Origin of the sequence: Marinobacter sp. AC-23, assembly GCF_001858325.1 — a bacterium.
Classification (GTDB): Bacteria; Pseudomonadota; Gammaproteobacteria; order Pseudomonadales; family Oleiphilaceae; genus Marinobacter.
The window spans coordinates 286,062-343,103 of sequence record NZ_MBPP01000001.1 but is presented as its reverse complement, the minus strand read 5'-3'; the positions used below and the strand labels follow the sequence as shown (position 1 = coordinate 343,103).

Here is a 57,042-nt window from a genome sequence, read left to right as displayed (position 1 = left end):
TCCTCCCCGGTTCTTTAACCGCTGCACGACGGTCTGAATGATTTTCTCAGGAGGTGCCAGAGGAATATTGAGTGACCGGGCTACCTGTTGGTTGATCTCCACGCGAAAAACGCTCGTGTAATCCGCTTCTGGAAAGTGGCCGGTTTCAAAAAACACCTGCAAATAATTGGCGGCTATCTCTGCCATAGCAGGGAAGGGGGCATAACCCGAGGCTATAGAGCCGGCTTTTACATAAGTTTGGCTTGGACCAATAACAATTCTGTTTCTGCGATAGGCCGTCAGAAGGATGTGTTTGATGGTTCGGGGGTTGTATATGGCGTTGTCTGGAGCGGCTAGCAGAAAATCGCCGTAGCTTAGTGCTCTGATGAGCGTGGGGATGAGTTGTTTGTCATCGTTAACCACAAATAGGCGCGCCTCCAGATTATATTCAGGAAGCTGGCCAATGAGCGTGTCGTAAAGTTCTGCAGTACTGGTAGTGGCAATCAGTGCAATTCGGGTAGCCTGAGGCAGAATGGCTTTTCCGATCAGGGCTTGGCGTATAAGTGGAACCCCGTGATAGATACCTGAGATCATCCCCTGCGAGCGGCGAGCGAAACCTTCCAGAAAATCTTTTTCCACCATCAGGGCAAGTATGGGCGCATTGCGGTTAGCCTGGCGCACACGGGAAAATGCACCTGGCCCGATGGTGACTATGGGATCTATCTTGGTGAGGGCTGCCTGTGCATCCGAAATGACAATCAGATCTCTCTCGCTGCCCAGTGATTTCTCAAGCAGGGTCTGAATGTGCCGGTCTAGGGCGGTATTGCCGGAGACTGCTAAATAGACGGTTGAGCGATCGTTACTCTGGGCTTGGGCAAAGGTTGTCCCCGTCAGCGTGATCAGTGCCAAAAAAACGAGAAGATGCGCTTCACAGATCAGCGATTTTACCGTAATTGCGGCCTGGCCCTTTAAAAAATACACGTTTTCTTTCATACCATCCCAGGCCAGAAACGTTCCCTGATTACCGATCAGAAGCGGATGCCTGCTTCCAGGAAGAGCTGGTTCTGATCTTCTATATTATTGTCAGTGCTCATGATTGGCTCATCGTTTATATAGTGTTGCACGGTTAGAGCCACTTCTGCCGAATATCGCGGCTGGAAGAACCGTTTTGCGAGGCGAAAATCGATGCGCTCAAATCGTGTATCTTTGAATTTATTTGCCCAGTAATAGGCTGTGGAGCCCTTCAAGCCAAATGGCAGGTTCTGAATGAGCGCCAGACTGCCTGAGTGCTTTACTGAGAGGCGGCCAAGTAGATCGACGTTGTACTCTTGTTCGCCGCTGTCTATATCGCCGTTCCCATCAAGAATGCCTGAACCTTTGTACCAATCATCTTGATCAAGGTAGCCATAGCTGACTCTAAAGGTGGTTCCGGGATACTCAAGGGCCGCTTCGACCTCTACGCCTTTTTGGTCGATATCTACATTGTTATCAATGGACCAGTCATCAAACTGGATGAGGCCACTGATCATATCTCGAAGTTCGTCTTTGAATACACGTACTTCCAACGAAAACTGTCCCCGCTTCATAGGAAATTGTCCGAAATAACTGATTTCCCTGGAAACGATGGTTTCTTCTTCGAGTTTCTTGCCCAAGGTGACGTAGGATTCATGCTCCCAAACAGCAGTGCTGTTGACCCGGTAGCCTTCGTAAGCAGCATACTTTGCTGGCCTGACGTTCCTTAGTGTATATCCGTAATCGGGGTTTTGCTCGAAACCATCTGGTGTGCGGACAGCTTTGGAGTACACGAATCTGAGTGCGTGGTTATTTCCGAGGATGAAGTTTGCAGCAACACGTGGAGAGAAATAGCCCCGATCGGTGGTTGTCGTCCGTTCCCAGTTTCCGCCTCCGTTCAGCGTGAGCCAAGTGATGGGCGTGTATTCCAGATTGCCAAAAACTCTGGATTGATAGTTATTGCCGCGCCCGTTGAAAAACGTTTCAGAACGATACGTGTCTTTGCGGAAACCTAAGCCTGTAACCAATTTCAGATCATCACTGAATAACAGTGTGTCCTGAAGTTCGAATTCCAGCCTGGAGTCTTCGGAATCTGCGTTTATCTCAGCGATCAGCGGGGTTCCGCCCGGCTGGAAACAAAGAGGTCGATTCTGTCTGTAAAATACCAGCACGTCGTTAGCAAGACAATCTACGGCAGACTCAGGGATCGCGATTGGCCAGCGTTGCCTGCGGTTGTAGTTCTCGAAGCTCACCTGGAAGTGAAAAAAGTGGCTCTGCGAGGGGGTGAAATTGAGCTGTGTCTGAAGGTAATAATCCCGAACATCAATGTCAGGGTCGCCCGTCGCTCCAAGCTCGCCGTTTTTATATACGTCTTCTTCATTAACCCCATCGACGACACCCACACGGATATCTGCGCTGAACCCGGAATTTATCTTTAAGCGGGAGTCATAATTGAACGTGTTGATGTCGTGACCATCGTTGAAAGGGGTCCGTTCATCATCCTCAATCTGGTAGTCAAACCCGCCAAACTTACGTTTCTCATAAGCCAGTCGCCAGTCGTAACTTTCATCGGTATCGCCAACCGAAGCAAACGTGCGGGTGTAGTTTCTGCTGCCTCGAATGACCCGAATCTCTGCACCGGAGGTGTCTGCTGGATTGCGAGTAATAATGTTGATGGTACCCAGAAACGCATTGATGCCATAGGCGGCTGAATTCGGCCCGCGGCTTACTTCGATTCGCTCAATGAGCTCCATGGGAACCGGCATGGTTTGCCAGTCCATATCAGATAGAGTGGCCCGGTGCGCAGTACGGCCGTCAACCAGAACTTGCATGCGTCGCTGTTCATAATGCACAGTGCCGTGATAGGTCGTGACGGGGGTACTGCTGCCAACCTCTGCCACAACCATGCCGGGAACAAGGCGGAATACCTCAACCAGGCTCATGATGCCGAGATCCCTGATCATCTCACCAGCAATCACCGTGGTGCTTCCAGGCACTCGTGTTTTAGGCTGCCGTAGCCTGGTGGTTGTGAGCACCTCTGGTATCTCATCGTTAAACCCATAGAAGCCGATCTGTTCGGGTTCGTCCGATAGAGGTTGAGCTGCAACTTCAGCTATCACTGAGCTGAACAATACGGACATAACGAGCGCTGTCGGTACAGAACGGCTTAAGCAGCGCGCCGGCGGCCATAATAGGTAAGCACTGAAATTCGTAACGGGCATGGTTGTCGTTCTATAATCGGCCGAGTTGGAAGGTAGAGCAGTAGTTTCTTATGTTTTCACTATCGTATTTGACTACACGCCATTTGTCTCTCAAAAACGTAATGAATCGATAGGGTGGGAGTATGAATTTGAGTGGAGTTGATCGCGAGCTGGACGCCTCAGAAGGACAGGTAGTCCGTGAGGTGATGATTCAGATCAAGGCACTGCTGAACGATTCCGGCAGAAGCCGAGACGTGGGTATCTGGAAGGCCATACTCTGTGAACCGCCGGCTGATCAGATGCCTTTACGCCGGGAAATTGGTCGACAACTGGAGCCACAACTTCGGCCCATGGCCGAAAACGGCAGTTTTCCAGTGCCCGTTGTTGGCTTTCTTGCTCAATGGTTTGACTGGCACAGCCTCCAAGATGCCGTAGCTCAGGAAGAGGAGCGCGAAGACCCAGTGCCAGATCCGGGGCGAGAGCCACAGGATGATGAACCCCCGCAAATGGTCAATTTTTGGCCGGCAGTGATAGGTTGGATTGCCGGTTTGGTTATACTCGCCACTCTGTTCGGGGGTATGGGGGGCGGCTCATAGTCACCCCTTTTCTACTGTGTTTCCGTTTCGGCTGCTTTGGATTCGGCGATTTTCTCCCGATATTTCTGAGCCAGAATAGCACCGAGAATTACCTGAACCTGGTTGTAGCACATAATTGGCAGAACGATCATGCCGAACCCTGGGTGCCCGGAAAACAGCACTTTTGCCATGGGCAGCCCAGAGGCCAGACTCTTTTTTGAACCGCAGAAGACCACCGCAGCTTCATCTTCCAAGCTGAACCCGAACCGCCGCACCAAAAACCTTGCAAAGAACATAAACAGCGCCAGCAGCCCGATGCACAGAAAAACGGTGAGAACCACGGCTTTTACTGGGAGGTTTTGCCACAAGCCGCTTTCCACCGAATGTGAAAAGGCGGAATACACGATCAGCCAGATCACGCACTTATCGTAGCGCGCCATAAGGCCTTCATTGCGGGCCAGGAAGCTTCCTAAAATAGGCCGCATTGCGTGGCCGACCGCGAAAGGCAGCAGCAACTGCACAATAATATCCTTAAGCGCTTCGCCCACCGCAAAGTCTCCGCTGCCCGCAGAACTCACCAGAAGTAATAGCAGGAAGGGTGTCAGCATCATCCCAAACACGTTGGATGCGGCAGCGCTGCAGATAGCGGCAGGTACGTTACCTCGGGCCATGGCGGTATAGGCAATGGATGAGGACACAGCAGACGGCAATACCCCCAGATACAAAAAACCAAGCCCCAGATCCGCCGGCATCCAGGTAGGTGCAAAATTGCTCATGCCATTAATGGGCAGCACTGCAAGAGGAAAGAACCCGAACGTAAGCGCAGTGATAAGTATGTGCAATCGCCAGTGGGATGCCCCTGCAACAATTTGCTCCCGGGATAGTGCTGCGCCGTGAAAGAAGAAGAGCAGGGCAACGGCAACCGTTCCAGCTGTCGCCAATAAATCTCCGGCAGTGCCTGTGGCTGGCAAAAACGAAGCCAGCACAATAGCGCCGAGCAACATGATGGTAAAAGTGTCTGGCCTGAACTTCATGGTCAGGAGCCTCTTTTTTGAAGGGCGTTAAGGCTGGGAGCAAGAAGATCCTGAGCAAGCTTTTCTGCTTTTACTGAATCTTGACGGCGAACAGCAGCCAGAAGGAGTTCGTGATCTTCCTGTGAAGGCTCGGGCAGGTCTGCATCGCTTTCGGTGCGCTCAATGGTCTGAGTGATGGCGTGGGAAAAGTAATCGTACAATTCTGCCAGTGCTGAGTTATGGGATGCGGCCACCAGTGCATGGTGAAAGGATTCGTCGTGGCGGATACGCGCCGCGAGGTCTGAGTCGGCCTTACCCCTTGCATCCAGAGCTGTGGTCATAGCGCGAAGGTCTTGATCGGTACGCCGTTGCGCTGCCAGTTTAGCCGCTTCAGTTTCCAACATAATGCGCACTTCCAGCTGATCTGTGAGTTGGGTGCGGGCGATGCGCTTAAGGGTTTCTCCCGCATCCCGTGTTGCTCTTACGTAAGTGCCGTCTCCCTGCCGGGTTTCCAGCATACCTACGTGGGCCAAAACGCGCACAGCCTCGCGCACGGTGTTACGACTAACGCCCAGAGCGTCAGAGAGTTCAGATTCCACGGGTAGTTTGTCACCCACAGCCCATTGCTCTGTTTCTATGGCGTGTCTCAGGCTTTCTATGGCAGTTTCCACCAGTGAGCCTTTCTGGATCTTTTTCAACATATGTTTATCATCCGCTTAGCCGATCAACCAATCATCCTATGAATTTAAGATAAGCGCAAATGCTTGGATCAAAAAAACGGAATCCTGGAAACAGGAATGCGGGACGAGCACTTCTAGGTAAGCCCGGTGCCGGAACCTACCCGGCCGGGTAGAGGAACTGATAATCCGCTGTGTCCACATGGCGCGTGGCACGGCGGTAGGAGAATGTAAAACCCGGCCAGTTCAGAGTGTTTTTCCCGTTGGCGTCAAGATACCAGGATGAACATCCAGAGCTCCACACACTGCCTTCAAGCTCTTCCTGAATGACACTGGAGTATCTCTCTAAACTGTCTTTGCGAACATCCATGGCCGCGCCCGGGTGCTTTTGCAGGACTCTAAGGCAACCGAGAACATACTGGAATTGCGACTCGAGCATGTAGAGAATTGAATTATGTGCCAGGTTGGTGTTTGGCCCATACAGCATAAACAGGTTCGGAAAGTTGGAGACAGTTATGCCCTTGAAAGCTGTAGCGCCATCTTGCCAGGCTTGGTTAAGTGTTATGCCGCCGCACCCGGTAACCCGAATTGGAGATAGAAACTCTGAGGCACGGAAGCCGGTACCAAAAACGATGGCGTCAACGGGGTAGTGTTTGCCTGATTGTGTTTGCACACCGGTGGTATCTATTTTCGTGATGGGGTCTGTAATGAGATCCAGGTTGGGCCGATTGATGGCCGGATACCAGTCGTTGGAGATCAGAATCCGCTTACAGCCAATCTGGTAGTCCGGAATAATGTGTGTCAGTTTTTCCGGATCGGTAACGTGTTTGCGGGCTTCATTTTTAGCCTGCAGGGACAAAACCTTCAATAGGCTACTGAACCCCGTGAAGGCCAGGCCCCGGCTTTCGTTCTTCCAGTAGATCAGGTAGCGGTACAGTCTGTCCCAAGCCGGAATGGCCTTAAACAGGCTTTGTTCCCAGCGTTTGAAGGGCCGGTCTGGCTTCGGCACAACCCATGCCGCTGAGCGTTGGAACAGCGCGAGAGAATCCACTTTGTCTACAATTTTTGGTACAAACTGAATGGCGCTGGCGCCAGTGCCGATAACCGCAACCCGCTTGTTCTTCAGATCGTAATCATGATCCCAGCGTGCAGAATGAAAGAAAGCACCTTCGAAATCATTCATGCCCTCGATATTGGGCCAGGCAGGTTGGTTGAGCTGGCCGGTAGCCGTGATGACTATCTGTGCGGCAAGCGTTTCGCCATTTGTTAACCTAAGCGTCCAGTGGTTTCCAGCATCGTCAAACACAGCTTCAGCCACTTCGCAGTTGAAACGAATCTGGTTTCCCAGTCCATATTTTTCAACGCAATGCTCCATATAGCCGAGGAGTTCATGTTGCAGCCCAAATTTGCGCGACCAGTCGTGTTTTGGCTCGAATGAGTAAGAATAGAAGTGCGACTGCACGTCACAGGCGGCACCGGGGTAGGTGTTGTCTCGCCAGGTGCCACCGACACGCGCGGCCTTTTCCAATAAAATGACGTTTACGAAACCGGCATTTTTTAGCTGGATTGCCATGCCGATGCCGCCAAATCCTGTCCCTATAATGATGACCGAGGGCTGCGTGCTGCTTTTTATTTGAGTCATACGAAGGGGTCCGACTTTGTTAAAATAATGACGCCTTGTTCACTATACGTTTCTGTCGCCCGCTGAGTCATGTCTATTTGCGCCAGAACGCCTCATAAAACCATCAATTCAGGGATGCACAGAATTCTGCCCAGGGGGTGAGCAGAAGCGGTTTGATATGGGGGGCTGCTACTCAGGTTATTCCTGAGTAGCATTCAGAAGGTCTGGCTTTTTCAGGGCCTTCTGGAAGAGGTCTTTGTCCTCGGCGATGGCCATGGCGCACTTTTCTGCCATATCGTCGCCTAGGCCTTCCACTTTCCGAGCCAGGTAAACCTGAATTTCTTCCGCCAATTCCAGCACTTTATCCCTGGCATCGGCATCTGCTTTTGATGTGAAAAGCATGGTCTCAGGGTTTTTTAATGCCATATCCAGGCCGTCCCTATCGGAAAAATAGACTGCTTGTACCGCCATGGTCATTCCTCGCAGTGAATGTCTGCTTTACTGTATAAAAATACAGTGTAGCCGACTCCCACATAGAAATATACCCAATTGAGGTAAACGCAATCAGCCCATAGAGAAAGCTAGAAAAGTACCATTGATCAGTAACGCATCAGTGCTGAGCCCCAGGTAAAGCCTCCTCCAAAGGCTTCAAGTAATACAACGTCATCGCGCTGAATGCGGCCATCTCTAACAGCGACATCAAGGGCAAGAGGAATAGAAGCTGCTGAGGTATTGCCATGCTTGTTAACAGTAACCACCACCTGATCCATCGGCATGCTCAGCTTTTTTGCAGTGGCCGAAATAATGCGAAGATTTGCTTGGTGGGGAACCAGCCAGTCGATGTCGGATTTTTGCATCTGGTTGGCCTCAAGCGTTTCATCAACGATTTTGCCCAATGTATTCACGGCAACTTTGAACACTTCGTTGCCTTTCATTTCCACAAACGCTTCGCCGGCCTTAACTCGGTCAAATCCATCGGCAATACCGCAGGGCACGTGCAGCAGCTCTTCGTACTGGCCATCGGCATGAATGTGCGTGGAGAGAATGCCTGTTTCTTCATTGGCTTCCAGAATCACCGCGCCGGCGCCATCCCCGAACAGCACGCAGGTGCCCCTATCCTTCCAGTTAATGATCCGCGAGAACACTTCGGCGCCAATAACCAGCGCTTTTTTACTGGCCCCAGTTTTTATGAACTTGTCGGCGACAGAGAGCGCGTAAACAAAACCACTGCATACGGCCTGAATGTCGAAAGCAGGGCAGCCATGGATGCCCAGGCGTGCTTGCAGAATGCAGGCAGAACTGGGGAAAATTTTATCCGGTGTGGAGGTGGCAAAAACGATCAGGTCGATCTCGCTGGCATTTATGCCGGCGGCTTCAATGGCATTTAATGCTGCCTGTTCCGCAAGGTCTACAGTGGTCTGGCCTTCCACGGCAATGTGCCGTTGCTCAATGCCGGTGCGCTCACGGATCCATTTGTCCGTGGTATCAACCATCTTTTCTAAGTCTTTGTTCGTAACAATGTTCTCTGGCAGATAAGAGCCAGTGCCGGCAATGCGTGCAAAGGTCATTCGCGAAAATCCCACGGTGTATCTGATTGGTGAGCTTTGTGCATTCACGGGAGCCTTTTTGCGGCCCGAGGTACTGAATGCATTTTAAATGCTCCTTGGCTTTAGACCATGCTATACCCCTAAACCTTTGTCTGTTATTAGCGGTTTGTCAAAGACGCCCGCGAAAACTCTGCATTGATGGGCCCATTTCGCCTCACATAACCGCCGGCATGTGCCGTAATCTGCGTTACACTTTAGTTTTGAAACAAGGACATACTCCGAATGCCTGATCTGATTCTCTACAATTATGCGTTATCGCCTTTTTCCGAGAAAATCCGAGCAATGCTCGGGTACGCCAACCTGCCGTGGTGCTCCGTTACTGTTCGTGAAATGCCACCCAGGCCGGAACTGAGTGTGCTGACGGGTGGTTATCGCAAAGTTCCGGTGGCACAGATAGGTGCCGATGTTTTCTGCGACTCACGCGCGATTGCTAGCGAAATAGCACGCCTTGCTGGCAAGCCGGAACTGATACTGGAAGAACAGCCAGAAGAGGTGCAGGCGTTTGTTCGGGAAGCAGATTTGGAGATTTTTCTGGCTTGTGTGATTTCTGCCAGCGACGGACAGATGCTGCGCAAATTGATCCGTGAAACCTCATTGATGAACACACTTAGATTTCTTAAAGACCGCATTAATATGGGCCGGAAATCGCGGGTAAAAGCCTTGCGAGGCAAAGCTGCGAAAGAAAAAGTCATGGCTCACATTGCCAGCCTGGACCAGCGCCTTGAGGACGATTTTCTGTTTGGACCGACTCCTTGTGTCGCAGATTTCTCCGCCTATCATGGGCTGTGGTTTGTTTCTGACCTTGCAGGTAAGCCCTGGTTGCAAGACTACCCGAAGGTAAGTGCTTGGCTGTTACGAATGAAGGCATTCGGGCACGGCCAGCCAGAAGAACTTAGCGCCAACGATGCGGCCGTGCGAGCCAAAATTTCACAGCCGCGGGCACTGCCACCCACCGAAGGCAATGCTCAGCTGAGCCAACAAGTTACCATTGCGCCTGACGACTATGGCCGTGACCCAGTCAGTGGAACGCTTGTTTACACCGATAAAAACGTCACCATTCTTGCCCGGGAAACTCACGAAGTAGGGCTTGTGCACGTACACTTTCCGAAACAGGGTTTTCGTGTACGACCCGTTGAGTCACACTGATTAGAAAGCTAGCTAACCCTGGAGCTTAATACATGATTATATTCTCGGTTCTTTTACTGCTGCTCGGTTTGGTGTTACTGGGCGGTGGTCTTTGGCTTGTCTCACTCGGCGGCAGCCTGTACTACGCGATTGCAGGCATCGCACTGATTGTTACCGGAGTTGCGGTTAAAGGTCGCCGGCCGATTGCTCGCTGGGCATACGCCATATTTCTGGCAGGCACCGCTGTCTGGGCACTATGGGAATCTGGCCTCGATTGGTGGCCTTTGGCTACGCGGCTGGGAGTGTTCTTGCTTTTGGCGATTCCGCTGCTGTTTCCTGGCCAAAAATTTCAGCAAGGAGGCCTGAAGGCTCTCTTTCCGGTATGGGTTGTGGTTGGCTTAATTACCGTGTCCAGCCTCGCCTTTGATCAGCATCGCATTGATGGTGAGCTCAATCAGGACATCGTGACTGCGGAGCCAATATGGGCACTAGTTCAGATGATAGCTGGCATGCTTATGGTCGGAGTAATCTGGGGCAGCGTTATTCGCCTTTGGATCAGATTACTGCAGAAAACGTCGGTACTCTCGAGAAAGCCTGGGAGTATCAGACCGGAGACCTGCAAAGACCTGACGACGTTGGCGAGGTCACCTACGAAGCTACCCCTGTAAAGGTGGGTAACAGCTTGTTTTTATGCACACCGCATAATTGGTTGGTGGCACTGGATGCGGATACCGGCGAAGAACAGTGGGTTTACGATGCAAAAGTGCCGATGGAAAGCCAGCGGCAGCACCAGACCTGCCGAGGGGTATCGTATCTACCACCGTCTGATGGAGATGCAAATGCGATAGGCGTTAAGGCAGTCAGCGAACCCGCAGAAGACCTTGCCAGCGTTCAGTGTGATGCGCAGCTATTTATGCCGACATCTGATGCTCGGTTGTTAGCGCTTGATCCCGAAACAGGTGCCCGCTGCAGTGGCTTTGCCGAAGATGGCTCATTGGATCTGATGCACAACATGCCGTTCAAACAGGACGGTTATTACTATTCGACATCACCACCTGTGGTGGCCAATGGTTTGGTTGTGGTTGCCGGGGCGGTCAACGACAACTACGACATTGATTCGCCATCCGGCGTGATCCGCGCTTACGACGCGAAAACCGGAAAGCTGAAATGGAACTGGGACCTGCCAATCCGGAAAGTACCGACCCCATTGCAAATGGCGAAACCTATAGCAAAAGTTCTCCCAACAGCTGGGCGGTAGCCAGTGCCGATGAAGAGCTCGGGTTGATCTATTTTCCTATGGGGAATCGGACGCCGGATCAGTTGGGCATGTACCGGACTGAAAAGGAAGAAAAGTATGCTTCATCTGTCGTGGCTTTGAGCCTGGAAACCGGGCGCGCAGCCTGGGTTCAGCAGTTTGTTCACCACGATCTTTGGGATATGGACACGCCGGCGCAGCCGAGCCTTGTCGATCTGACAACCGAAAAAGGCGTGGAACCGGCGCTGGTTGTTCCAACCAAGCAGGGTGATGTCTATGTGCTCAACCGGAAAACAGGGGAGCCCATCGTTCCTGTGACCGAACAGAAGGCGCCCCAAGGCACGATCGAAGGCGACTATGCCTCCGCAACGCAACCGGTTTCGGGCCTGAACTTCCGGCCTCCGGCACTGACAGAGGCCGATATGTGGGGTGCAACCGCGGTAGATCAGATGATTTGCCGTATTCAGTTCCGCTCTCTGCGCTATGAAGGGCAGTACACGCCACCGTCTGAGCAGGGAACCATCGTGTACCCAGGTAACTTTGGGGTGTTTAACTGGGGCGGAATCGCCGTTGACCCTGAACGTCAGGTGATGTTTGGTATGCCACTTTATTTGGCATTTACCTCCACGCTGGTACAAAAGGAAGGCGCGGAGTTGGGCGAAACCAATCAGGGTGAGCAGGGCGTTAACGAAAACGCGGGAGCACCTTATGCGGTTGAGATGAAACCCTTTCTGTCACCTTTGGGCATCCCATGCCAACAGCCGCCCTGGGGTTATGTGGCGGGCGCCGATCTTCGTACTGGCGAAGTTGTCTGGAAACAGAAAAACGGTACGGTCTACGATATGACCCCGTTGCCATTACCCATTGAAATGGGTGTGCCAGGCATAGGTGGCCCCATTATGACCGGAGGCGGCGTCGCATTCATGGCCGCAACGGTTGATGACTATTTGCGGGCATACAACGTAACAACCGGTGAGCAGCTTTGGCAGGCACGCCTGCCTGCCGGTGGTCAAGCGACTCCAATGACGTACGTGAACAGTAAAGGTGAGCAAATGGTGGTGCTTGTTGCCGGCGGCCATGGTTCCATTGGAACCACGTTTGGCGACTATGTGATTGCCTATAAGCTACCTTAACTTTTGCCAGTTATAGGCCCGTAATACATCCGTCACCGGTTAGCCAGGCATTGATTGGTTAACCGGTGGCGGATTGTTCCGGGACTACTCAATAAAGTTTGCCTGGCTTGCGATTAGTGGCGATAGCTTTATGTTCCAGTGTTCCATACCACTTTTGCTGTAAACGTAATGCCCGCTCAGGGATTTAATCTGCGGTACGCGCTCAGGGTCTACTCCATTGAGAATCAACGACGCCAGCCGGGCACCCGTAATACCTTCCTGAGAAGCTGAAATTGTAAAGCCGCCCAAGGCTTCCTGTGCTCCGATAGAGATGTCCCAGAATGAAAAGATCGGAATCGGTGAGCTGACGTACGCCTGATTTATAAGCTCTTTTGGCGGTACATAATTATTTTCGCTGTCCCGAATTGTATGGTGGGTGCCTATTATTACGGCATCGTACTTGGTATAGGCCGTTTCAGCGGCGCTCAACCAAGTATCTTTGTCATTCGTGAGTAGAATATCTACCTGGGAGCCGTACAGCTTAGCCTGGCGTTTGTCTCCGAAGTAATCATCGACCGCATTGCGCATGGTAGTCGAGTCATCCATCAGAATTAAAAAGCGTTCTTTCTGCCGGAGAACTTTACGTAAATGACGGACGCTTTGCTCAAAAACGGGCGTTCCAAAACCCCGGTAACCAGAGGGTGCTCGAGGGCAGGGTGTTGTACAGGGGTACCGTTAACACCGAAAAAAACAACGGGAATTTTCTGATCAACTAGATGCTGCGCCATTAGTGAAAACGCATTGTCGTCGCCCAAAATAGCGATATCCGGCTTAATTTCCGCCACTGATTTTTGAATGCTAGCCGCTTGCTGAGGCCACTGAGCTGGGGGTAATCGTTTTGTATCCAATTCGAAAAATGTGATGTCGTGCTGTTCTCCCAGTACGGACTTTATGGCTACGATATAATCTTGATCCCACTTGTACTCTTTGTGATAGCTTTGAATGACGACCACGGTCTTGCTGAAACACAACGGGCTTACGAGTAGTAAGGCTAGAATGAGCAGACGCATGTACTGTCCCTTATTTTTGTTTGAGTGTTGAAAGAGCCGGCAGCCCAAAGACCTGCTAGCAATAAGCGAACCATTAAACTAAGTCATTGTTACTTAGGCTTTTTTACATGGAAATTAACCGGCGAGTCTGGCTTTCCGTACATGTTGTCTGGGATTCTTTACACAACTGTTCGTTTTTCAGGACAGATCGATAATAAGTGACTTGCTTTCCGGACACCTCGTGGTTTTCAGCCAGTAGCCCATAAGGACAATCCTATGAACTCTCGTGAAACATTGTTAAAGCGATTGGGTATCAAGCATCCTGTTATTCAAGCGCCGATGGCAGGTGTAGCCACGCCTCAGCTGGCTGCGGCCGTCACTAATGCTGGGGGGCTGGGATCACTGGGGCTTGGTGCCAGCTCTACCGACCAGGCCCGGGAAATGATTAAGCAAACTCAGGCTCTCACCGCCGGTCCGTTCAATGTGAACGTGTTCTGTCATCAACCTGCACTCCGTAATGCAGGAACAGAAGCGGCATGGCTGCGCCATCTTGCGCCTTTGTTTGCTGAGGCCGGCATAGCGCCGCCGAGTTCGCTCAACGAAATCTATACCTCTTTTATTGAAGACAAAAATACGCAAGAAGCACTGCTTGAATTAAAACCGACAGTTGTCAGCTTTCACTTCGGATTGCCGGCAGCTGAGTACATTGCTGCTTTGAAGAAGGCCGGTATCTACACCATGGCAACGGCTACATGCCCCGCTGAAGCAGCGGAGATTGAGGCGGCAGGCATTGATGCTATTGTGGCTCAGGGCATAGAAGCGGGCGGGCATAGAGGCATATTCAATACGGATGCAACAGATGAGCGCCTGAGCACTGCGGTGCTTGTTCGGTTGCTTGCGCGTCAGGCCACGCTGCCCATTATCGCAGCCGGCGGAATTATGGATGGTTTCGCAATGAAAGCCGCTTTGGACTTAGGTGCTGCTGCAGTTCAATTCGGCACAGCATTTGTTTTGTGCCCCGAGTCGTCAGCGAATAACGCTTACCGCGAAACACTGAAAAGCGGACGATCTACACAAACGCGACTAACCAAGGTGCTCTCCGGCAGACCTGCGCGCGGAATTGTTAACCGGCTGATTACGTTCGGCGAGGAGCAAAATAGCCCACCGACGGCCGGTTACCCGGTAACCTACGATGCTACCAAGCGCCTCAATGCCGCGGCTTCCAAGCTCGGTAACCATGAGTTTGCTGCCCAGTGGGCAGGACAGGGCGCCCCCTTAGCGCGGGAGTTACCGGCCGCAGAATTGGTTGCGTTGATTATGGAAGAGGGGCGCATTTAATCAGGATCCTACTCACGCCAGCCATTCAAGGATCTGGTCGTGCACCACCTTGTTATCGAGCAGGTCCAAGTGGTTCAGCTTTTCGAACACTCGGCAATTTTCCGGGCGTATGGATAGCTTTCTTAAATCATCACCATGCTGCCCTTTGGCGCTATCTAGCCTAACCAAGAGATCACCCACCATAGTGCTGGGAAGATCCGACGCGCTGTTGCCGATGGTTGCGGCTATGAAATAATGGCGAGTCCCTTCCTGCAGTGGAACCGGCTTTCGATGGTCTGGGTGAAAGTCATCCTGATCGAAGCCTTGCCAGTCATCGTCCAGCAAATTGCCATGCCGCAGATCCTTGATGCCTGCGCTGGTGTGCTGGCCCAACGCAAAAGGGCTGGCGTAGCGGAATTTCCCCATCACAAAGGTCAGCAGGTGGCTGGCTTTGGCCAAGCTGCGCCGTGGTGAGGTGAACCGAGGTACAGAGCATTTTTCAACAGCTCAGCCCAAGGTAAGCTGAGTTCGCTGCCGTACCAGCTGGCGCTGCGGATAACGAGCCCGCCCATACTGTGACCAATCAGAGTTAGCTCTTTTACTTCAACCGGCCAGGCCTCAACCAATGACTGAAGTTGTTCGCTTAACTCCTTACCATTGCTGGAAATGTGCCTTCCAGTATTGTAGTTAAGATACAGTGGAGTGAGGCCATGCGCACGCTGAAGTTCGGTACCTAGATTACCTTCATTGTGGCCTCTCCAGTACTCATGTGAGAGGCATAGGCCGTGCACTAATACGACGATACGTGAGCTTGCATCTGGGATCACAACTTTGAGATTTTCTGAATCTTGCAGCAGCTTCTCGCCACGATTGTTTCTGAAGTGCATGGAAATGGCGAGCGGGTTGCTACTGGCTTCCAGGTGATCCCCGCAAACGCCATTCAATGCCGCCGCAACTCTCACACTTTGTGGGGAATGTGCGTGGTCATCTTCCACTGAGAACTTATCGAGGGACTGATGCAATCCCTGCTGCAGTGCAGACATGGTCGATTGAATAATTCGGTAAGTGTGGCCTTGCCGTTCATCATGAGACACGCCTGCGACATCGCGCAGCCGGTTCAGTGGGTTGGCCTCCCGCGCAATAGTACGATGCATCTTTTCTGTAATTTGGGTAACACCGCCAGCAACATCCAAGAGTAGTTGTGCCGAACCGTGCAGCGACTTGATAGATACCATTTTGCTGTACTCCAAAAATGCGTTCAGAACGTGCTGATCTAGCGATACGGCTATTATCCAAGAAATCATGACCTGCGCACATGGCTTGTTTTAAGGAAACAGTGGGCAGTTGGGTATTATTCCATTCATGCGGTATGGAATAGGCAAATAGATCAGGTAAAACACTAATTGCCAAAAGTGTGCACATACAGGTATATTGTTCACATATGAACAGAGGTGTTGCTGGAGGTGTACCATGACAGCAGTGGTTGAACGTAGAAGCGCAGAAGGTGATCGCGAGGCTGAAAAAGGGCGCGTGGCGTTAAAAGGGTTCTTTCGGATAACGGAGGAGTGGGGGTGTAGTGCCGATGAACGGAGCAAGCTTCTTGGAGGTCCTTCCAGAACAACGCTCTATAACTACTCAAAACTAAATCCTACTAAGCTCTCTAATGACATAATGGAGCGCATCAGCTATATCCTGGGTATCTATAAGGCTTTACAGATTCTGTATCCGACCCATGAGAGAGCAAGCCGCAGAATTCGCCTAAAAACGTCTGAAATACCCTTTTGCGGCAAGTCAGCCATGGAGTTCATGACGCAGGGTTCAATGATGAACCTGATGATGACTCGCCAATACTTCGATGCCAAGCGGGGGTGGTGATGTTTGCCACGCCTCCGCTGCACGTACCCGAGTGGCAAACTTACCGAATCATCCAAAGCCATTACCCACCCATAGACCTTTTCGAGCGCATATACGAGCCGCATGAATTTGAGTTGGCGTTTGAGATTGAGGGCATGACAAATCCCCGGTTGCGTGACGAAGCTGGGGATATTCAACTGGTGCATCCCGGCGACCGGGTAAGCGGACCTGGAAGCACGCCCGTGATGGCGTCCTTCACCCATATTGGTTTTGGAAGCCGCTTTGCTGACAAGCACTTTGGAGCATACTACGCTGCCAGCACGCTTGAAGGGGCTATTCGCGAGACTGTGTTCCACAAAGAACGTGAGCTGGCAGCCGCCAATGAAGACTCCATAGAGCTCACCATGAGAGCTTACATTGGGCGGGTGGCATTGGAGATGCACGATATTCGTGGGCCGGAATTCATAGATTTGCATAATCCGGATGCTGACGATTACGTTTTAAGCCAGAAGTTTGCAGGCCGATGGCGCAAAAAGGGATCAAATGGGTTGGTGTACAACAGCGTCCGGCATCCGGGCAGTGAATGTATAGCCGCTTTCAAGCCGAAATCTGTTTCTATACCTGTGCAAGGGCCACACCTGAAATACTTCTGGGATGGCGACAAACAACGAATTACTCACTGGGCAGAAATAGGGGAGCCACATTCCCTGAACGGGCAGTGACTGTGGTGCTTAGAGCCACCATTACCCAGCCTCAGCGCTCGCCGATTTGTTGTTTTGTTGGCTCTGAGCCATAAAGAAGACAGCCAGGCCGGCAACGGCTGTGGCGGAACCCACGTAACCGGTAACCTGCCAGCCCATACCCGCACTGATGGCCATGCCACCTAACCAGGGGCCAATCGCATTGGCAAGATTGAAGGCGGCATGATGAGAAGCCGCCGCCAGGGTCTGGGCACCGTGCGCAACATCCATCAAATGGGTTTGGAGGGCAGGGCCCATGGCCACCATCAGTGCAACCATAAAGCAGGCAATCAAAATACTCCAGATTGACCCTGTGGCCAGCGGGAACAGTGCCAACATAACAGCAGCCCAGAGCAGAATTACACCGACACTTTTGAATTGCAGGCGGTCAAAAAGCCAACCACCCAGAATGTTGCCAACAAAGCCCCCCAAGCCAAATACAAACAACGCCACAGGGATCCAGACAGGATCCGCCTGGGTGACATTCAATAGGTTGGTGCCAGATAACTGAAGACACAGAACATTCCTGCAAACCCGACTGAGCCGATGGCGAGGGGATACCAGATTTGTGGGCGATTGAACGCACGCAGTTCGCTCAGGGAACTATGGCGAACTTCTTCACGGTTCAGGGGTAGGAAAACGTAAACAAGAACCGTGGTTAGTGCGGCCACACAGGCCACAAAACCAAAGGCGTATCGCCATTCGAGATGCTGCCCCAGCAGCGTTGCCAGCGGATTGCCGAACAACAATGCTAATGCCAAGCCCATCATAATATAGCTAACAGCTTTGGCTCTTTGGTTTAGTGGCACCAGCGATGCCGCGACCAGTGCAGCAACGCCAAAGTAGGCTCCGTGGGGCAGACCGGCTATAAACCGGGAAATCATCAGCGTTTCGTAGCTCCCTGCCATCGCACTTGCGAAATTGCCCAGCGCATAAAAAGCCATCAATGCTATGAGTAGGTGTTTGCGGAACAATTGTGCGCCAAAGATCGCAAGCAGAGGCGCGCCGACAACAACTCCTAACGCGTACGCACTGATCAGGTGCCCAACCTGGGGCTCGGTAATGCCAAAGTCCAGTGCCACGTTGGGCATAAGCCCCATGATGGCAAACTCACCGGTGCCGATTCCGAACCCGCCCATGGCAAGGGAAAAAATAATCAGCATAACTTTCTGGCGTGAATAGGCGGTCGCGGCAGGTAAGGGATCAGGCATGAAGTACAGGGCCTCGGGAGTGGTAAAGTGGCAGCCGGGCATTGTATAACAAGGTCTTCAGAATGTGCTAAATAGACCAAAAACTTGAAACAAGCCGATACGGCTCCTAGTTTGAGTAAACCTATTCATAAACTTTAACAGGACAGGATCATGCGGCCTCAACTCGCCATAGCGATTAGCGTTATTTCTATTATGGGCCTGAGTGTCAACGCCACTGCAGCGGCTGCCGATCAGCCCCTGGAATTGCCGGGGATCACGCAACAGGGCACAGGCGCGGACTCCTATGCCTTCACGATTGGTGACGTAAGAGTCACGGCGCTTTCAGATGGTTCCGTGCCACAGAATCTGCATAAGCTTTTGCACGGCATCACCAAAGAGAAGATCGACGAACGATTGGCACACGCTTATCAAAACAGCCCTGCTGAGGCCTCAATCACTGGGTTCTTGCTTGAAGTGGGCGACAGGATCGTTCTTGTAGACACAGGCGCGGGTGAGCAGTTCGGCCCCGGCATCGGCGGCAATCTTCTCGACAGCCTGGATGCAGTGGGGTTTAGCCCCGACGATGTGACCGACGTTTTGATCACTCACGCTCACTCGGACCATGTGGGCGGCTCATCCAAAATGGACAAATCGTATTCTCCAACGCCACAGTCCATATTGGTAAGCCGGATATCGATTTTTTCCTGGATAGCAAAAATGCGGAGCGGTTCGACTACAACCCCGGGTTTTTCGAGCAAGCTATTCAGATTTTGACGCCTTATGCCGACGCAGAGAGAATCGACGTTTTTGATGAAACCATGGAGATTCTTCCTGGGCTCACCGCCAGCCTGCGCCCGGGCCACACGCCCGGCAGTGCTTTTTACACGTTAGAGAGCCAAGGCCAAACCCTCACGTTCATTGGCGACATTATTCATGCAGTGGCAGTTCAGTTACCGGACCCCTCGGTAACCATCGTCTATGATGTCGATGAGAAGATGGCCCGCAATGTACGCTCGGAAGCGTTTTCGGCTTTCGCCAATGATTCCAGCTTGGTGGCTTCGCCGCACCTGTTTTTCCCGGGTGTCGGCCATATACGCAAGGCACAGGAAGGCTATGACTGGGTGCCAATCAGTTATGGCAACCGGGAGATTAAAAAGGATAAGTAATTAAATAGAGATTTCGACCAATACCTTTAAGCCGCCTTTCGCGCCAGCTGAAAAGGCGGCGTTGCCCTCATAGCGGGCAACGATGTCGCGAACGATAGCAAGACCCAGTCCATGGCCCGGGGTTTGTTCATCCAGCCGCCGACCTCTCTGACCAAGGTAGATCCTTTCATTCTCTGCAACGCCGGAGCCGTCATCCGTTACGATAATGTGTGCCAAATCGTTATGCTGCTCTAAAGAGAGTTCAACGCACTGTGCAGACCACTTTCCGGCATTATCGAGCAAATTTCCTAATATTTCGTTCAGATCATGTTCCTCAATTGGCCAGCGAGACTCTTCAGTGAGTGACGTAGATAGCTCGAACGATTTTTCCGGATAGAGCCTGCCCAGCATCCATAGTAGGTCGCGCGCCTGCTTCACTGGGTATGCACTCTTACCCACTTGTGGACCGGCAAATTGGCTGCGGCGCATTTCCGCTTCCAACTGTTTGCCAATATCGCTCAGGCGCGACCCCATTTCATGTCTCAAATCATTATCCAAGGGACGGCTAGTATCTTCGAGCACCTGCCTAACGGCCGCGATGGGTGTCTTGACACTGTGAGAGAGGTTTGCGAGCGCTTCGCGGGAACGTTCAAGCCGCTGATCCAGTGAATCTAAAAGTTGATTTAGCTGTTGTACCAGTGGTCGGAACTCTTCCGGAGCCTGTGCGTTAATCCGTGATATTTCACCGCTCTGTAATTGTTTTAGAGCCGCTTGGAGCGAGACAACTGGCCGCATTGACAGGTTAATGCCAAACCAGATAATTCCCACCAACAAAAAGATCAGCAAGATTGATACGATCGCTGTCCAGGCATGCAGTTCCGCTTGGCTATTTTGCAGGGCGCCCAAATCTTCTGAAACGATCACTGTAATAGGGGTGTTGTTCACAATAAATGATTTCCGATAGGCCAAAATGTCGGAGGGCGAGTTGGATGTTTCCGCATTGTGTACTCTGATACTTTTTTGCTGATCTGACTGTAGCAGGGGGCTCAAGATCGGGCGCCAGGATTCCGGCGATATAACTGTTTGAGTTGGGGACTGGATAGCAAAGGCATGATGAAACACTTCCTCAAAATAATCCCCGGTTTGAAGCATGTCTATTTGGCCTTCGGCTTGGCGAATATGATGCTCCAGAAAGGCCACTTCGTCTTTCAGGCGGCTTTCTACAAACTCCCGGGACATCCGCTCCAGCAGTAAACCGTGCACAAGCCATGCAACAGCCATCAGGCCAATCCCCGCTGGTAGCAGTAAGAGCAGAAGCGCACCTTTTACGGAGACAGGCTTTCTAAACAGCGTCATTAAACAGGTATCCTTGACCGCGACGCGTAGCAATGGTTTCCGCCCCAACCAGCTTTCTCAGGCGTCGAATGTAGGCTTCGATGATGTTTTCATTTGGACTTTCGTTAAGATTGTAAAGCTGCTCCATGAGCTGCTCCTTGGAAAAAATATGACCAGGCCGGCCCATCAGGCATCGCAGCAGCCGAAATTCGGTGCCGGTTAGGCTGTGTTCTGAGCCATCGTCGACCTTTAAGCACTGTCGGTTCTCATCCAGTTCGAAGCGCCCCGCCTTAACCGATGACTGCACTCTTCCTTCACTTCTTCGCATGATGGCGTTCAGTCTGGCGATCAGTTCTTCGGTTTGAAAGGGTTTGGCCAGATAGTCGTCTGCGCCGGCTTTCAAGCCGTTTACTTTATCTTGCCAATCCCCCCTTGCGGTCAGTATCAGTACCGGAAAGGTGGCTTTGCTTGAGCGCCATTTTCTCAGAACGTCCAGGCCATTTCCGTCTGGTAGCCCGAGATCCAGAACGCCTGCTTTATACTCCTCCTGCTCCCCCAAAATAACTGCCTCTTTGGCGGTGCGAGTGATGTCTACACTGAAGCCAGCTTTCTCAAGTTGGCTGGCAAGCCCTTCCGCAAGCAATCGGTCGTCCTCTACTAGCAGTAATCTCATTGGTCGCTCCCTTCGTTGGGCCAAAACAGGCTAAAATAGTGTCGCCGGTCAACCTGAATTCAGCCTGAACTGAAAATAATTCGGTATTTTTCAGAAAGAGTTCAGGTTAGTGCGCCAAGGTAACACTCGTTTTAACCAAGTGCCCTTGTTTTTGGGCAATCGCATTCAGGTACAAGCCTGAGCAATTTTACAGGAGAAAATTTGATGACTTCATCAAAGTTTGTCGTTGCAGTACTCGCTATGTCAATTTCAGCAGCAGCTCTTGGGGCTGGAGCTCACGATGGTGGACACGGTCATGGCGCTAAGATCGGTGAGCCGGGTAAAGCCTCGGATGCCAGCCGCAGTATCACAGTAAAAATGTACGACAACTACTACGAGCCTGAAACAATTAACGTCAAGCCGGGCGAAACGGTACGTTTTGTTGTTGAGAACAAAGGAAACCTGGTGCACGAGTTTAATATCGGCACTCCAGACATGCATGAGTCGCATCAAGAAGAAATGATGATGATGGTTAAGCACGGCATTATTCAGGGAGGCAAGCTTAACCACGACATGATGGAGATGGACATGGGGGATGGCCAGTCCATGAAACATGACGATCCAAATAGTGTTTTGCTAGAGCCAGGTGACAGCCAAGAGGTTGTCTGGACATTTTCTGAGGAGAGCAATATCGAGTTTGCTTGCAACGTTCCGGGGCACTACCAGTCTGGCATGTACGGCGAAATAGGTTTCAACTGATATCTATCCGGATCAGGCGAGGGTTGATCGCGCCCGCTCATTCGCCGGCGCGCTGAAACTAATGTATAAAGCAAAGTAGTTAGGGAGTTGTTGTCCATGAAGAAAGTGCTTGTTACAGGCGCTCTAATCCTGCTCTTGCCGACCATCGGTCTAGCGGGTGAATACAACCTGACAGTAGATCGGGTTGAAATCGATACCGGGGAATTTGTAAAAGAGGGAGTAGGCTACAACGGCGAATCTCCTGGTCCGGTACTACGTTTTAAAGAAGGCGAAGAAGTTTCTATCAATGTGACTAACAACCTTGATGAGGAAACCTCCATTCATTGGCACGGCCTGATCCTTCCTTTTCAGCAGGATGGTGTTCCGGGGATCAGCTTCTCGGGCATCAAGCCGGGAGAGACATTCACCTACAAGTTTCCCATTACTCAGTCTGGAACCTACTGGTTTCACAGCCACTCAGGTTTTCAGGAGCCAGAGGGTGCGTATGGCTCTATTATTATTGAGCCAAAAGATCGTGAGCCGTTTCGATATGATCGGGAATACGTCGTTCAATTGACTGACAAGCACCCACATTCCAGCGAACGGGTCATGCGTAATCTCAAAGTGATGCCGGATTACTACAACCGTGAGCAGCAAACTGTGGGGGAGTTCTTTTCGGACGCCTCTGAAAACGGCTTTCTGAACACAGTAAAGGATCGTCTGGCATGGGGCGACATGCGGATGATGAAAGCCGATGTCGAAGACCTCCAGGGCTTTACCGGGCTAATTAACGGCAAGGGTCCAAAACAGAATTGGACCGGTATCTTTGAGCCTGGCGAGCGCATTCGGCTGCGCTTCATCAACTCATCTGCTATGACCTATTTTGATATCCGGATTCCGGGCCTTAACATGACCGTTGTGCAAGCCGATGGCAATAACGTCCAGCCTGTTAGCGTGGATGAGTTTCGGATTGGTGTCGCGGAAACCTACGATGTGATCGTTCGGCCCAAAGACGATCAAGCCTATACAATTTTTGCAGAATCTATGGGGCGCACCGGCTATGCGAGAGCAACGCTGGCACCAGAAGAGGGGATGGAAGCTCCTGTTCCAGGACTGCGTGAGCCGGCTCGATTGACCATGGCTGACATGGGCGGTATGCCCGGCATGGATCATGGCGACATGTCAGGCATGGATCACGGCGATATGGACAGTTCAACCGAGATGGCTGGTATGTCTGACATGGATCATTCCCAGATGAATGGTATGGACCATTCGAAAATGAAGGGTATGGATGATTCGAAGATGACGGGCATGGATCATTCAAAGATGGCCGGCATGGATCATGGCTCGATGGCGATGTCCGACGGTGGTCCAAGCGATCCGTTTTATGCCCAAGGCAGTGGACTGGTTCCAGAAGCGGCGAATGGTGGAAAATTTCTTTCCTATGCTGACCTTAAAGCCCAGAAGCCGCTTTATGAGGAACGTGAGCCAACGCGCGAAATTGAGTTGCGCCTTACGGGCAACATGGAGCGCTATACCTGGAGCATTAATGGCGTTAAATACGAAGACGCAGACCCTATCCGCCTCAAGTATGGCGAACGGGTTCGTTTTAAGTTTGTGAATGAAACGATGATGACGCACCCCATGCATCTTCACGGTATGTGGTCGATTCTCGATGTCGGCGCAGGCCAATGGAACCCAATCAAACACACCGTCAGTGTGCAGCCGGGTACCACGGTGTATATGGAAACTGAAGTTGACGCACCTGGTCAGTGGGCTTTCCATTGCCATCTGACTTATCACATGGCCGCGGGTATGTTCCGTAAGGTGATTGTTGAAGGTGGGCCCGAATCTACACAGGCAACGTCTAGCGAGCAATCTGTTGATGTTGGAGGTGACGCATGAAGCGTTGGACACCGTTGATTGTCAGTGCGGTTTTGGGCCTGGGAGTTGTACCCGCGCTAGTGTCCGCACAAGAGCGGATAAAGGACACCACTGAGCGGAAGCAGCCGTTAAAGGTGTGGGGCGCGCAATTCGAGGAGCTAGAATACCGTTACAGCGACAATGATGAAGAGGTTGGCGTTTGGGACGCCGACTTCTTCTACGGAACCGACAATTTGAAAGCTCGCTGGCTTTCAAGTGGCGAGTACTCCTTTGACGAGCAGGCCTACGAATCACTGGAGAACCAGTTAGTCGGTCAGATCCCGATATCCAAGTTCTTCGATGCAAAAGCCGGGGTACGGTTCGACACACCGGAAGGCCCGGATCGCACTTACGCGGTTCTTGGCGTTGCAGGGTTGGCGCCGCAGTGGTTTGAAATCGACGCTAACCTCTACATGAGCAAGGATGGGGACACATCTGCTGATCTGGATGCAGAGTATGAACTGCTCTTTACTAATTACTGGATACTCACCGCGTCTCTGGATGCAACGGTGGCATTCAGTGAGGATCGGGAAATTGGGGTAGGTAAGGGTCTGGTGTCGACCGAAGTCGGGTTGCGGTTAAGCTATGATCTTATTGACCGAGCCGTCTCACCTTACGTTGGCATCGTTCACGAACGTAAATATGGCGACAGCGCCGATTTCGCGAGAGCGGACGGTGGTAGTACAGAAGATTGGTTTGCGGTGGTTGGAGCGCGACTCTCCTTCTGATAGAGCTGTAGACGGGCCTTGGGCATTAACCCTTGGCCTGTTTATGCATAAATTGATGTAACTCAATTTTGAGTGTGAACGGATCGGTTGCATCTTCGATTTTCAGCTTGGATTCAGTTTGGGGTGTTGTGATAGAGGCTGGATCAATCAGCTGAGAGGTGTAAGGCTATGGCCAAAGCCCATAAAGCAACAAACCAAGAACAGTTTCTGCTCAGGCGTAAACTGACTGTCGAAGGCCTTACTGACGATCAGTGGGACGACGTTATCCAGGAGCTGAACCATCATCCCTGTGTTGATTTCGCTGAGGGCAAACCGGAAGGCAAACTCGTTGTCACGTTCGATGGCACACATTGGTCTACCGACGCGCTGATTGACGTTATTGAGGCACGCGGTGGCAATTTAAAGGGCGGCTGGTGGCGCGCCGAAAACTTGCACGGTACAGGTTCAGTGATGAAAACGTCCGGGCAAATGCCAACCTCGATCCTTTCTGCTGTTCAAAAATCCCACCAATGAAAAAATAAATGGAGGTAAGATGAACGGGGAACAAGACAGAACCGCTCGCTACCAAGAGGGCAGCCTGACATTGTCAGGGACGGTTATGTTAGGCACCGGTGTTATGATTGGCGCTGGCATATTTGCACTCACTGGGCAAATGGCTCAGATGGCGGGTGCGCTCTTCCCGCTAGCCTTTTTGGCGGCCGCAATCGTTATCTCCTTCAGTGCTTATTCTTACATTAAAATCTCCAATGCGTACCCTTCTGCCGGCGGCATTGGCATGTACCTCCACAAAGCGTACGGCGATGGCTTGGCGACAGCGTTCAATGCCTTGCTGATGTATTTCTCCATGGTGATCGCGCAGAGCTTCCTTGCTCGAACATTTGGGTCATACACCATGCAGCTTTTTGGAGGGGATGAAGGTGGACGCATGGTGTCCATACTGGGTGTATCGCTCATTTTGGCGGCATTCCTGATCAATCTGCTTGGCAATCGCTGGATTCAGGGCGTCGCTTCTTTTATTGGAATCCTCAAAATTGGCGGCATTCTTGTCTTCGGGCTGGTAGGTGTGTGGCTGGCCGACAGTCTTGCTGTCGATTTCTCCAGAAGCGGCGAGACCGGCGCCTTCGGTAACTTCCTGGGCGCAACGGCGCTGGGCATACTGGCCTTCAAGGGATTTACCACCATTACCAACAGCGGATCCGAGGTGAAAGACCCGCATCGCAACGTCGGTCGCGCCATTGTTATCTCCATTGCCGCCTGCGTTGTGCTCTACACACTGGTGGGATTCGCTGTTTCGAGCAATCTATCTCTCGCCGAAATCATTGAAACTCAGGATTATTCTTTGGCGGCGGCAGCGCGCCCGGCACTGGGTGAATACGGCCTGTGGTTCACAGTTGTGCTTGCCATGATGGCAACGGCTGGAGGCATTCTCGCCAGTATTTTTGCAGTCTCTCGCATGCTGGCCATGCTGACCGAGATGAAACTGGTGCCCCACAGCCACTTTGGAATGCCTGGCAGCATCCAGAAACACACTCTTGTATATACCGTGGTGCTGGGCCTGATTCTGACCGCCTTTTTCGACCTTTCGAGAATCGCGGCGCTGGGTATTGTGTTCTATCTGATCATGGATATATCTATTCATTGGGGCGTGCTGCGTTATCTACACAAGGACGTAAAGGCCAAGAGATGGGTGCCAGCGGTTGCGATAGTTCTGGATTTGGTGGTTTTGGGCGGTTTTGTCTGGGTCAAGCTGAACACTGACCCCTTTGTCATCGGTGTGGCTGTGGCGACAATGATTGTCATTGCAGTTTCCGAGCAGCTATTTTTGAAGTCGTCCGCCAGAAATAAGGCGATGAAAAGTGATGAGTCTAATGAGCACAGTCACTAATATTCAACACGTATATCGGAGGGTAATCCTATGATGGAAGGGGATATGTTTGGTAACACTATGTGGGCCGGGCATTGGCTATGGATGCTGGTCATTGCCATTGTAGTGATTATACCGGCCTGGCGAATCTGTCAACGGACCGGTTACCCAGGCTGGATGGGAATATTGATTCTTATTCCGGTTGTGAACCTGGTCCTTCTGTACTTCGTCGCGTTTGCGGAATGGCCGGCAGACAAAGCAGGGGCGCGTAATGGGTGAGGGGTAGCGGATTGATGATGAGCAAAGGCTGATTGTGTCCCAAGAAGTCAAGGAACAAAAATACGATGTTTAAGACAAAAGCCTTATTCGGCGTTCTTTTGGTTGCATTGCTTAGCGGCTGCACTGAAGGGACGGTGGAGGGCCGATGGTATACTCAGGTCCAGATCGAGCATGGTAAAACCGTATTCGAGGAAAATTGCGCAAGCTGCCACGGCACCGAGGCTCAAGGCTCCTTCAATTGGAGGAAGCGACTGGAGGATGGCACCTACCCACCACCGCCACTCAATGGAACAGGCCACGCCTGGCACCATCCATTTGACATGCTGATGGGCACAATCGCTCAAGGTGGTGCTCCCATGGGCGGACAAATGCCTGCCTTCGGAGATGTACTCTCCAAGGACGATCAAAAAGCCGCGATCGCATTCTTCCAGAGTAAATGGGATAAGCGAATTTATGATGCGTGGTCTGAAAGGAGTGGGCTCTAACCTCCCCGGTACAACCGACCGGCTGAGTTGACTCTGATAAAATGTAATGCCTCTGCCACCCAAAGATCCATTTTACGTACTGGAATCTGATAACCAATGCTCAACTATCCAAAAATCGATCCGATTGCGATTTCATTGGGCCCGTTGCAAATCCATTGGTACGGCCTGATGTACCTGGTTGGCTTTCTGACTGCCTGGTGGCTGGGCCGTCGCCGGGCTCATCAATTAGGGTTGAGTACTGATGCAGTCGAAACGCTGATTTTCTACTGCGTAATGGGCGTCATACTGGGAGGCCGCCTGGGGTATGCGCTGTTCTACGGCTTAGATAAGTTGGCCGACAATCCGCTTTGGTTATTCAAAATCTGGGAAGGCGGCATGAGTTTTCATGGGGGCTTTGTTGGGGTATTGGTCGCGGCTTTGGTTTTCGCCCGCAAGCAAAACTTACATTTTTTTCGGCTCACGGACTTTATCGCACCACTGGTGCCGATTGGCCTGGGGGCAGGGCGCATCGGCAACTTTATCAATTACGAGCTTCCGGGGCGAGCCAGCGATGTACCTTGGGCCATGGTGTTCCCGAATATGGGGCTGGCGCCACGCCACCCGTCGTCACTGTATGAGTTTGCACTGGAAGGTGTCGTGTTGTTCGGTGTGCTGTGGTGGTTCTCGATCCATCCTCGCCGAAATGGAACAACGTCCGGCCTGTTCTTGTTGCTATACGGGGTTTTCCGTTTTTCTGTCGAGTTTGTTCGACTCCCCGACTCGCAACTGGGATTCATTGCCTTTGGCTGGATGACCATGGGGCAGTTGTTAACTCTGCCAATGATCCTTGGTGGACTTGCCTTGATTGGTTGGTCGAGATACCAGCCCCTTAACATTGCCTGTGCGGCCAAAGCCTAATGGGAGTGCCGGTTCTGCGTTTTCGATGAGCTCACCGTAAAAAGCCCGGGCTGCCCATTGTGCGGGTGCTGAATCCGTTTTTTCCGTTGTCAGAACACAGACACCGACGCTCGGCGCGCGGCGAGGATAAGTTGCTTGCGCAAGCCCCGATCAGGAACAAAATATGGCGTCACAAGCAAATACTCTTTGCGGCAGTGGCCAGCTGGTCTTTGATGGTACACCGTAACTGGATACGGCACCTGCGCGACGTATTGGGAATAATCCGGCTGTCACCCTCATCTTGGGCATGTGGTGCCCAGTCCAGGTGACTGCACCAAAAAGCGTCAAACAGAACCTCAGCCTCTGCGGCCAGAATCCCGCCAAAGCAAATGTGCGCATCACGCCACCCACCGTGTTGGGCCGTAGAACTGTTGGGAACCTTCACGATGAATGTTGAAGCCTCCGAGATACGCCGTTTGGCCATCCACTACCAACAATTTACGATGATCACGACGTCATCGTGGATGTTCACCAGGATTTTTTGCATTTTCTTACACGTCGGCTTGGTTGTGAAGATGAGGCAGCCGGTCGTCGGCTGGCGCTAAGATATTGGATTTTTTGGCTATTTAGCATTTTTAAAAAGTGATTGTGACTCTATTTTGATTTACATCAAATCGGCAGCGTTAGAATCAATGTTTTCACTGTTCCGCTCCCGGTTTTCAGGTTGATTTCAGTTGCTCAGGGTTTACTGGTTTCTGGGAGCGCGACTCGAGCCCATAACGTAAAAGTCAAACGTCTATCAAAGGTAAGGAAGGTAAACCGGAATGGATATTAAAACGTTTAGAGAGCTGATTGGCTGGACACGAGATCTGCACGCACACCTGGCACGCTACCTTTCCCACTGTTCGACACGGAACGAAGAAGAACGGGCCCGGGCGCTTCTGGACTATCTGGCAACTCGCGAATCTGAAATTGAACGTATTGTGAACGAGTTTGAACACCAGGCAGACACCAACGCTTTGGAAACAAGGGTTTATGACTATCTGTCTCATCACCCCATTAAAACTCACCGGACTTGTGATGAGCCCTATGCAAAGCTTGATTTCAACGGTATCTGTCGGGAGGTATTTGACTTTCACGATCAGATTATTGATCTCTACCAGACATTGACTGAAAAGGCCGAGATCCCTAAAGCCAGGGAACTGCTGGAGTCACTATTGACGATGGAGAAAAATGAATCCAAGCGTCTGGCTCGTCAGATTGGCAGGATGGATGATCTCTGATTATTACGTTACGCAGCAGTTGTGTCCGGCCATTGTGATCGAGGGATTATGGAGTCTTCAAACCGGTTAAAAACGCTAGGTCAGATCTGGGCCATAACGATTCCCAAAGGCCGGTTGCCAGCAGCACTGGATAGCCGTCAGGCCGAGCAGTCAGTAAGAGACGGAGCTGTTGCTCTTAGCGAAGGTAATGACGTGCAGTTAGTCGCCGTGGGTGCCTATCAACGGCAGGTTTGTGAGGCGGTGGCCGACGATCTAAGCCAGAAAGGCATTTCATGCGGAATTGTCTGTCTGCTGGAACCGGGGCGTTTCCGCGATCCTCGGGATGTGGTGGAGGCAGAACATCAGTCATCCAGCCACATCAGAGGGGCGCTATTCCCCAGCGACATAAAGCTGCGGGTGTTTGTGTGCCATATGCGCCCGGAAACCCTGTTGGGGGTTTGCAGGCCCCTGGATCTGGGGCGAGATCGTACACTGGCTTTTCGTTACACCAATCATGGGAGGACGCTCGATACCGCAGGCCTGCTGATGGCCAACGGTAGTGATCCTCAATCGGTCAGTCAGGCCATCGTGTCACGGCTGGGTAGCCTCGTCTGTAATACAGGTAGATCAAATCATGAATGAATCTTTCAATCACGCTGGAGCCTGGGGCCTCACACTGATCGTTATCGTATTAGTGTCCTGGTTCTTTTATCGTTATTTCGCGCCGAAGAACTGGCGGGAGTGGGCAGGTGCTGGGGTGGTGCAGGCCTTTATAATTGCACTCTATGCCGAAATGTACGGCTTTCCGCTCACCATCTATCTGTTGGTGCGCTTTTTCGGTCTGGACAGCGAATATATGAGTGCCAGCTTATGGTCGACTCTGGTAGGGCTCGGCGAAACCGGCATGATGATCTCAATGCTGCTTGGTTATGCACTTGCCTTTACCGGGATCGGACTTTTCATTCAGGGGTGGCGCCAGGTTCATAAGGCTCGCGGGGAAAATCGTCTGGTGACAGACGGGTTGTATGCGTACGTAAGACATCCGCAGTACACGGGGTTGTTCATCGCCCTGTTTGGCGAAGGCGTGGTGCATTGGCCAACGCTGTTCTCGATTGGCCTGTTTCCAGTCATTGTCCTTGTTTACACATGGTTGGCTCGACGCGAGGAGCAACAGGTGCTGAAGCAGTTTGGCGAAGAATACCGAGTCTATCAACAGCAGGTACCGATGTTCATTCCTCGCTGGGGCCAGTGGCGCCAACTCGCAGCTGCTTCGCGGGACAGGAGTGACAACGATATATAAGGTCCGGATCTACGCTCCGCTCGATCTGTTTGTCTCAGGCAAAAAATCTTAAACGTCAATTGCTCAATTGAAGATGATAATCAAAAGGATGGTCGAATTATGTCCTCAAAAAATAACACCGCCGGCTCCGGGGCGTCAGTGTCCAGCCCGGTCGCCACACAATACACCTGTCCGATGCACCCGGAAGTGGTCTCGGACGAGCCTGGGGATTGCCCAAAGTGTGGGATGCATCTTGTTCCATTAGAAGAGGTTGGTAGCACAGTGCATTCTGATCATGCTTGCCATCACCATTCTGGTAGCGACACCAAGGCGTCGGGCGATGACCTTAAGTACAACAAGGTGCCCGCCGGTTATGAGGGAACGGTCTACACCTGCCCCATGCACCCCCAAGTCCGCCAAGTCAAGCCCGGGGCCTGCCCGCTTTGTGGAATGGGATTGGAGGTTGAATCTGCCGCAGTGGGTGATGACGGCCCCAACCCGGAACTTATAGATTTCACTCGCCGTTTCTGGGTCGCACTGGTGTTTTCAATACCGTTGCTGATTCTGACCATGGCCCCGTTCGTCGGTATCATGGTAGTTCGCGATTTTTTTGGTGAGCGCATGTCGCAGTGGATTGAGTTGATCCTTGCGACACCGGTGATTCTCTGGTCGGGTTGGCCGTTCTTTACTCGTGGCTATAATTCGTTTCGAACCATGAATCTGAACATGTTTAGCCTGATTGGTATGGGCGTGGGTGCCGCCTATATTTTCAGCATTGTTGCAGTGCTGGCGCCGGGCATATTTCCGGCCGGTTTCCGCGGAGCGGGCGGTCACGTGGGAGTCTATTTTGAAGCGGCCGCCGTTATCGTCACGTTGGTTTTGCTGGGCCAGGTGATGGAACTTCGAGCCCGGGAAGGCACTGGAAAGGCCATCCGCGCTCTGCTCGATATGGCTGCCAAAACCGCACGACTGATCAAACCCGATGGTACCGAGGCAGAGGTTCCCCTTGAAGATGTACAAGTTGGCGACCACCTGCGTGTGCGCCCTGGCGATAAAGTGCCGGTAGACGGTGTGCTTGTGGAAGGCCGGTCGTCCATCGATGAATCGATGATTTCCGGCGAGCCGCTGCCCGTGGAAAAGGTAGCAGGTGAGAAGGTCACTGGCGCCACGATTAATGGTACGGGCAGCTTCGTCATGGAAGCCACTCGGGTGGGAGCGGATACCATGCTGAGCCAGATTGTCGAAATGGTCGCCAATGCCCAGCGGAGTCGGGCTCCGATCCAGAAGTTTGCGGACATGGTGGCCGGAAAATTCGTACCGGCCGTTATTGGGATCGCAGTGCTGTCTTTTATCGCCTGGGCCATTTGGGGACCAGCGCCGGCGTTGTCCTATGCACTGGTGTCCGCCGTTGCGGTGCTGATTATTGCCTGCCCATGCGCGTTGGGGCTCGCGACACCCATGTCGATCATGACTGCGACCGGCCGTGGTGCCCAACTGGGCGTGCTTATAAAAAACGCGGAAGCCCTGGAGCGTTTTGCCAAGGTTGATACGTTGATTGTCGATAAAACCGGTACCTTGACGGAGGGAAAACCCAAGCTCGTAGCCGTATTGCCAGAATCAAATCACGATGAGGCAGAGGTCCTGCGACTGGCGGCCACCCTGGAGAAGGGGTCTGAGCATCCTCTGGCTGAAGCGATTGTAGCTGGTGCCGAAGCGCGTAATGTCGCCCTCGGTAAAGCCGACGATTTTGAGGCCGTAACCGGGAAGGGCGTCAAAGGGGTAGTTGACGGCAAGCCGGTGGCATTGGGCAATGCCAGAATGCTGGAGGAGCTGGGGCTGGATGGTGGCCATTTGGTTGAGGTTGCCAACACCCGACGTGACGAAGGTGAAACGGTGATGTTTGTGGTATTGGATGGTGCGGTAGCCGGCCTCGTCAGCGTAGCTGACCCGGTTAAAGAAACAACTCCGGCAGCGCTGCGGGCGCTTCATGAACTGGGTTTCCGAATTATTATGGCAACCGGTGATAACGAGCGAACTGCTAAAGCTGTTGCCGCGAAGTTAGGCATCGATGAAATCCGAGCGGACGTCCTGCCAGAAGACAAGGCCCGCATCATCAAGGAACTGCAGGCCAAAGGCCACAAGGTGGCGATGGCCGGCGACGGAGTCAATGACGCCCCCGCGTTGGCTCAGGCGGATGTCGGTATCGCCATGGGGACAGGTGCAGACGTTGCCATTGAAAGTGCTGGATTTACGTTGGTGAAGGGAAATCTAGACGGGATTGTCCGGGCAAGGAAACTCTCCGTTGCAACGATGCGCAACATCAAGCAAAACCTGTTTTTTGCATTGGTGTACAACGGGGCAGGGGTTCCCATCGCTGCGGGTGTGCTCTATCCCTTTACCGGTATTCTGATAGGCCCGATTTTCGCGGCTTTTGCAATGAGTGCGTCTTCCCTCTCTGTGGTGATGAACGCCTTACGATTACGGCGCGAGAAAATCTAGGAAGGGTGTAATCGTGCAAGGTCGCTCCGGCGAGATAATGCTCATGAGTTTAAAGGCGCATTATTTCGCCGTTGCATTGCGGACATAATTTTTACGAACATCGCTATTGGTAGGAAAAAACTTAAAAAACGGAATAATCCTTATGCAGAAGTTGACCGACGCCAGCCATCCAGTGATGCCCATTCTCCCTTCACTGCTCAGCATTACTATAATTGGATTGACCCTTGTCGGGGCTCTTATCTGGCAATCCGAATTTGCGAGTGCACTGGCGTATATTTCCTCGGCTGTGGATGGCTTGCTGCGATGGTGGTACGTCGCACTGGTTGCATTTCTGACCGCCTTTGTACTTTGGCTGGGACTCGGGCGCTACAAAAATGTGCGTCTTGGCAAAGACGATGAACAACCGGAGTACCAGCTTTTCCCCTGGCTAGCCATGCTGTTTGCCGCCGGCACCGGTGTTGGGCTGCTCTTTTGGAGCATTGCAGAGCCAATTATGCACTTCCAGGGAAATCCTTTTAGCCCAGAGGGTCTGACTCCCGCGGCGGCGTCGACAGCAATTCAACTGTCTTTTTTTCATTGGGGCCTGAACGGATGGTCAATTTTCGCAGTGGTGGCAATTACGTTCGGATATTTTAGTTATCGGCATGACCTACCCCTGGCTCCAAGATCCGCTTTGTACCCATTTATCGGCAAGAGAATCTTTGGTTTCTGGGGGCATATGGTCGATACGCTTTCTGTTTTTGCCACCGTTTTTGGTCTGGCAACAACGCTGGGACTGGGTGCCCGCCAAACCGGAACCGGGCTTAAGTGGCTGTTCTCTATCGAAGCCTCCCTTTGGTTAGAGTTGGCAGTGGTTGCCGTGGTTACTTTGATCGCGACGATTTCGGTGGTGTCCGGGGTGAGGAGAGGCGTAAAGGTATTGAGCGAGCTGAATCTCTTGCTAACGCTGGTTTTACTTGCTGCTTTTATGGTGATTGGTCCCTTTGACTATATGGCAGGGTTGTTCGTGCAGGAAATCGGCGGTTACCTGGACAACCTGTTGCTCATGACATTTTATGTTGGCGCTAATGAACCAGGAAGCTGGCAGTCGACCTGGACCGTGTTTTTCTGGGGGTGGTGGTTGGCTTGGTCGCCATTCGTGGGCCTGTTTATTGCCCGAATTTCCCGCGGACGCACCCTGAGAGAGTTTGTATTTGGGGTTCTCCTGCTGCCGACGCTGATAACCTTTGTATGGATTTCGGTGATGGGGGGAACCGCGCTTCACAGCGAACTCTTTAGTGGCGGCGGCATTGTCGATGCAGTCAATAAAGATGTCGCTTATGCGCTTTTTGCGACGATTGAGCATCTGCAAACGTCCGATTCGGTGCAGTTTGTTATGGGCTTCGTCGCGACGCTACTTATCAGCGTTTACTTTGTAACATCGGCGGATTCCGGGGCATTAGTGATCAATATTATCCTATCTGGAGGGCAACTTGAGCCCCCCAAAGTAGCAAGAGCAGGCTGGGCCATTGGCAATGGTGTGCTGACGGCCGTGTTACTGGTGGCAGGTGGCATCGCCGTCCTTCAGGATGCGGTCATACTTGCGGCTTTGCCATTTTCGCTGGTTATTGTGGTTATGGTGGCAGGCCTGTTGAAGGCGTTACGAAGTGAGCCATTGGCGGCACCCAGAGAGGGCTGTAAGTACAGTCGGGCTGATGAACCATGGACGGGGGCAGATGATGCATGAACATGGCCTGGCATGCACTCAATGTAACTTCGTTATCTAGTCCTCATCTTTCTGATATAAAACGCATTGCTACCTGCGTTTTATATGTGCTGCTTAATCTGGCGGCAGGCTTGCCCTGAAATGGGAAGTGTTTCTCCTTGGCAGTGAAGTTTTGCGCCATTATTGGGCCTCTTTAATTTCCGCGTCATGCATATTTTTCATGAAATAGCATAACGTAATGATATTTAAAGGCTAATTTGTTATGGCAAGGTGTTTGCATCTTTGATGGTCAGGAAAACTGAAACCAAAAGGTGGAAATCATGAAGAAGCAAACTTTGACAAGATCTGGACTTTTCGGCATTGGTTTGTCCGCTGCGCTTCTGGTGGCACCCTCTGTGGCCAGCGCGGACATGAGCGCCAATGTGAGTGCCGGCAGCAATTATCTTTTCCGAGGGGTAACCCAGACCGACGGCGCGACGGCTGTTCAGGGTGGTTTGGACTACGAGCACTCGTCAGGTTTTTACGCGGGTACCTGGGGGTCTAATGTGGATTTCGGTGATGGAACCAGTTATGAGCTTGATCTCTATGCTGGCTATTCTGGCGCCGTTGATGATCTCGGCTATGATTTCGGATATGTCTACTACGCGTACCCGGATGCGCCCGATTCAATTGATTTTGGCGAGATTTATGGTGAGCTGAGCTATGGAATCGGGTCGGTTGGTCTGGCCTATACAACAAACAGTGATGTAAGTGGTGAAGGGCTGTTTGTACAGGGCGATATCTACTATTACGCAGCCGTTGAGGTGCCGCTTGAGAATAATTTCAGCGCCGGGCTTTTGGTTGGTTACTACGACTTCACGGATGATAAGAAAGGGTCCGTGGGCGAGGCCAGCTACGGTCACGCTGCGGCCAGTGTCACGAAGGACGCCGGCGATTTTGGGTCCTTTAGCGTTAATTTGGAGTATGCAGACATCGAGTCAGGTGATGCGCTTGGCTCCGTTAATTCGGATGACCCCAAGTTTTGGCTCGGTTGGAGTAAAAGTTTCTAATCAACGAAGCATCTACTGCTAACCTGCATCAAATGTAAAGCAGGCCGGCCCTGTTCAAAGGGGCGGCCTGTTCCGGCGAGGGTGCCTGTGACTTGGCTATACAATCCACGAGCACTTCAAAAGAGAGGCTGGATAACTTTCCGCACCAGGTCAAACCGGGTATCCGTTGATTCACCCAGCGGTTTCTGTATCACCATAGTCGCCACCACATTAACTGGCTCCGGATCACCACCGATTTCGGCGCGCCCAACACGGGCATAGCTGCCGGTAATTTCCGGAAAATCACCGAGCACCTCCTGAATTCGTTTGCTATAGCTGATCGCGGAGTCCAGGCCTGCGCCAGGCGGTAATGTTGAACGAATCTGGAAGGTGCCTTCCCGCCGAGTGGGTACGAACTCACTGCCCAAAAAGGGAAACAGCGTCAGGCTCCCCAAAAACACCATATGGGCTATCCCCATCATCAGTTTGGGTGTTTTGACAGCAGTTCGCAGGACCGGCCGATACACCGCACTCAACCAGCCGATCAGGCGGGGCTCCTTGTGCTTGATGCCCATCCAGATACCTTCGGCTATATTTTCTACTGTTTGATCAAACACGGGCTGTTCTACTGAGTGGGTCCACCTCACGTAACGACATTGATTTCTTGTAATTTTGTTGTAATGTTATCTGGGTAGGCTTACCTCGGTTCTTCAAAGAACACAACCGAACTGACAAGGTAAGAGAAAACTATGAGTAAGAAATATTTGAGCTTGGCGTTGGCGATTTCTACTGTTTCTGTTGCACACGCAGGTACCGTTACGACTGACGGGGAGGATTTGGTGATCAATACCGACAGTGGTATTGAGGTCAAAAGGTCTGATGGTTCGGCGTCCTTTCAACTTGGTGGCCGTATTCAATGGGATTACGACGCCACGCAATCAGATGACAACGGCGTTGATACGAAGGATTTTGATGTACGGCGGGCGCGCTTATACGTCAAAGGCCATTATGGCGACTGGGCCTACAAGACTCAGTTTAACGTAGCGGAGAGTGAGGGTGCCGACGGCGGTGACGTCGAAGACCTTTACATTCGGTATCTCGGATTTGGCTCAGCAGCAAGCGTCACCATTGGTAAGCAAAAAGAGCCTTTTGGCTTGGAAGCGTTAACGAGTTCGAAAGACATTTCTGCGCTTGAGCGTTCTGCCATGACTGAGCGCTATGCTCCCGGGCGCAGTGGCGGTATTCAGTTAAGTGGGAAAGGGCGTAACTGGACCTACGGTGTCGGTTATTTTGAAGCGGATGGTGACGGCAGCAATGACTTCAACAATACGGCGATAACGGCTCGGGGTACTTTTGCGCCTATTCTGACGAAGGATGCCGTTGTTCATCTTGGTGTAGGTTATACCACGCGGGATGCAGATGTTCAGGTTGATGAGGTCGATACCTATAATCTGGAATTGGCGGGTCGTATGGGGCCCTTCCATGCTCAGGCCGAATACTTCGATTCCGAGGAAGGCCAGCTTGATGTCGATGGCTACTACGTGCAGCTCGGCTGGGTCATTACCGGGGAAAGTCGCCCATACAAAGCGGGCGTGTTTAAGCGCGTGAAGCCGTCGTCGCCCAAAGGTGCCTGGGAGGTGATCGCCCGCTTTGAGGATGGTGATGGAAAGTACAGTGACGTGGGGCTGGCCACAACCGACGGCGAGCAGACGACGCTGGGTGTCAACTACTACGCCAATAAGAATGTTCGACTCGGTTTGAGCTATATGGATGGCGAAGAAGCCAATGGCGCAAGTGGCGATGAGGTTCGTGCGCGGTTCCAGTATGCGTTTTAACAATGCATGGTTCTTGATTTTGCCCGTAATTAGCTTGAGCTCAATGACAAACAGCGTTGTTGTATGAATGTTAATCTGATAATTCAGTCTGGATTCAGTCTGGCCTGCTAATCTTTGTGACGAGTTAGAGAGTTAGTTAGGTGTTTAGGGCAGATATTTCTGCCCTTTTTTTGTTTGCGTTGTTAAGCCGACAAACCCGACTACCTGAGAAATAGTGGCGACACCTCAACCGGAGACTTTGCCCGTGCGAGCAAGATCTCCTCAGGCGTCCATCTCTGCTGACTGGTTCTTTTTGTTGGACTCAGAAGTCAACACTGAAGCCAACTGACGCCAAACGAGGCAAGTTGGGCCTTGCGCCATCCGGTGACCGGGAGACAATGTTTTGATTGTCGAATACATTGTCCAGCTTGGCGAAAACTCGCGCGCCGTCGGCAACCGCGTAGCTTCCCGACAGATCCACTACTGTGAGAGCTTCGGTCTCACTGAAGGTATTATCACCACCGCGCTTGCAGGTATTGTCGATGCACATGCTGTCGACGTAGGTGACGTTGACATACACATCCCATTGATTGCCCCGCTTCAATCCAGCGCGAAGGTTAACTGTGTTCTCTGGCAGATAGACAAGGTTATCGCCTTTACGTACGTTTCCGCTGTCACTGTCCTTGGTCACTTCAGCATCGGTATACGTCCAGGTTGCTTCGAGTGGAACGCTCAAGCCGTTGGGTAGTGTGAAGACATGGCCAGCCAGTGCCTCAATGCCCTGGATGCGTGATTCGCCCTGGCTCACACTGCCGGTATCTTGGCCACCGGCACAAGGCGTGGCGATCGTGCAGTTCTGAACCGTATTCTGATAGTCGCTGTAAAACCCGATTAACTCGTAGCGCCCGGCACCGCGGTTCAGGCGAGCACCCGCTTCATAGTTGATACTGATCTCTGGATCGACATCCGTGCCGCCAGCACCGGCGGGAACCATGCCGCGATGCACACCACTAAGCAGCGTTAACCCTGGGGTCAGCTCGTAGGTAACACCAATGCCTGGCAGTAACTCGCGGGTATCGTTACTGTCTCTGTCCTTGACTGTTAGGCGAGCTTCTTCATTATATCGTGTGCGCTTGGTTGTGATGTCTTCGTATCTCAGCAGGCCGGTCACTGCCAGTCGCTCGGTGACGGATACTCTGTCTGCTATGAAACTGCTCCATGCGTCGGCCTGTTCAAGCGCATTGTTGCTTCCATTGATACCAGTGCCTGAGGTCGTGGATACGTATTCCAAGGTTGGCCGACCATTGTTGATGATCTGATCAAAGGTATCGATTGGTTGGAAGCGATCGACTTCGTCTTCGTGATATCGGGTTCCAATCTCGACATTATGATCCATATCCGCCAGCGATGTGTTCCAGCCAACCTTGAAATCCAGGCCTTGAGACACGTACTCGCGGTTGTTGTTCTTGATTCTTAAACCGTTAATGTCAGCTTCACCCCGTAGCTGCTGCTGGGCCGCTGTATCACCATTGTTTGCGTCATCAACCAGTGCACCGAGGCCGTCGGTCTTGTACCAGTTGCGTTGAAACTCATTACGATAGACGGTTGTCGTCAATGTAAGGTCGCTGGTGAGCTCAGCCAGGTGTCGTGCCATATAACCGACGCGCTGGTTGTCCATGTTGTCGCGCTCAGACGCAAAGTAACGTTGGTCCGGATCGGATTGGAAATCGGCGTCTGTTAGCCCCAGATATGTCTCCAGGCTGAGCTCTTCACTGTAATCTACTTTCAGATCAAGCTGTTGATAGATGTCGGCGTTGGACGATGAGTTCAGTCTTAACTTGGCGACAAAATCCTGTTTGTCAAAACCGGTTTCACGGTCTGACTGGCGAATGTCTTTATAGCCGTCGGTTTCCTGCTGGTGGGTTTCGATCAGCCATCCGACCTGTTCGCTACTGGCGCCGTACCAAGCATGGATACGCTTACCGTTATCTTCGGCAATTTCGGCCGTTACATGTCCTTGAGCTTTGCTGGGAATGGGGGTTGAGCGTAGATTAATTGTGCCGCCGACCGTAGCAGGTCCGTAGCGCAATAGATCAGGCCCCTTGAGGACTTCAATACCGCTCATGCGGCCGAAGGAAGGAAAATAGTACGCTGAGGGGCCGGAGTAGGGAGCCGGGGCGAGAAGCACGCCGTCTTCCATTAACGTAACCTTGGAACTGCGGCCGGAGCCTGAGCCACGGATGCCGATGTTTGGTCTCAGTCCATATCCGTCCTCTTCCCGAATATAGACCCCGGGAACTTCCCGAGCGGCCCGCTGGATATCGGTGTACTTCATGTTTTCAAGATCGTCACTGGTTACCACGTGGGCAGAGCCCGGTAGTGCAGAGGCGGAAACTTCGTCGCCAATGATGACAAGCTCATCCAGTGTCCGCTCTTGTGCGTGAACTGGTATCGCGGTTGCTGCGATGGCTAGCGCGAGCAAATGTCTTGAAGATAAACGGTCCATATTGCGCCCTTAATGAATGTGGATAGGTACGCATTATTAACGATAATGATAACGATTACCAAGCGTATTTTATTATCGAATGGCGTCGCGTGTGAGGCCGCTGACTAAGTTACAGGCTCCGGCTGCGTTCTCAGTAATGAGTGCCTATTCCCTGTCTTGCATAAAGCGATAAACTCGTTTAATTTTTTAGATGCACGTCGGTTCAGTTTCATTTTAGGTTCAAAGCGTAGAGTGGGCGTTACTGGCCGACGTTAAGTGCCAGAGAGCAAATGGACCTTAATGTGGCCTGTCAGGTTGCAGCAACCCACCATAGGTGTTTCGATAAGGCGAAAAACAGGGGCTATGTATGAGTCAGAAAGATGTTGGTAGAAGGTTGTCCCGGCGGCGGCTAATCCAGGGTTCTGCCGCGATGGGGCTTCTCGCCGGTTTTGACAGCATGATGCCGGCTTTTGCCAGGGGGAGGCTGGATAATTCCAATGTTTATCATACCGTGCGAGACGGTGCTGATATCTACGATATGACGATTGCACGAACGCCACTCACTATTGGTTCGAGAGTCTCCTCGCAGCCCATCACCATCAACGGTACCTTGCCAGCACCGCTAGTCAGGCTCAAGCAAGGCCGCGATGCGATCATGCGGGTTACCAACAGGATGGATGAGCCAACGTCGATTCACTGGCACGGTGTGCTACTGCCATTTCAGATGGACGGTGTTCCAGGGGTCAGTTTTCCCGGCATCAAGCCGGGCGAAACCTTCGAGTACCGTTTTCCGGTCAAGCAGCACGGTACCTACTGGTACCACAGCCATTCCGGCTTTCAGGAGCAGCTTGGCCATTATGGGCCGATAATCATTGACCCTGCCGAACCCGAACCGGTCGCCTATGAGCGTGAATACGTGGTGGTGCTGTCTGACTGGACCTTCGATGCTCCCGGCGATGTATTTCGTAACCTCAAGGTGGCTGAAGGCTACTACAACTACAACCAACGCACCGTTGGTGATTTCTTCAAAGACGTAGAAAACATGGGCTGGGGTGCCGCGTGGAGCAAAGCCGACATGTGGGGCAAGATGCGCATGAGTCCCCGGGACATTCTCGATGTCACGGGTTCCGAATATACCTACTTGATGAATGGTTCGCCCTCGGCAACCAACTGGACGGGACTGTTCCGGCCAGGCGAAAAAATTCGCCTCAGATTCATCAACGCATCAGCCATGACTTTCTTTGATGTGCGTATTCCCGGGCTCCCAATGACGGTAATTTCCGCTGACGGCCAGCCCGTACGCCCGGTTGAGACCGATGAGTTTCGCATCGGTGTGGCTGAAACCTACGACGTTATTGTTGAGCCAACGGACATTGCTCATACCGTGTTTGCGCAGTCACAGGACCGATCCGGGTTTGTGCGTGGCACACTGGCCAGCCGCCAGGGCCTGGAGGCACCGGTGCCCCCCATGTACCCGAGAACTGAACGCGGTATGGCGGCCATGGGAATGGGCGCGATGGACATGAAGGGCAGCATGAAAATGGGCAGCGACATGGACACAGCCCACGGCCCAATGAAGATGAATGGCAATGGCGAAAAAATGACCAAAATGGATGCGCCGTCCGACACAGTGAGCCTGAGCGCTGTCCCGACCGCCGGGCGCCCAATATCCCATGGTCCGGACAATCACGGCCCCGGAGCGGCAATGGTGGCTTCTAAACCGCAATCGCGTCTGGATGATCCAGGCATTGGTTTTGAAACCGTGAATCATCGCATACTGACCTACTCGCAATTACAGGGTATTGATGGCTGGCCTGACAAACGTCCTGCGGAAAGGGAAGTGGAGCTCCACCTTACCGGCAACATGGAGCGCTATATGTGGTCCTTCGATGGCAAGAAATTCTCTGAAGTGGATGGCCCGGTCAAGTTTTATAATGGTGAGCGCTTACGGTTGATACTGGTCAACGATTCGATGATGGATCATCCGATCCACTTGCATGGTATGTGGATGGAGCTGGAGACTGGTGCGGGTGAGTACCGCCCACGTAAGCACACGATTTCTCTTAAACCCGGCGAGCGAGTGTCTGCCTTGATAACGGTAGATGCGCCTGGAGATTGGGCATTCCATTGCCATCTGCTCTATCACATGGAGGCAGGGATGTTTCGTGTCGTGTCGGTTGTCTAACGAGTTCAGGGTGTGATTATTATGATGATTCGAATAAAACAGGTTACGGGCATTTCTCTTTTCATGTTAGCAGCCGGGACCTCAGCCGCCGCTGGTACCGGTGTGCAAGCCGAACCGGACTGGGCGTTACCTGTTCACGACGACAAGGTCTTTGGTCAGATACTGGTTGATCGGCTGGAATATCAGCGAGACGGTAATGACGAGATCGCCCTGTGGGATGCCCAGGCCTGGCTTGGCAAGGATCGCAAACGGCTCTGGATAGAAACAGAGGCAAAACAGATCTGTCCACCGAGAGCGGCGAAATCGAAAACTTCGATGTTCAGTACAGTTATCGTTTGGATGCTTTTTGGGACATCCAGACTGGTCTGGGCGCGCAGTCGACCTTCGGTGCAGACCCTAACAGGGAGCGTTACTCGGCTATCATTGGCTTACAGGGGTTGGCGCCCTACTGGTTTGAGGTGGATACAAACCTCAGGGTTACCGACGACGGTGATGTATCGTACGACCTTGAGGCTGAATATGACTGGTTGCTGACGCAAAGGCTTATTCTTCAGGGCCGCGGGGAAACCCTGGTCGCATTCAGTGACGTAGAGGAGTGGGGAGTGGGCACCGGCATCAACAATATTGGCCTCGGACTTCGGCTGAGATACCAGTTTTCGCGGGAGTTCGCTCCTTATATCGGTGTTTCCTATACGCGCTACTTGGGTAATACCAAGGATCTTCGTGAACGCGGAGGCGAGGGCGTCGACGCCTCGAGTTTCGTGGCGGGTGTTCGGTGGTGGTTTTAGAACGTTTTCAAACCCGTCGAGAACTCGGCCTGATGCGCACCAACTGGGAGGCAAACATTTACACCTGAAACACCGGCGCGAAACCACCGCCAGGCGTGCGAAAGTTGGTGGTCTGACCTTGGTATACACGTGCAGCGGCAAGCAAACGTTTTCCCGCGTAGGTGTAAAGGCGAATGTCGACCTTTCTCGTGGTTACGGTGCCGTCAATTCTCATGGTTCGTTCTCCTGCAGGAACGAAGTTCTGCGCGATATAGTCACCCTGCAGAATGTTTCGAAAACGCGCCGGGTTAACTTGTTGCCACGGTAGACGCCCTTACTGCCATGGCCGGCAACCGGTTTGAAGAACAGTTGACGCCGGGCACTCCATAGCTCCGCCGCATCGTTTGCTGAAACCAGCCGGGTCTTGGGCACGGCCTTCTTCAGATACCCGGCCTCAGCTTCACTGAGTCCCCAGGCGCGCAGGGACGGGGGGTCGGATAGCAGGATCAAGTTTCGTTTGTCGGCCATGAGCGCGTGTACCCGGGGATTAGGTGTTACTACCACCGCGCCGTTGAGATAGGCGTGTCTTAACGCTTCATGCGCCGGGGCCTCCAGGGCAAAATCCACCAGCCGATTGTACACCATGTCTATGGGCTTACCCTGTGCTGTCAATGCGCCGTCGACATATTCAAGCTCAGACGGGTCGAGTATCAAGGTATCAATACCTCTGGCCTGGAGTAGCTGTTGGGCCAGTTGGAATTCGGGGAACATAAACTGGCTTCCCGGGGCATCGTCCACGATGGCCAGGTGGCCGGGCATCGAGCCAGTACGTTGCCTCTGCCATTCCTGTATGAACATGGCGAACACCGCATCCTCAAATCCATCCAGCGCCTGTTTGGTTTCTACGGTCTGTTGAGATGGGCCACAGCATGAATGTTGAGCCCGAGCCAGCACCGTGTTCAAAAACGCGCCGCCGGCATTGGTATTGATCTCGATCAACCGAGGGCCATCGGGACCCAAGTGAAAATCATAGCCCATGAACGCCCCTATGGGGCCTGGATTGAAATGTGCAATCTCCGGCGCCCAAGACAGAGCGTGTTCCTGATAGAGTGAAAGCTCGGCGGTTGATTCGATCGCCTGAACGATGCGTTCCATCGACTCAATATCAGCTCGGGGGACGAAAACCGGTGTGTTTGAAAAAAGGTGATGAAGTTCAGGAACCGCGGAGAGATCGTTTTCAGCACCTACAAATTGATTCCGGAGGCTCTCGGTGAGAGCTTTGTGGTCAAGGGTGACGCAGTAGCACTGCTGGTTAAGCTGGTCTGCGTAGGTATTGCTTGTTCGTTGGCATTCCTGGGTTACGTCTTGCACTTGGAGCTCTTAGTTAAGGCAGGTGTTTAGCAACTGTTTTCGGGCTTGTTTCAGCTTCATGTGTTGGACTGCCAGGTATTGACCACGCACGATCAGAACCCTTGCCAGCGTGACGGCAGGGGAGTTCGCTGACGTGACCAGGAATTTACTGGAGATGCAATGGTTTTTTAGTATCTCGCGTAAACCAGAAGCCTGGGCCGCTTCAAAGATTGCCAAAGAGAGAGCTGGTTCGGAGTGTGTACGGGATAAAATGATAAGCCACGCTTTTGCAAGCGTGGCTATAAATTTCCCTACAATATCAACGTTCATTGTGTTCGAGAGCATCGCCGCTCTGATGGTTTCAGTTTGCGGATTTTTGATGATTCTTTAATTCAGATTTGCTCATTTTCATGTGCATCTGTTTATGATGATCGCTCAAAGTCTTCGAATCTAAATGTTCGACTGTTTTGTTCGGATAGCTTCGAGCTTCATTTATTCTATCTGCCAAACCAGAATTGGCATATGCCATAGTAGAGAACAACGTTGTTACTGCTGCAGCGATAATAAATTTTTTCATGGTGAGCTCCTTGCGCCGAATTACGGAAAATACGACTGTAATTCAGTTTCGTTTCAGGTTGTTGTGTTGTACTACACTTTGCTAGGGGTGCTATCAGCGCAACATAGTTGCGCCAGATGCTCTCTAGCTTTGCGAGTTAATTTAGCCGCAGGGTTATCCTGCGGCGTTTTTCTGATTTCGCTCCACCGCTTGGTGGTATGCCTTTCCTGCTTTTGTTCCTATCATCATTCGCCGAGCTTCCATACCCTTTTCGGACAGGCCATTGATCGTCATTTCTTTGTGAAGACGCTGCATTTCCTTATTTTTTAGGATCTCTGTCTGCGTCGTTTCTTTGTCCATCCCGTTATGCATCGAGTTCATGTTTTTGTGCATTGAACTCATATCGCTGCTCATCGGAACGCCACTATTACTTTCATGCGAGTTGCCGGCAAAAACAGCTGAAGATAAAGTGATTGCTGCTAGGAATATAATTGGCTTTTTCATAGTCCACCTACAGGTTGGTTTGTTGATGATTTCATTTAAACACTCCTTCCTGAACTGGTCCTGAAATAGATAATAAAAAAATGTAATGTTTTTTGATATACATATCAGTAATTAAAAGTAATTTACTCAGATCAAAATCACATAATAAGCTGTAAAATTTCAGCCTGAGTTCAGATAACGATTTTAAGATTCTTCGCTACGCACCAATTTAGTAGAGAATGAAACTTGAATAATTTTCTTCGTATATATAAGCCAGCTCTAATAGGCGCCTTGCTTTTAACGAGTCTTGGCATTTCTGCTGAACCGAGACTCGCTCTTGAAGACGCCATTGATATTGCGATTCGAGGAGATCCCTGGTCAGCCCAAAGCACCCAACTGCAGAAAGCGCTTCTCGATGAGTCTGTTGTTGCAGGCGCCTTACCGGATCCACGAATTACGCTAGGCGCCGCAAACCTTCCTACCGATACCTTCGATACCCGCCAAGAGGGCATGACCCAAGCCACTGTTGGGTTCAGTCAGCGATTTCCCCGTGGTGATAGTCGGTATCTCGCCCGCGACAAAAAAAAGGAGCTTGCAGAGTCCCAGTCGTTTCAGCGCGAGAATCGACAGGAATTGGTGATCAGGTCAGTCACCTACCTGTGGCTTGAACTATGGAAAACTCAAGAGAGTGTTCGATTGATTGAAAGCAATCGCGGACTTTTTGAACAGTTGGCCGACGTTGCGGAGGCCGGGTACACCTCAACAATGAACGGTTCACGGCAGCAGGATATTATCCGTGCGTCTTTGGAGTTGACCCGTCTTGATGACCGCTTAACGGCGCTTCATTCCCAGATGGAAACAGCCCAGGAAGAGTTGGGAGAGTGGGTTGGTACTGACACCTTCCGTTTGCAGGTAAGCGAGCGCATCCCCCCAAATCTGTTAGCCCGGCTTCCATACCCAGCGCTTGATGTCAGTAATAACTCCGTGATCACTCACGCATCAATTCGCGCTACAGACCAGTTAATTGATGCTGGGTCTATCGATGTTGAGCTGGCGCGCCAGGCTTACAAGCCGGAATGGACAGTGTCCGCACAGTATGGATATCGGGACCAAGCCCCGAACGGGCAGGATCGGGCGGATCTCTTTTCAATCGGAATCGGGTTCGACTTGCCTATTTTTACCGGCAATCGCCAGGACCGTACCGTGAGCGCGGCAATCGCGCGCGTAGAAGCGGCGAAGTCTGACCGGATGCTGCAGGTTCGGCGCATAAGAGCCGAAGGTCGTGCCGCCGCTGCCCGAGTTAACCGACTCGATGAGCGCATCATGCTTTACCAGCAGACGCTGCTTCCACAGATGGCGGAGCAGGCCAATGCAGCACTGTCAGCTTACAACAACGATGATGGCGATTTCGCCGAAGCCGTCCGTGCGCGCATCGCGGAGTTGAACACACAAGTTGATTTTATACAGATGACGGCTGAACGAGCGAAAAACCTCGCAACCTTTCGCTATCTCACTGCTGGTACCGCTGGTTCCCCCTCATTCTCACTGAACAATTCCCAGGATTAACAATCATGGCAAACGTTATGCGCCCATTGGGCTTTTTATTAGTAGGTGGGGTGGCCGGAGCAATCGCAACCTATTGGCTTGCCCCTGAAGCTTCACCGGCTTCGACGGGTGAGGCTGCGAGCAGTGTCAGTAAAGAACCGACGCACTGGGTAGCGCCCATGGACCCCAATTTCAAGAGTGACAAACCGGGTAAATCCCCCATGGGGATGGACTTGATACCGGTTTATGCAGGTAGCGGATCAGGGCAGGACGCCCCTGGTACCGTTCGTATTTCACCAGGTGTGGTTAACAATCTGGGGGTAAGGACGGGGCCAGTCACGCAGGGTCGGCTGCCGAACGATATAACGACGGTGGGGTACGTTCAATACAGCGAAGACGATATGGCTCATGTCCATCCTCGGGTTGAGGGGTGGATCGAGAAACTCTATGTGAAGGCAGAGGGCGAACCGGTGGAGAAGGGCAAGCCACTCTACACACTCTATTCGCCCACGCTGGTCAACGCCCAGGATGAACTGATCCTGGCGTTAAACCGGGGCAATGAGCGTTTGGTTAATGCCGCTAAGGAGCGACTTACGGCCCTCAATGTACCCGTAAGTTTGATCCGTCAGATCACGAAAACCCGGGAATTGCAGCGCACGTTAACAGTGTATGCACCAACCTCTGGTGTTATCGACAACCTGAATGTGCGCGAAGGTATGTTTATCAAGCCGGGGGATCGAGTTCTCTCCATCGCCGCACTGGATGAGGTGTGGGTTATTGGCGAAGTATTTGAGCGCCAGTTGTCTTCCGTGGCATCTGACAATCGCGTAGTGATGACGCTGGACTACTTACCCGGCCGTCAATGGAACGGGAAGGTGGATTATGTGTACCCGGAGGTTAATCCCAAAACCCGTACGGCCCGGGTGAGAATGCGTTTTGACAACGCCGATGGCACCTTGCTGCCGGGCATGTTTGCAGAGTTGAACATTCAGGCGCCCGTACTAGCCGACAGCTTCTGGTGCCTCGTGAATCGGTTATTCGAACCGGCCAGAGCGATCGACTGGTGCTTGCATTGGATGGCGGCACGTTCAAATCCGTCACGGTGAAGGTCGGACGTGTTGGTGAAAAGTACGCCGAAATCCTTAAGGGGGTAATGTCGGGCGATACGGTAGTTACATCCGCCCAGTTCCTGATTGATTCTGAATCCAGCAAGACCTCGGATTTTCTGCGCATGTCGGCCATGCCCGCTGATTCGATGGATCACGCAGAAATGGGTCATGGAAACATGGATCATGAGGAGGCCAACTGATGATTCAGTCGATTATCTATTGGTCCATTCGAAACCGCTTTCTGGTTCTGCTGGCAAGTTTATTAATAACTGGGCTGGGCCTGTACTCACTCAGTAAAACCCCGGTCGATGCGCTTCCAGACCTTTCCGATGTGCAAGTTATCATTAAAACCAGCTTCCCGGGGCAAGCCCCACAGGTCGTTGAAGACCAGGTTACCTATCCCTTAACGACCGCCATGCTGTCGGTTCCCGGTGCGGAAACCGTGCGTGGCTATTCGTTTTTTGGGGACTCCTACGTTTACGTCATTTTCGATGAAGATACCGATATGTATTGGGCTCGTTCCAGAGTTCTGGAGTACCTGTCCCAAGTGGCACCCAACCTGCCCGATTCCGCACGACCTCAACTGGGACCGGACGCCACCGGTGTTGGCTGGGTTTATCTCTATGCGTTGGTTGATCGCACAGGGCAGAACGACCTGAGCCAGTTACGCAGTCTCCAGGACTGGTTTCTGAAGTACGAACTGCAAACCGTGCCCGGTGTTTCAGAGGTTGCTGCGCTTGGCGGCATGGTGAAGCAATATCAGGTCAAGGTTAGCCCGGAAAAGCTCCGAGCACTGGGGATTCCGCTGTCTCTTATCCAGACGGCGATTAAGCAGGGGAACCAGGAAGTCGGGGCGTCGGTCATCGAAATGGCGGAGGCGGAATATATGGTTCGTACCTCCGGCTACATTCAATCCCGGGAAGACCTGATGGTGATTCCGCTGGGCCTGGATGTGAACGGCACACCGATTCTGCTTCAGGATGTGGCCAGTGTGGAAGTCGGGCCACAGATGAGGCGCGGTATTGCCGAGCTTAACGGAGAAGGGGAGGCCGTTGGTGGCATAGTGGTGATGCGCTTCGGCGAAAATGCTCAGGAGACCATCAATGGCGTTAAGGCGAAGCTGGGCGAACTGCAATCGAGCCTGCCTGAGGGCGTTGAAGTGGTCACGGTTTACGATCGCTCCGGCCTGATTGAACGAGCCGTCAACAACCTCTGGTTCAAGCTGCTGGAAGAGTTTTTTGTGGTGGGCCTGGTCTGTATCGTTTTTCTGTTCCACGTGCGGTCTTCGTTAGTGGCGATCCTCAGCTTGCCTGTGGGTATTTTGACGGCGGTTATCATCATGTACTGGCAAGGCATCAACGCCAACATTATGTCTCTCGGCGGCATCGCCATTGCTATCGGCGCCATGATCGATGGGGCCATAGTCATGATAGAGAACATGCACAAGCATATGGAGCGAACGCCGCTCACCCCGGAGAATCGATGGGAGGTTGTCGCCAGGTCTGCCTCTGAGGTCGGGCCGGCGCTGTTTTTCTCGCTGTTGATCATTACCGTCAGCTTTGTGCCGGTGTTTGCGCTTGAGGCACAAGAAGGGCGCATGTTTGCGCCACTGGCGTTCACTAAAACCTACGCTATGGCGGCCAGTGCCGCGCTTGCGGTGACGCTGGTTCCGGTACTGATGGGCTACTTTATCCGGGGTAAGGTGTTACCCGAGCATAAGAACCCCATCAACCGCCTGCTCGTCGGTGCTTATATGCCGGTGTTGAAGCTGGTGCTCAGGTTTCCTCTGTCGACCGTGTTTGGTGCAGTACTGGTATTGGCTGTAGGCCTATGGCCGGCAACAAAAATTGGTAGTGAATTCATCCCCCCACTGGACGAAGGGGACTTGATGTACATGCCCACGACCTATCCGGGAATCTCAATCGGCAAAGCCCGTCAGTTACTTCAGCAGACGGACAAACTGATTGCGACGGTACCGGAAGTGGAAACTGTGTTCGGCAAAGTAGGGCGCGCGGATACGGCAACCGACCCGGCACCTTTGACCATGATTGAGACTTTTATCCAGCTCAAGCCTCGAGATCAGTGGCGCGAGGGTATGACCACAGACAAGCTCAAGCAGGAACTCAACACACTGATTCGCTTTCCTGGTGTCACCAATGCCTGGGTTATGCCAATCATCACCCGCATCGACATGTTGGCAACGGGTATTAAAACCCCCGTAGGCATCAAAATCGCCGGCCCGGATCTTGCCACCATTCAGGATGTCGGAAAACGCCTGGAGGAAATTCTGGCAGACGTGCCTGGCACGGCTTCGGTTTACTCCGAGCGAGTAGCGGGAGGTCGATACATTAAGGTGGACATTAATCGTGAACGCGCTGCGCGCTATGGCTTGAATATCGCGGACGTACAGCAAGTGGTTGCCTCTGCGATTGGCGGGATCAATGTCTCCAGAACCATCGAGGGCCTTGAGCGTTACCCCATTAACCTTCGCTATCCGGAAGACTACCGGGATTCGCCCGAGAAACTGGAACAGCTTCCCATAGTGACGGCCTCCGGCCAGAGGATTGCACTGGCGGATGTCGCCGATATCCGAATAGAAGATGGGCCGCCGGCGATCAAAAGTGAGAACGCTCGTCTTAACGGTTGGTCCTTTGTGGATATAGAGGGTGTTGACGTGGGCACATACGTGGAGCAGGCAATGGCGGTTGTGCAGGAAGAATTGGACTTGCCCGCAGGCTACTCCATCGCCTGGTCGGGCCAATACGAATACATGCTCCGCGCTAAAGAAAAACTGACCTACGTGGTGCCGTTAACATTGGCGATTATCATCATCCTGCTGTTTCTGAACTTCAGAAACTTTACGGAAGTGGGCATCATTATGGGCACGCTTCCATTCGCAATGATCGGAGCCATTTGGCTGATGTATCTATTGGGTTATAACTTCTCCGTTGCGGTGGGTGTTGGCTTTATTGCTCTGGCCGGTGTCGCGGTAGAGATCGGCGTTATCATGCTGGTGTATCTTAACCAGTCCTACCAGGCAATGCTTGAAACCTGCGAGCAAAAAGGACTGACGCCGAGACGAGAAACACTGCGCCACGCAGTACTTCACGGCGCTGGTATGCGGGTGCGCCCGGTGATGATGACTGCGGCCGCGATCATCGGTGGCCTGGTTCCGATTATGGTTGGCACCGGAACAGGTTCTGAGGTGATGGCGCGTATCGCAACGCCCATGGTAGGGGGGATGATCAGTGCGGTTATTTTGGCGTTGTTGGTGATTCCGGTATTGTTTTATCTTTGGAGGCGGCGCGCGCTTTCCAACTAAGAGGTCATAAAAGTGCGAGGGCTCAATCATTACGAGCTCTTGTACTTCCCGAATCAGTTTTGACGCCCCTTGGCATCGGCCAGCATGAACGCCGCTTGATGAGTTATTGAGAACTTTGGGTTAGAGAGGCTAAACGCAAGATCTGGCCATGCTGCCCGTCCCAGTAAGATTCCAATGAAAAAGACCGTTAAGTTAGAACATCCGAAAATCAAAGTGCCTCGTGTTATCGACTCCGTGAAGCACGACATCAAAAAGTTTCTGAAAAATGAACGTAAAACCACTTATTCATAAGCCTGAGTGATGTTTTGAATACCTACGCGTAATTAGTCCTGAATGCCAATAGTTTGAAAAATACTAGCCAACTTACCAACACACTCTCTGGGAGTTGGCTATGAAATTTCGTTTACTGGCGTTTTCTCTGGCGATTGCTGTTTCGTCTTCGGCCGCAATAGCTGAGCCTTCAGACTCGGTGCTTGCTTTTTCTACTGATAACGATCTTTTCGCTCCGACCCAGACGGATCGGGATTACACCGCAGGTGTTGCGATTACCTATTCTTCCAACTCAAGGGAGTTCATGAACAACCCGGTATCCAGAGCCAGTCAAGGCCTGGACAACCTGTTATCGTCTGGCTTTCATACTGAATCCGGAAACCGGGAAAGTGCTGCGCTGGAGTTTGGGGTATACGGTTTTACCCCAGAGGAAATCAGCGCGACGACTATTGACAGAACCGACCGGCCATACAGCAGCCTGGTTTACTTATCTTCCAGTCAGAGTTACCAGGGCCTGGGTGAGGGTTCTGGTTGGACCACGTCCATGACAGTCGGGATGATGGGCCTGGACGTATTCAAGTCCAGCCAGGACTCGATCCACAAAGTGGTTGGCAGTGATCAGGCCCGGGGGTGGGATCACCAGATTTCAAATGGCGGCGAACCCACTTTCAGGTATTCCGCTGCCTATCATCATTACATGGGCTCCAACGAGCCAAACCAGCAGGTAAAAACGACCTATTTTGGATCCGTGGGGTACCTAACCGAATTTGGCGCGGCGTTGGTTTTCCGGGGTGGCCTGATTTCATCACCTGATAACCGCTTCAACCTGAGTTAATGGCCTATGGTGAGCGAGCTCCCGGAGTATCGGCGGTTGGCGGTCGGGAGAGTTACTTCTGGGGTGGGATGTCTGTGAAAGCTCGTGCGTACAACGCATATTTGCAGGGGCAATTCCGGCATTCCGATCATGAACTGAGTGCGAACGATCTCAATGTTCTATTGGCGGAAGTCTGGGCAGGCTATACCTACAGCTTCGGTGCCGGCGCAACGCTCAGTTACGTATTGCGAGCCCAGAGTTCCGAAATCAAGAACGGCACGGGGAATCGTACCCTTGCATGGGGTGGGCTGGTGTTCAGTAAACGCTTGGGAGCCAGATAAAACCGGGCAATCACCAGCCTGGGAATTGCGATCAAACTGATTTGTCGATCTGGCCGTGGGCATGCTGACTCAACACGATTGCAGTTTGCGGAGCACCTGCTTGTGACGATGTCAGGAAATGCTCATGGTTTCGTGGACAACTATCTCGATCAGAAGGGGCAGAGCAGACGTATAACCGCGACGGTGAATCATTTCTCAATTGTTCCGAAAATGCTGAGGAAATCGAACCTGATCGCTGCTATCCCCGAACTGATAAGTCAGGAATGCGGGTTTGTAAACGGACTAAGGATGGGGAATATCCCGTTTGAAGTGGATCCGACTAGTCTCTATCTCATCTGGTATGACATGATGGCCACTTCTCCATGCCGCCAGGCTACGGATTCGCAATGAACTTCACCCGTGTCCCGTGTACCGGGTTTTAACAGCGGGTTCATTACTTTCTCTTGGGGGGGGGGTAAAGCTTGAAAACACGGGCGGGCTATTTGCCCGCCCCTATGTTGCCAGTGCCAACTTAGTTGCCGATTCCCAGGTCGACGATTTCCATCGCAGGGTTGTTTCCACGCTCAATATCTTCCTGGCTCACACCTTCTGCTTGTGCGAGTGCAGAGAAAGCGAGTACGGAGAAAACGAGAAAGAACTTGGTAAGTGCGTTCATGTGATATTCCACCTTTCCAGAGAGTTAAGTTAAACAGTGTCGCCTCATTGGCTTGATTGAAATTCTCTCTTTTTGGTGCAACGAAAAAAAATTGTTATGAGGCATACAGCACATCATCTCAAATGATGTATCTGCCTCTGCCAGCAAGCGTCAGCAGGAGACGCTCGTATACCTGAGCTATGCCTTCGCGCCATGGTTAATAAACATCCTCGAGGTAGCGCCCCTCGGTTCTCAATGCATCAACATCCAGGTGCATTGGTTGCAAAATTGAGTCAAATACCTGCCGTACACCGGCGGCCATATCCCGGCCGCCGCACACCAATATTTGTGCGCCTATTTCAATCAGTTGTTGCAGCGCGGCCTCATCCGCAACAATGGCATCCTGAACATAGGCACTTTCTGCCGACCTTGAAAACGCGGTATTCAGCCCGGTAAGCCGCTGGTCATCCAGATAGCGGCCAAGCTCTGGCTGATAGAGAAAATCCGATTTGGGGTTACGACCACCCCAGTAAAGGTACATGGGATTGCGTTGCGTATTCTTTCGGATGAAGCCGGCAAGTGGTCCGATTCCCGCACCAGCGCCAACGAGAATAATCGGCGTAGCGCCTCCTGCGGGACGAAAGCCGGGGTTTTTCTGAATAAACCCGGCAATCCGATCTCCCGGATCGAGGCTGTGCAGATACCCTGAACAAAGGCCATGGGTCTGTTTTCGGACACAGATTTCCAGCTGATCATCCGAAGACGAGGACGCCAGCGAATAAAACCGGGTGGCCTGATCTCCGGGGGGCGCAACCCCAAACAGATCGCCAGCCTCAAAATCCGGTAGGCGTTGCCGGTTTCGAAAGCACAATCTCTGCCACAGATTTCTGTCACTTTGTAGCGGCTTGAAGCGCAATATGCTGGTAGGCGCATTCACAGCAACGCCGTAGTCCACACGCTCAACAAGCTCGAACTCAGACGTGACGGCAGGCGCGGGATTATGGGTTAGTACCAGCGGAATACCCATGTGCTTGCTGATCACCTCGCCCCATTCCCGAAACTGCGGTGCGGAACCACGATTAATTTTGGTAGCGGGATGCAGTTGTTGTAGTCCTTTGCTGCTGAGAGCTGCATCCACGTCCAGCGCATACTGGCAGAATTTCGGGAACTGTTGGTCACCAAAGCCGAGAACCACAAACTCCAATCCGTTATCCGCCTGAAAGTGTTCAAGGCGAGTCATAAACTGATTGGCGGAAGAGGGCGCGTCACCGTCACCATAGGTTGATGTCAGAATGAACAGCACCGTGGCTTTCGGGTAGTGCTCCGCCAGATCATTCATCGGCGCACAGTGCACTTTCTTGTCGGCCTGCTTGAGTTTTCCCTGAAGATCTTTGGCAAAACCCCAGGTGGTATTGCCTTCCGAGCCCACGAGAATAACGGCATCAGCGGCTTCGATGCTGGCGCTTTCACCCAGGCGTATGCAGGATGCGCGCCTCTGCCACCAGATTCGTAGCCCGGTAAACGACAGCACCGGCACGGTCAGCGCGACTACCCCGAGAATCAGACCTAACCACCACAAGCCTTCGCCCGTATGCAAGCGAACCATCCAATGTTGAAACTGATTGCCTGCAGAGTGTGGCTGGTACTGCAGCAGTTCTCCGGTTGCCTGGTCAACGAACCCGGAACCCTGAGTAGTGCTCAGGGAATAGACGTCTGTGGGGTCATCCGGGTAGGGGAACACCAGCTCTCGCAGCTCGTTGATATCCACGCCTTTTAGCGCACTCAAAGTACCTGCCGGTGCAGGTGTACCTCCTGAGACATCCGCAGGAAAAGAGAGCTCCGTACTCGCCCCGTCCGGTAAAAAACCAAACCTTACCGCCGACATATAGCTGCCGGTCAGTGCCGACAACAACAAGCCAATTACGGCAAATCTTGCCAGTTCGGCGTGAATCCGCGGGCTGCCAGAACCAGCAATGGGTCTTAACATCGCATTCCAGCCACCCAGGCGTCGAGCCAACACAAACGCTCCGGACAGGCAGATCAATACCATCAGTGCTGCCACGACTCCTGCCAGCATTCGGCCGGCATCATCAAGAAGAAATGACCGGTGCAAGTTCTTTACCCAACGCAAAAATGCTGATGGCTGATAGGGGGCAATGCCTTGACCTGTCAGGGGGTTAACCAGATCGGCACCTGGATGGCCATCACGGGTGTAATAAACGACGACTTCGCCTGATAGCGAGCGTGCGATCTGTTCGGTACCCGGATAATTCGCCACTACGCGCTCTGCCAGATCGGCAACGCTCAGCTCGCCGGCAACGGGAACCGTCGCGGCCGATCTCTCAAGTGTCGGCACTACTGACAAAACAACCCCGGAGGTCGCCAGCACCATCAACAACAACGCGGCGACCAATCCGGGTAAACCATGGAGCTTGCGCAACATTAATGTGTCTCCCGTCGTTTACTTGAGGCCATAGACAAAGGATTGGACATAGCCGCGGCCAGAAACCGTTTTTCCGGAGCCTTCAGTGGTCAGAGGCACTACCACATCCGAACGGTTGTCGCGCATATCCTCAACAGAGGTGTCAACACGAACCTGGTAACCGGAATCGATCAACGCGTCCTCAAGTTCCAGGGTCACTTTCAAGGCACGGCCACTGGTCACACTGGCACCGGTCAGGCCGTCGTATTCAGCCTGATTCAAACCACTGCCTCGTGCCCAGTCACGCAGGTGCTTGTAATATTTACTCTTCTCACCAGAAATCCAAAGAGTCCCTTGGTACTGGCCATCGGCATCGGTGAGGTAGATCGCCAGGTAAGCCCCGTCACCGCCATAGTTTTTCAGCTGCGTGGTAAAGGTGACTTGCCGGGCCTGCGCATAAGCCGGCAAAGCCATTACAGTTGCAAGTCCCAGAGCAAACAGAATCTTTTTCATCATGTAATCTCCTTTAATTACTCAACCGTTACGCTGGGGCGGCCTTTAACAATGCCCTTGCGCGGAACCCGGTCTTCATTGGTCGGTTCGCTGTAGCGCTTGGGCTTGTCACGATGGTCATCATCGGCATCGTCGTCCTCCCGCTCCATTTCCTTCAGTTCAAAGGTCGCCGGAGAGTACTCGGCTTCCACGCGACGACCATTCGGGTCCCGTCCTTTGACCTCGTAACAACCGTCGTCCACCTTGATGCGGAACACTGTCCAGCCTTCGGCTTCCAACTGTTTCCGGAGGTTTTCGCGTGGCTGCCA

General features: G+C 52.3%; 53 protein-coding genes and 5 pseudogenes (2 of these 58 running past the window's edge). 32 read left to right on the top strand and 26 right to left on the bottom strand.

What is annotated here, in order from left to right; all coding sequences use genetic code 11:
* Both BCA33_RS01575 and BCA33_RS01570 read right to left on the bottom strand, forming a co-directional pair.
* On the bottom strand, positions 1-960 hold the 5' portion of the coding sequence (locus tag BCA33_RS01575) for an ABC transporter substrate-binding protein (protein ID WP_139172853.1). The gene continues 15 nt to the left of window position 1, outside the view; 960 of the gene's 975 nt are visible here — the first part of the coding sequence; it begins with the start codon at positions 958-960; its stop codon lies beyond the left edge, outside the window.
* Between the two features lie 47 nt (positions 961-1,007).
* Complete coding sequence (locus tag BCA33_RS01570; RefSeq protein WP_139172852.1) at positions 1,008-3,131, bottom strand: TonB-dependent siderophore receptor; 2,124 nt, start codon at positions 3,129-3,131, stop codon at positions 1,008-1,010.
* A 209-nt stretch (positions 3,132-3,340) separates the two neighbouring features.
* Here BCA33_RS01570 and BCA33_RS01565 point away from each other — a divergent pair, with 209 nt between their 5' ends.
* Complete coding sequence (locus BCA33_RS01565; protein WP_254774100.1) at positions 3,341-3,787, top strand: hypothetical protein; 447 nt, start codon at positions 3,341-3,343, stop codon at positions 3,785-3,787.
* Between the two features lie 11 nt (positions 3,788-3,798).
* Here the strand turns inward: BCA33_RS01565 and BCA33_RS01560 are convergent, their stop codons facing one another.
* From BCA33_RS01560 to BCA33_RS01540, 5 genes are all read right to left on the bottom strand, one after another.
* On the bottom strand, positions 3,799-4,800 hold the full coding sequence (locus tag BCA33_RS01560) for a bile acid:sodium symporter family protein (protein ID WP_071263078.1): 1,002 nt from the start codon (positions 4,798-4,800) through the stop codon (positions 3,799-3,801).
* Between the two features lie 2 nt (positions 4,801-4,802).
* A complete protein-coding gene (locus tag BCA33_RS01555; protein ID WP_071263077.1) occupies positions 4,803-5,480 on the bottom strand; it encodes a FadR/GntR family transcriptional regulator in 678 nt (225 codons plus the stop codon).
* A 136-nt stretch (positions 5,481-5,616) separates the two neighbouring features.
* Positions 5,617-7,098, bottom strand: coding sequence for an NAD(P)/FAD-dependent oxidoreductase (locus tag BCA33_RS01550; RefSeq protein ID WP_071263076.1), 1,482 nt, complete (start codon positions 7,096-7,098; stop codon positions 5,617-5,619).
* Between the two features lie 177 nt (positions 7,099-7,275).
* Positions 7,276-7,548, bottom strand: a complete 273-nt coding sequence (locus tag BCA33_RS01545; RefSeq protein WP_071263075.1) for a YebG family protein — start codon at positions 7,546-7,548, stop codon at positions 7,276-7,278.
* A gap of 128 nt (positions 7,549-7,676) precedes the next feature.
* On the bottom strand, positions 7,677-8,645 hold the full coding sequence (locus tag BCA33_RS01540; protein WP_071263074.1) for a beta-ketoacyl-ACP synthase III: 969 nt from the start codon (positions 8,643-8,645) through the stop codon (positions 7,677-7,679).
* Between the two features lie 261 nt (positions 8,646-8,906).
* On the opposite strand from BCA33_RS01540, the gene BCA33_RS01535 reads away from it, so the two are divergent.
* Together BCA33_RS01535 and BCA33_RS01530 are read left to right on the top strand one after the other, a co-directional pair.
* Entirely contained in the window at positions 8,907-9,830 is a 924-nt protein-coding gene (locus tag BCA33_RS01535) for a glutathione S-transferase family protein (protein WP_071263073.1), read from the top strand.
* 32 nt (positions 9,831-9,862) lie between these two features.
* Positions 9,863-12,197 (top strand): annotated as a pseudogene (locus BCA33_RS01530) (glucose/quinate/shikimate family membrane-bound PQQ-dependent dehydrogenase).
* Between the two features lie 84 nt (positions 12,198-12,281).
* Here BCA33_RS01530 and BCA33_RS21110 read toward each other — a convergent pair.
* Positions 12,282-12,782, bottom strand: a complete 501-nt coding sequence (locus tag BCA33_RS21110) for a hypothetical protein (protein ID WP_254774099.1) — start codon at positions 12,780-12,782, stop codon at positions 12,282-12,284.
* A 5-nt stretch (positions 12,783-12,787) separates the two neighbouring features.
* Positions 12,788-13,246: a hypothetical protein gene (locus tag BCA33_RS21105; RefSeq protein ID WP_071263071.1), complete on the bottom strand. Its 459-nt coding sequence runs from the start codon at positions 13,244-13,246 to the stop codon at positions 12,788-12,790.
* A gap of 255 nt (positions 13,247-13,501) precedes the next feature.
* Between BCA33_RS21105 and BCA33_RS01515 the strand changes: the two genes are divergently transcribed.
* Positions 13,502-14,563 (top strand): nitronate monooxygenase family protein, encoded by a 1,062-nt coding sequence (locus tag BCA33_RS01515; protein ID WP_071263070.1) that lies wholly within the window; start codon positions 13,502-13,504, stop codon positions 14,561-14,563.
* A 12-nt stretch (positions 14,564-14,575) separates the two neighbouring features.
* Here BCA33_RS01515 and BCA33_RS21100 read toward each other — a convergent pair whose 3' ends face one another.
* Together BCA33_RS21100 and BCA33_RS21095 are read right to left on the bottom strand one after the other, a co-directional pair.
* Positions 14,576-15,001: a hypothetical protein gene (locus BCA33_RS21100; protein ID WP_254774098.1), complete on the bottom strand. Its 426-nt coding sequence runs from the start codon at positions 14,999-15,001 to the stop codon at positions 14,576-14,578.
* Positions 14,977-15,846, bottom strand: a complete 870-nt coding sequence (locus BCA33_RS21095) for a triacylglycerol lipase (RefSeq protein ID WP_254774097.1) — start codon at positions 15,844-15,846, stop codon at positions 14,977-14,979. Before BCA33_RS21095 ends, BCA33_RS21100 begins: the two co-directional genes overlap by 25 nt.
* Before the next feature lie 166 nt (positions 15,847-16,012).
* On the opposite strand from BCA33_RS21095, the gene BCA33_RS01505 reads away from it, so the two are divergent.
* Together BCA33_RS01505 and BCA33_RS01500 are read left to right on the top strand one after the other, a co-directional pair.
* Complete coding sequence (locus tag BCA33_RS01505) at positions 16,013-16,417, top strand: antitoxin Xre-like helix-turn-helix domain-containing protein (RefSeq protein WP_071263068.1); 405 nt, start codon at positions 16,013-16,015, stop codon at positions 16,415-16,417.
* Positions 16,417-17,118 (top strand): RES family NAD+ phosphorylase, encoded by a 702-nt coding sequence (locus BCA33_RS01500; RefSeq protein WP_139172851.1) that lies wholly within the window; start codon positions 16,417-16,419, stop codon positions 17,116-17,118. The genes BCA33_RS01505 and BCA33_RS01500 overlap by 1 nt, the downstream gene beginning before the upstream one ends.
* Positions 17,119-17,139: 21 nt before the next feature.
* Here the strand turns inward: BCA33_RS01500 and BCA33_RS01495 are convergent.
* Positions 17,140-18,347, bottom strand: a pseudogene (locus BCA33_RS01495) (MFS transporter).
* A 150-nt stretch (positions 18,348-18,497) separates the two neighbouring features.
* On the opposite strand from BCA33_RS01495, the gene BCA33_RS20160 reads away from it, so the two are divergent.
* Together BCA33_RS20160 and BCA33_RS20155 are read left to right on the top strand one after the other, a co-directional pair.
* The gene (locus BCA33_RS20160; RefSeq protein ID WP_139172850.1) at positions 18,498-19,100 is read left to right on the top strand and encodes an MBL fold metallo-hydrolase; all 603 of its coding nucleotides are present in this window, start codon (positions 18,498-18,500) and stop codon (positions 19,098-19,100) included.
* Positions 19,097-19,492: a hypothetical protein gene (locus tag BCA33_RS20155; protein WP_139172849.1), complete on the top strand. Its 396-nt coding sequence runs from the start codon at positions 19,097-19,099 to the stop codon at positions 19,490-19,492. Before BCA33_RS20160 ends, BCA33_RS20155 begins: the two co-directional genes overlap by 4 nt.
* Here the strand turns inward: BCA33_RS20155 and BCA33_RS01485 are convergent, their stop codons facing one another.
* Together BCA33_RS01485 and BCA33_RS01480 are read right to left on the bottom strand one after the other, a co-directional pair.
* Positions 19,493-20,827, bottom strand: coding sequence for an ATP-binding protein (locus BCA33_RS01485; protein WP_071263066.1), 1,335 nt, complete (start codon positions 20,825-20,827; stop codon positions 19,493-19,495). It lies immediately after the preceding gene.
* Positions 20,814-21,479 (bottom strand): response regulator transcription factor, encoded by a 666-nt coding sequence (locus tag BCA33_RS01480; protein ID WP_071263064.1) that lies wholly within the window; start codon positions 21,477-21,479, stop codon positions 20,814-20,816. The genes BCA33_RS01485 and BCA33_RS01480 overlap by 14 nt, the downstream gene beginning before the upstream one ends.
* 204 nt (positions 21,480-21,683) lie before the next feature.
* On the opposite strand from BCA33_RS01480, the gene BCA33_RS01475 reads away from it, so the two are divergent.
* From BCA33_RS01475 to lgt, 8 genes and pseudogenes are all read left to right on the top strand, one after another.
* The gene (locus BCA33_RS01475) at positions 21,684-22,217 is read left to right on the top strand and encodes a cupredoxin domain-containing protein (RefSeq protein WP_071263063.1); all 534 of its coding nucleotides are present in this window, start codon (positions 21,684-21,686) and stop codon (positions 22,215-22,217) included.
* Positions 22,218-22,313: 96 nt separating this feature from the next.
* Positions 22,314-24,101, top strand: a complete 1,788-nt coding sequence (locus BCA33_RS01470) for a copper resistance system multicopper oxidase (RefSeq protein WP_071263061.1) — start codon at positions 22,314-22,316, stop codon at positions 24,099-24,101.
* The gene (locus BCA33_RS01465; RefSeq protein ID WP_071263059.1) at positions 24,098-24,847 is read left to right on the top strand and encodes a copper resistance protein B; all 750 of its coding nucleotides are present in this window, start codon (positions 24,098-24,100) and stop codon (positions 24,845-24,847) included. The genes BCA33_RS01470 and BCA33_RS01465 overlap by 4 nt, the downstream gene beginning before the upstream one ends.
* A gap of 168 nt (positions 24,848-25,015) precedes the next feature.
* A pseudogene (locus tag BCA33_RS01460) lies at positions 25,016-25,368 on the top strand (hypothetical protein).
* A gap of 11 nt (positions 25,369-25,379) precedes the next feature.
* Entirely contained in the window at positions 25,380-26,732 is a 1,353-nt protein-coding gene (locus tag BCA33_RS01455; protein ID WP_071263058.1) for an APC family permease, read from the top strand.
* A gap of 30 nt (positions 26,733-26,762) precedes the next feature.
* On the top strand, positions 26,763-26,990 hold the full coding sequence (locus BCA33_RS01450; protein WP_071263057.1) for a hypothetical protein: 228 nt from the start codon (positions 26,763-26,765) through the stop codon (positions 26,988-26,990).
* Positions 26,991-27,055: 65 nt separating this feature from the next.
* Positions 27,056-27,475, top strand: coding sequence for a cytochrome c (locus tag BCA33_RS01445; protein WP_071263056.1), 420 nt, complete (start codon positions 27,056-27,058; stop codon positions 27,473-27,475).
* 96 nt (positions 27,476-27,571) lie between these two features.
* Positions 27,572-28,372, top strand: a complete 801-nt coding sequence (gene lgt / locus BCA33_RS01440; protein ID WP_071263055.1) for a prolipoprotein diacylglyceryl transferase — start codon at positions 27,572-27,574, stop codon at positions 28,370-28,372.
* 377 nt (positions 28,373-28,749) lie between these two features.
* Here lgt and BCA33_RS22635 read toward each other — a convergent pair.
* Positions 28,750-28,860, bottom strand: a pseudogene (locus tag BCA33_RS22635) (hypothetical protein); the annotation flags it as partial.
* A gap of 315 nt (positions 28,861-29,175) precedes the next feature.
* Here BCA33_RS22635 and BCA33_RS01430 point away from each other — a divergent pair.
* From BCA33_RS01430 to BCA33_RS01405, 6 genes are all read left to right on the top strand, one after another.
* The gene (locus BCA33_RS01430; protein ID WP_071263052.1) at positions 29,176-29,634 is read left to right on the top strand and encodes an ATPase; all 459 of its coding nucleotides are present in this window, start codon (positions 29,176-29,178) and stop codon (positions 29,632-29,634) included.
* 48 nt (positions 29,635-29,682) lie between these two features.
* Positions 29,683-30,255 carry a hypothetical protein gene (locus BCA33_RS01425; RefSeq protein WP_071263050.1) on the top strand — a complete coding sequence of 191 codons (573 nt, stop codon included), beginning with the start codon at positions 29,683-29,685 and terminating at the stop codon, positions 30,253-30,255.
* Positions 30,248-30,913 (top strand): isoprenylcysteine carboxylmethyltransferase family protein, encoded by a 666-nt coding sequence (locus BCA33_RS01420; protein ID WP_071263049.1) that lies wholly within the window; start codon positions 30,248-30,250, stop codon positions 30,911-30,913. Before BCA33_RS01425 ends, BCA33_RS01420 begins: the two co-directional genes overlap by 8 nt.
* Before the next feature lie 99 nt (positions 30,914-31,012).
* Positions 31,013-33,391, top strand: coding sequence for a copper-translocating P-type ATPase (locus tag BCA33_RS01415; RefSeq protein ID WP_254774095.1), 2,379 nt, complete (start codon positions 31,013-31,015; stop codon positions 33,389-33,391).
* 142 nt (positions 33,392-33,533) lie between these two features.
* Positions 33,534-35,117 carry a BCCT family transporter gene (locus BCA33_RS01410; protein ID WP_071263047.1) on the top strand — a complete coding sequence of 528 codons (1,584 nt, stop codon included), beginning with the start codon at positions 33,534-33,536 and terminating at the stop codon, positions 35,115-35,117.
* A 299-nt stretch (positions 35,118-35,416) separates the two neighbouring features.
* Positions 35,417-36,145, top strand: a complete 729-nt coding sequence (locus BCA33_RS01405; protein WP_071263046.1) for a TorF family putative porin — start codon at positions 35,417-35,419, stop codon at positions 36,143-36,145.
* A gap of 116 nt (positions 36,146-36,261) precedes the next feature.
* Here BCA33_RS01405 and BCA33_RS01400 read toward each other — a convergent pair whose 3' ends face one another.
* A complete protein-coding gene (locus tag BCA33_RS01400; protein WP_071263045.1) occupies positions 36,262-36,741 on the bottom strand; it encodes an efflux RND transporter permease subunit in 480 nt (159 codons plus the stop codon).
* Positions 36,742-36,873: 132 nt separating this feature from the next.
* Between BCA33_RS01400 and BCA33_RS01395 the strand changes: the two genes are divergently transcribed.
* Positions 36,874-37,959 carry an OprO/OprP family phosphate-selective porin gene (locus BCA33_RS01395; RefSeq protein ID WP_071263044.1) on the top strand — a complete coding sequence of 362 codons (1,086 nt, stop codon included), beginning with the start codon at positions 36,874-36,876 and terminating at the stop codon, positions 37,957-37,959.
* Positions 37,960-38,260: 301 nt separating this feature from the next.
* Here the strand turns inward: BCA33_RS01395 and BCA33_RS01390 are convergent, their stop codons facing one another.
* The gene (locus BCA33_RS01390) at positions 38,261-40,444 is read right to left on the bottom strand and encodes a TonB-dependent receptor (RefSeq protein WP_071263043.1); all 2,184 of its coding nucleotides are present in this window, start codon (positions 40,442-40,444) and stop codon (positions 38,261-38,263) included.
* A 346-nt stretch (positions 40,445-40,790) separates the two neighbouring features.
* On the opposite strand from BCA33_RS01390, the gene BCA33_RS01385 reads away from it, so the two are divergent.
* Positions 40,791-42,608, top strand: a complete 1,818-nt coding sequence (locus tag BCA33_RS01385) for a copper resistance system multicopper oxidase (RefSeq protein WP_083394597.1) — start codon at positions 40,791-40,793, stop codon at positions 42,606-42,608.
* A 21-nt stretch (positions 42,609-42,629) separates the two neighbouring features.
* A pseudogene (locus tag BCA33_RS01380) lies at positions 42,630-43,396 on the top strand (copper resistance protein B).
* 58 nt (positions 43,397-43,454) lie between these two features.
* On the opposite strand, the gene BCA33_RS21090 reads toward BCA33_RS01380, so the two are convergent.
* The 5 genes from BCA33_RS21090 to BCA33_RS01360 form a co-directional block, all read right to left on the bottom strand.
* A complete protein-coding gene (locus BCA33_RS21090) occupies positions 43,455-43,610 on the bottom strand; it encodes a hypothetical protein (protein ID WP_254774094.1) in 156 nt (51 codons plus the stop codon).
* Positions 43,607-44,746: a hypothetical protein gene (locus BCA33_RS01375; RefSeq protein WP_254774093.1), complete on the bottom strand. Its 1,140-nt coding sequence runs from the start codon at positions 44,744-44,746 to the stop codon at positions 43,607-43,609. The genes BCA33_RS21090 and BCA33_RS01375 overlap by 4 nt, the downstream gene beginning before the upstream one ends.
* A 9-nt stretch (positions 44,747-44,755) precedes the next feature.
* Positions 44,756-45,055: a hypothetical protein gene (locus tag BCA33_RS20415; RefSeq protein WP_175469668.1), complete on the bottom strand. Its 300-nt coding sequence runs from the start codon at positions 45,053-45,055 to the stop codon at positions 44,756-44,758.
* A gap of 31 nt (positions 45,056-45,086) precedes the next feature.
* Complete coding sequence (locus BCA33_RS01365) at positions 45,087-45,302, bottom strand: hypothetical protein (protein ID WP_071263038.1); 216 nt, start codon at positions 45,300-45,302, stop codon at positions 45,087-45,089.
* Between the two features lie 153 nt (positions 45,303-45,455).
* Entirely contained in the window at positions 45,456-45,785 is a 330-nt protein-coding gene (locus tag BCA33_RS01360) for a hypothetical protein (RefSeq protein ID WP_071263036.1), read from the bottom strand.
* Between the two features lie 225 nt (positions 45,786-46,010).
* Between BCA33_RS01360 and BCA33_RS01355 the strand changes: the two genes are divergently transcribed.
* The 7 genes from BCA33_RS01355 to BCA33_RS21080 all read left to right on the top strand — a co-directional run bounded on the left by BCA33_RS01355 (position 46,011) and on the right by BCA33_RS21080 (position 53,165).
* Positions 46,011-47,330, top strand: coding sequence for a TolC family protein (locus BCA33_RS01355; protein ID WP_071263034.1), 1,320 nt, complete (start codon positions 46,011-46,013; stop codon positions 47,328-47,330).
* Between the two features lie 5 nt (positions 47,331-47,335).
* On the top strand, positions 47,336-48,415 hold the full coding sequence (locus tag BCA33_RS01350) for an efflux RND transporter periplasmic adaptor subunit (RefSeq protein ID WP_254774092.1): 1,080 nt from the start codon (positions 47,336-47,338) through the stop codon (positions 48,413-48,415).
* Positions 48,373-48,618, top strand: a complete 246-nt coding sequence (locus tag BCA33_RS21085) for a hypothetical protein (RefSeq protein WP_254774091.1) — start codon at positions 48,373-48,375, stop codon at positions 48,616-48,618. Before BCA33_RS01350 ends, BCA33_RS21085 begins: the two co-directional genes overlap by 43 nt.
* Positions 48,618-51,740 (top strand): efflux RND transporter permease subunit, encoded by a 3,123-nt coding sequence (locus BCA33_RS01345; RefSeq protein WP_071263032.1) that lies wholly within the window; start codon positions 48,618-48,620, stop codon positions 51,738-51,740. The genes BCA33_RS21085 and BCA33_RS01345 overlap by 1 nt, the downstream gene beginning before the upstream one ends.
* A gap of 174 nt (positions 51,741-51,914) precedes the next feature.
* Positions 51,915-52,031, top strand: a complete 117-nt coding sequence (locus tag BCA33_RS22630; RefSeq protein ID WP_367273076.1) for a DUF6172 family protein — start codon at positions 51,915-51,917, stop codon at positions 52,029-52,031.
* 100 nt (positions 52,032-52,131) lie between these two features.
* Positions 52,132-52,845 (top strand): lipid A-modifier LpxR family protein, encoded by a 714-nt coding sequence (locus tag BCA33_RS01340; protein WP_254774090.1) that lies wholly within the window; start codon positions 52,132-52,134, stop codon positions 52,843-52,845.
* A 74-nt stretch (positions 52,846-52,919) separates the two neighbouring features.
* Positions 52,920-53,165, top strand: a complete 246-nt coding sequence (locus tag BCA33_RS21080) for a lipid A-modifier LpxR family protein (RefSeq protein WP_254774089.1) — start codon at positions 52,920-52,922, stop codon at positions 53,163-53,165.
* A gap of 511 nt (positions 53,166-53,676) precedes the next feature.
* Here the strand turns inward: BCA33_RS21080 and BCA33_RS20410 are convergent.
* The 4 genes from BCA33_RS20410 to BCA33_RS01320 all read right to left on the bottom strand — a co-directional run.
* Entirely contained in the window at positions 53,677-53,820 is a 144-nt protein-coding gene (locus BCA33_RS20410; RefSeq protein WP_175469666.1) for a hypothetical protein, read from the bottom strand.
* Positions 53,821-54,016: 196 nt separating this feature from the next.
* On the bottom strand, positions 54,017-56,242 hold the full coding sequence (locus BCA33_RS01330; protein WP_071263029.1) for a PepSY domain-containing protein: 2,226 nt from the start codon (positions 56,240-56,242) through the stop codon (positions 54,017-54,019).
* 18 nt (positions 56,243-56,260) lie between these two features.
* Complete coding sequence (locus tag BCA33_RS01325) at positions 56,261-56,734, bottom strand: DUF2271 domain-containing protein (protein ID WP_071263254.1); 474 nt, start codon at positions 56,732-56,734, stop codon at positions 56,261-56,263.
* 17 nt (positions 56,735-56,751) lie between these two features.
* On the bottom strand, positions 56,752-57,042 hold the 3' portion of the coding sequence (locus BCA33_RS01320; protein WP_071263027.1) for a PepSY domain-containing protein. It continues 93 nt past the right edge of the window; only the last 291 of its 384 coding nucleotides appear in the window; the start codon falls outside the window, past its right edge; its stop codon occupies positions 56,752-56,754.

What these genes read in the sequence shown, in the direction of transcription:
- BCA33_RS01570 (WP_139172852.1), bottom strand. Translation starts at nt 3,131, where the DNA reads ATGTCCGTATTGTTCAGCTCAGTGATAGCTGAAGTTGCAGCTCAACCT.
- BCA33_RS01560 (WP_071263078.1), bottom strand. Translation starts at nt 4,800, where the DNA reads ATGAAGTTCAGGCCAGACACTTTTACCATCATGTTGCTCGGCGCTATT.
- BCA33_RS01555 (WP_071263077.1), bottom strand. Translation starts at nt 5,480, where the DNA reads ATGTTGAAAAAGATCCAGAAAGGCTCACTGGTGGAAACTGCCATAGAA.
- BCA33_RS01550 (WP_071263076.1), bottom strand. Translation starts at nt 7,098, where the DNA reads ATGACTCAAATAAAAAGCAGCACGCAGCCCTCGGTCATCATTATAGGG.
- BCA33_RS01545 (WP_071263075.1), bottom strand. Translation starts at nt 7,548, where the DNA reads ATGGCGGTACAAGCAGTCTATTTTTCCGATAGGGACGGCCTGGATATG.
- BCA33_RS01540 (WP_071263074.1), bottom strand. Translation starts at nt 8,645, where the DNA reads ATGACCTTTGCACGCATTGCCGGCACTGGCTCTTATCTGCCAGAGAAC.
- BCA33_RS01535 (WP_071263073.1), top strand. Translation starts at nt 8,907, where the DNA reads ATGCCTGATCTGATTCTCTACAATTATGCGTTATCGCCTTTTTCCGAG.
- BCA33_RS21110 (WP_254774099.1), bottom strand. Translation starts at nt 12,782, where the DNA reads ATGGATGACTCGACTACCATGCGCAATGCGGTCGATGATTACTTCGGA.
- BCA33_RS21105 (WP_071263071.1), bottom strand. Translation starts at nt 13,246, where the DNA reads ATGCGTCTGCTCATTCTAGCCTTACTACTCGTAAGCCCGTTGTGTTTC.
- BCA33_RS01515 (WP_071263070.1), top strand. Translation starts at nt 13,502, where the DNA reads ATGAACTCTCGTGAAACATTGTTAAAGCGATTGGGTATCAAGCATCCT.
- BCA33_RS21095 (WP_254774097.1), bottom strand. Translation starts at nt 15,846, where the DNA reads ATGATTTCTTGGATAATAGCCGTATCGCTAGATCAGCACGTTCTGAAC.
- BCA33_RS01505 (WP_071263068.1), top strand. Translation starts at nt 16,013, where the DNA reads ATGACAGCAGTGGTTGAACGTAGAAGCGCAGAAGGTGATCGCGAGGCT.
- BCA33_RS01500 (WP_139172851.1), top strand. Translation starts at nt 16,417, where the DNA reads ATGTTTGCCACGCCTCCGCTGCACGTACCCGAGTGGCAAACTTACCGA.
- BCA33_RS20160 (WP_139172850.1), top strand. Translation starts at nt 18,498, where the DNA reads ATGCGGCCTCAACTCGCCATAGCGATTAGCGTTATTTCTATTATGGGC.
- BCA33_RS01485 (WP_071263066.1), bottom strand. Translation starts at nt 20,827, where the DNA reads ATGACGCTGTTTAGAAAGCCTGTCTCCGTAAAAGGTGCGCTTCTGCTC.
- BCA33_RS01480 (WP_071263064.1), bottom strand. Translation starts at nt 21,479, where the DNA reads ATGAGATTACTGCTAGTAGAGGACGACCGATTGCTTGCGGAAGGGCTT.
- BCA33_RS01475 (WP_071263063.1), top strand. Translation starts at nt 21,684, where the DNA reads ATGACTTCATCAAAGTTTGTCGTTGCAGTACTCGCTATGTCAATTTCA.
- BCA33_RS01470 (WP_071263061.1), top strand. Translation starts at nt 22,314, where the DNA reads ATGAAGAAAGTGCTTGTTACAGGCGCTCTAATCCTGCTCTTGCCGACC.
- BCA33_RS01465 (WP_071263059.1), top strand. Translation starts at nt 24,098, where the DNA reads ATGAAGCGTTGGACACCGTTGATTGTCAGTGCGGTTTTGGGCCTGGGA.
- BCA33_RS01455 (WP_071263058.1), top strand. Translation starts at nt 25,380, where the DNA reads ATGAACGGGGAACAAGACAGAACCGCTCGCTACCAAGAGGGCAGCCTG.
- BCA33_RS01450 (WP_071263057.1), top strand. Translation starts at nt 26,763, where the DNA reads ATGATGGAAGGGGATATGTTTGGTAACACTATGTGGGCCGGGCATTGG.
- BCA33_RS01445 (WP_071263056.1), top strand. Translation starts at nt 27,056, where the DNA reads ATGTTTAAGACAAAAGCCTTATTCGGCGTTCTTTTGGTTGCATTGCTT.
- lgt (WP_071263055.1), top strand. Translation starts at nt 27,572, where the DNA reads ATGCTCAACTATCCAAAAATCGATCCGATTGCGATTTCATTGGGCCCG.
- BCA33_RS01430 (WP_071263052.1), top strand. Translation starts at nt 29,176, where the DNA reads ATGGATATTAAAACGTTTAGAGAGCTGATTGGCTGGACACGAGATCTG.
- BCA33_RS01425 (WP_071263050.1), top strand. Translation starts at nt 29,683, where the DNA reads ATGGAGTCTTCAAACCGGTTAAAAACGCTAGGTCAGATCTGGGCCATA.
- BCA33_RS01420 (WP_071263049.1), top strand. Translation starts at nt 30,248, where the DNA reads ATGAATGAATCTTTCAATCACGCTGGAGCCTGGGGCCTCACACTGATC.
- BCA33_RS01415 (WP_254774095.1), top strand. Translation starts at nt 31,013, where the DNA reads ATGTCCTCAAAAAATAACACCGCCGGCTCCGGGGCGTCAGTGTCCAGC.
- BCA33_RS01410 (WP_071263047.1), top strand. Translation starts at nt 33,534, where the DNA reads ATGCAGAAGTTGACCGACGCCAGCCATCCAGTGATGCCCATTCTCCCT.
- BCA33_RS01405 (WP_071263046.1), top strand. Translation starts at nt 35,417, where the DNA reads ATGAAGAAGCAAACTTTGACAAGATCTGGACTTTTCGGCATTGGTTTG.
- BCA33_RS01395 (WP_071263044.1), top strand. Translation starts at nt 36,874, where the DNA reads ATGAGTAAGAAATATTTGAGCTTGGCGTTGGCGATTTCTACTGTTTCT.
- BCA33_RS01390 (WP_071263043.1), bottom strand. Translation starts at nt 40,444, where the DNA reads ATGGACCGTTTATCTTCAAGACATTTGCTCGCGCTAGCCATCGCAGCA.
- BCA33_RS01385 (WP_083394597.1), top strand. Translation starts at nt 40,791, where the DNA reads ATGAGTCAGAAAGATGTTGGTAGAAGGTTGTCCCGGCGGCGGCTAATC.
- BCA33_RS21090 (WP_254774094.1), bottom strand. Translation starts at nt 43,610, where the DNA reads ATGAGAATTGACGGCACCGTAACCACGAGAAAGGTCGACATTCGCCTT.
- BCA33_RS20415 (WP_175469668.1), bottom strand. Translation starts at nt 45,055, where the DNA reads ATGAACGTTGATATTGTAGGGAAATTTATAGCCACGCTTGCAAAAGCG.
- BCA33_RS01365 (WP_071263038.1), bottom strand. Translation starts at nt 45,302, where the DNA reads ATGAAAAAATTTATTATCGCTGCAGCAGTAACAACGTTGTTCTCTACT.
- BCA33_RS01360 (WP_071263036.1), bottom strand. Translation starts at nt 45,785, where the DNA reads ATGAAAAAGCCAATTATATTCCTAGCAGCAATCACTTTATCTTCAGCT.
- BCA33_RS01350 (WP_254774092.1), top strand. Translation starts at nt 47,336, where the DNA reads ATGGCAAACGTTATGCGCCCATTGGGCTTTTTATTAGTAGGTGGGGTG.
- BCA33_RS01345 (WP_071263032.1), top strand. Translation starts at nt 48,618, where the DNA reads ATGATTCAGTCGATTATCTATTGGTCCATTCGAAACCGCTTTCTGGTT.
- BCA33_RS22630 (WP_367273076.1), top strand. Translation starts at nt 51,915, where the DNA reads ATGAAAAAGACCGTTAAGTTAGAACATCCGAAAATCAAAGTGCCTCGT.
- BCA33_RS01340 (WP_254774090.1), top strand. Translation starts at nt 52,132, where the DNA reads ATGAAATTTCGTTTACTGGCGTTTTCTCTGGCGATTGCTGTTTCGTCT.
- BCA33_RS20410 (WP_175469666.1), bottom strand. Translation starts at nt 53,820, where the DNA reads ATGAACGCACTTACCAAGTTCTTTCTCGTTTTCTCCGTACTCGCTTTC.
- BCA33_RS01330 (WP_071263029.1), bottom strand. Translation starts at nt 56,242, where the DNA reads ATGTTGCGCAAGCTCCATGGTTTACCCGGATTGGTCGCCGCGTTGTTG.
- BCA33_RS01325 (WP_071263254.1), bottom strand. Translation starts at nt 56,734, where the DNA reads ATGAAAAAGATTCTGTTTGCTCTGGGACTTGCAACTGTAATGGCTTTG.